This window comes from Marinomonas piezotolerans (genome assembly GCF_003362755.1).
GTDB lineage: Bacteria > Pseudomonadota > Gammaproteobacteria > Pseudomonadales > Marinomonadaceae > Marinomonas > Marinomonas piezotolerans.
This window is the reverse complement of the sequence record NZ_QKRA01000006.1, coordinates 168,908-214,982: the sequence shown is the minus strand read 5'-3', so window position 1 is coordinate 214,982 and position 46,075 is coordinate 168,908. Positions and strand designations below refer to the sequence as shown.

Annotated in this window: 47 protein-coding genes and 1 rRNA gene (1 of these 48 only partly in view); 25 read left to right on the top strand and 23 right to left on the bottom strand. The window is 47.3% G+C overall.

All coding sequences use genetic code 11. From position 1 onward, the window contains the following. Positions 1-40 precede the first annotated feature (40 nt). From rrf to DN730_RS13665, 3 genes are all read left to right on the top strand, one after another. Positions 41-155: ribosomal RNA gene (gene rrf, locus DN730_RS13675) — 5S ribosomal RNA — on the top strand. Positions 156-663: 508 nt separating this feature from the next. Further along, the gene (locus DN730_RS13670; protein ID WP_115468708.1) at positions 664-1,344 is read left to right on the top strand and encodes a YiaD family glycine zipper/OmpA-like lipoprotein; all 681 of its coding nucleotides are present in this window, start codon (positions 664-666) and stop codon (positions 1,342-1,344) included. 106 nt (positions 1,345-1,450) lie between these two features. Beyond that, entirely contained in the window at positions 1,451-2,056 is a 606-nt protein-coding gene (locus DN730_RS13665; RefSeq protein WP_115468707.1) for a UPF0149 family protein, read from the top strand. Positions 2,057-2,132: 76 nt separating this feature from the next. Here the strand turns inward: DN730_RS13665 and DN730_RS13660 are convergent, their stop codons facing one another. The 8 genes from DN730_RS13660 to DN730_RS13625 all read right to left on the bottom strand — a co-directional run bounded on the left by DN730_RS13660 (position 2,133) and on the right by DN730_RS13625 (position 10,212). Next, complete coding sequence (locus DN730_RS13660) at positions 2,133-2,936, bottom strand: HAD-IIB family hydrolase (RefSeq protein ID WP_115468706.1); 804 nt, start codon at positions 2,934-2,936, stop codon at positions 2,133-2,135. Continuing rightward, positions 2,926-3,702, bottom strand: coding sequence for a DeoR/GlpR family DNA-binding transcription regulator (locus DN730_RS13655; protein ID WP_115468705.1), 777 nt, complete (start codon positions 3,700-3,702; stop codon positions 2,926-2,928). Before DN730_RS13655 ends, DN730_RS13660 begins: the two co-directional genes overlap by 11 nt. Position 3,703: 1 nt before the next feature. After that, positions 3,704-4,432: a glycerophosphoryl diester phosphodiesterase gene (locus DN730_RS13650; RefSeq protein WP_115468704.1), complete on the bottom strand. Its 729-nt coding sequence runs from the start codon at positions 4,430-4,432 to the stop codon at positions 3,704-3,706. Continuing rightward, positions 4,429-5,505, bottom strand: a complete 1,077-nt coding sequence (locus DN730_RS13645) for a sn-glycerol-3-phosphate import ATP-binding protein UgpC (protein WP_115468703.1) — start codon at positions 5,503-5,505, stop codon at positions 4,429-4,431. The genes DN730_RS13650 and DN730_RS13645 overlap by 4 nt, the downstream gene beginning before the upstream one ends. A 1-nt stretch (position 5,506) precedes the next feature. Further along, complete coding sequence (gene ugpE / locus DN730_RS13640; protein WP_115468702.1) at positions 5,507-6,349, bottom strand: sn-glycerol-3-phosphate ABC transporter permease UgpE; 843 nt, start codon at positions 6,347-6,349, stop codon at positions 5,507-5,509. Then, complete coding sequence (ugpA, locus tag DN730_RS13635; RefSeq protein ID WP_115468701.1) at positions 6,349-7,224, bottom strand: sn-glycerol-3-phosphate ABC transporter permease UgpA; 876 nt, start codon at positions 7,222-7,224, stop codon at positions 6,349-6,351. The genes ugpE and ugpA overlap by 1 nt, the downstream gene beginning before the upstream one ends. Positions 7,225-7,315: 91 nt before the next feature. Then, positions 7,316-8,614: a sn-glycerol-3-phosphate ABC transporter substrate-binding protein UgpB gene (gene ugpB, locus DN730_RS13630; protein WP_115468700.1), complete on the bottom strand. Its 1,299-nt coding sequence runs from the start codon at positions 8,612-8,614 to the stop codon at positions 7,316-7,318. A gap of 401 nt (positions 8,615-9,015) precedes the next feature. Further along, a complete protein-coding gene (locus tag DN730_RS13625) occupies positions 9,016-10,212 on the bottom strand; it encodes an amino acid aminotransferase (RefSeq protein ID WP_115468699.1) in 1,197 nt (398 codons plus the stop codon). Positions 10,213-10,378: 166 nt separating this feature from the next. On the opposite strand from DN730_RS13625, the gene DN730_RS13620 reads away from it, so the two are divergent. The 3 genes from DN730_RS13620 to DN730_RS13610 all read left to right on the top strand — a co-directional run bounded on the left by DN730_RS13620 (position 10,379) and on the right by DN730_RS13610 (position 12,975). Then, positions 10,379-11,554, top strand: coding sequence for a methyltransferase (locus DN730_RS13620; protein WP_115468698.1), 1,176 nt, complete (start codon positions 10,379-10,381; stop codon positions 11,552-11,554). Positions 11,555-11,619: 65 nt separating this feature from the next. Continuing rightward, positions 11,620-12,069, top strand: a complete 450-nt coding sequence (locus DN730_RS13615; protein WP_115468697.1) for a GyrI-like domain-containing protein — start codon at positions 11,620-11,622, stop codon at positions 12,067-12,069. Between the two features lie 21 nt (positions 12,070-12,090). Then, positions 12,091-12,975 (top strand): AraC family transcriptional regulator, encoded by an 885-nt coding sequence (locus DN730_RS13610; protein ID WP_158541220.1) that lies wholly within the window; start codon positions 12,091-12,093, stop codon positions 12,973-12,975. A 61-nt stretch (positions 12,976-13,036) separates the two neighbouring features. Here DN730_RS13610 and DN730_RS13605 read toward each other — a convergent pair whose 3' ends face one another. Both DN730_RS13605 and DN730_RS13600 read right to left on the bottom strand, forming a co-directional pair. Further along, positions 13,037-13,795: an EAL domain-containing protein gene (locus DN730_RS13605; RefSeq protein ID WP_115468695.1), complete on the bottom strand. Its 759-nt coding sequence runs from the start codon at positions 13,793-13,795 to the stop codon at positions 13,037-13,039. A 99-nt stretch (positions 13,796-13,894) separates the two neighbouring features. Next, complete coding sequence (locus DN730_RS13600) at positions 13,895-14,593, bottom strand: pirin family protein (RefSeq protein ID WP_115468694.1); 699 nt, start codon at positions 14,591-14,593, stop codon at positions 13,895-13,897. Between the two features lie 127 nt (positions 14,594-14,720). On the opposite strand from DN730_RS13600, the gene DN730_RS13595 reads away from it, so the two are divergent. Further along, entirely contained in the window at positions 14,721-15,647 is a 927-nt protein-coding gene (locus tag DN730_RS13595; protein ID WP_115468693.1) for an AEC family transporter, read from the top strand. Positions 15,648-15,666: 19 nt separating this feature from the next. Here DN730_RS13595 and DN730_RS13590 read toward each other — a convergent pair whose 3' ends face one another. Genes DN730_RS13590 through DN730_RS13570 form a run of 5 tightly spaced genes read right to left on the bottom strand, consistent with a single transcriptional unit; the run spans position 15,667 to position 19,854 of the window. Beyond that, positions 15,667-16,713, bottom strand: coding sequence for a Gfo/Idh/MocA family protein (locus DN730_RS13590; RefSeq protein ID WP_115468692.1), 1,047 nt, complete (start codon positions 16,711-16,713; stop codon positions 15,667-15,669). 41 nt (positions 16,714-16,754) lie between these two features. Continuing rightward, positions 16,755-17,414: a YceH family protein gene (locus tag DN730_RS13585; RefSeq protein ID WP_115468691.1), complete on the bottom strand. Its 660-nt coding sequence runs from the start codon at positions 17,412-17,414 to the stop codon at positions 16,755-16,757. 9 nt (positions 17,415-17,423) lie between these two features. Next, on the bottom strand, positions 17,424-18,221 hold the full coding sequence (locus DN730_RS13580; RefSeq protein WP_115468690.1) for a sterol desaturase family protein: 798 nt from the start codon (positions 18,219-18,221) through the stop codon (positions 17,424-17,426). A 46-nt stretch (positions 18,222-18,267) separates the two neighbouring features. After that, positions 18,268-18,657, bottom strand: coding sequence for a DUF1801 domain-containing protein (locus tag DN730_RS13575; protein WP_158541219.1), 390 nt, complete (start codon positions 18,655-18,657; stop codon positions 18,268-18,270). Positions 18,658-18,708: 51 nt separating this feature from the next. Beyond that, positions 18,709-19,854, bottom strand: a complete 1,146-nt coding sequence (locus DN730_RS13570; RefSeq protein WP_245957970.1) for a MalY/PatB family protein — start codon at positions 19,852-19,854, stop codon at positions 18,709-18,711. Between the two features lie 309 nt (positions 19,855-20,163). Between DN730_RS13570 and betI the strand changes: the two genes are divergently transcribed. From betI to choV, 4 genes are all read left to right on the top strand, one after another. Further along, entirely contained in the window at positions 20,164-20,775 is a 612-nt protein-coding gene (gene betI / locus DN730_RS13565) for a transcriptional regulator BetI (RefSeq protein WP_115468687.1), read from the top strand. A gap of 70 nt (positions 20,776-20,845) precedes the next feature. Continuing rightward, on the top strand, positions 20,846-21,772 hold the full coding sequence (locus tag DN730_RS13560; protein WP_115468686.1) for a choline ABC transporter substrate-binding protein: 927 nt from the start codon (positions 20,846-20,848) through the stop codon (positions 21,770-21,772). Between the two features lie 76 nt (positions 21,773-21,848). Continuing rightward, a complete protein-coding gene (gene choW / locus DN730_RS13555; RefSeq protein ID WP_115468685.1) occupies positions 21,849-22,694 on the top strand; it encodes a choline ABC transporter permease subunit in 846 nt (281 codons plus the stop codon). 3 nt (positions 22,695-22,697) lie between these two features. Next, a complete protein-coding gene (gene choV, locus DN730_RS13550) occupies positions 22,698-23,879 on the top strand; it encodes a choline ABC transporter ATP-binding protein (protein ID WP_115468684.1) in 1,182 nt (393 codons plus the stop codon). Between the two features lie 328 nt (positions 23,880-24,207). On the opposite strand, the gene DN730_RS13545 is transcribed toward choV, so the two are convergent. From DN730_RS13545 to DN730_RS13520, 6 genes are all read right to left on the bottom strand, one after another. Then, entirely contained in the window at positions 24,208-24,804 is a 597-nt protein-coding gene (locus tag DN730_RS13545; RefSeq protein WP_115468683.1) for a SixA phosphatase family protein, read from the bottom strand. Further along, on the bottom strand, positions 24,797-26,467 hold the full coding sequence (locus tag DN730_RS13540) for a methyltransferase (RefSeq protein ID WP_115468682.1): 1,671 nt from the start codon (positions 26,465-26,467) through the stop codon (positions 24,797-24,799). The genes DN730_RS13545 and DN730_RS13540 overlap by 8 nt, the downstream gene beginning before the upstream one ends. Then, positions 26,464-27,492, bottom strand: a complete 1,029-nt coding sequence (locus DN730_RS13535; protein ID WP_158541218.1) for a radical SAM protein — start codon at positions 27,490-27,492, stop codon at positions 26,464-26,466. Before DN730_RS13535 ends, DN730_RS13540 begins: the two co-directional genes overlap by 4 nt. Next, positions 27,492-28,787 carry a glycosyltransferase gene (locus tag DN730_RS13530; RefSeq protein WP_115468681.1) on the bottom strand — a complete coding sequence of 432 codons (1,296 nt, stop codon included), beginning with the start codon at positions 28,785-28,787 and terminating at the stop codon, positions 27,492-27,494. The genes DN730_RS13535 and DN730_RS13530 overlap by 1 nt, the downstream gene beginning before the upstream one ends. Further along, a complete protein-coding gene (locus DN730_RS13525) occupies positions 28,784-29,686 on the bottom strand; it encodes an NAD-dependent epimerase/dehydratase family protein (protein ID WP_158541217.1) in 903 nt (300 codons plus the stop codon). The genes DN730_RS13530 and DN730_RS13525 overlap by 4 nt, the downstream gene beginning before the upstream one ends. A gap of 389 nt (positions 29,687-30,075) precedes the next feature. Next, complete coding sequence (locus tag DN730_RS13520) at positions 30,076-31,305, bottom strand: LysR family transcriptional regulator (RefSeq protein ID WP_158541216.1); 1,230 nt, start codon at positions 31,303-31,305, stop codon at positions 30,076-30,078. A gap of 155 nt (positions 31,306-31,460) precedes the next feature. Between DN730_RS13520 and ligA the strand changes: the two genes are divergently transcribed. From ligA to argE, 13 genes are all read left to right on the top strand, one after another. Beyond that, positions 31,461-31,853: a protocatechuate 4,5-dioxygenase subunit alpha gene (gene ligA, locus DN730_RS13515; RefSeq protein ID WP_115468678.1), complete on the top strand. Its 393-nt coding sequence runs from the start codon at positions 31,461-31,463 to the stop codon at positions 31,851-31,853. Beyond that, positions 31,853-32,701, top strand: coding sequence for a class III extradiol dioxygenase subunit beta (locus DN730_RS13510; protein ID WP_115468677.1), 849 nt, complete (start codon positions 31,853-31,855; stop codon positions 32,699-32,701). Before ligA ends, DN730_RS13510 begins: the two co-directional genes overlap by 1 nt. Next, entirely contained in the window at positions 32,698-33,411 is a 714-nt protein-coding gene (locus DN730_RS13505) for an alpha/beta fold hydrolase (protein ID WP_115468676.1), read from the top strand. The genes DN730_RS13510 and DN730_RS13505 overlap by 4 nt, the downstream gene beginning before the upstream one ends. Continuing rightward, positions 33,404-33,856, top strand: a complete 453-nt coding sequence (locus DN730_RS13500) for a nuclear transport factor 2 family protein (RefSeq protein WP_115468675.1) — start codon at positions 33,404-33,406, stop codon at positions 33,854-33,856. Before DN730_RS13505 ends, DN730_RS13500 begins: the two co-directional genes overlap by 8 nt. 126 nt (positions 33,857-33,982) lie before the next feature. Further along, entirely contained in the window at positions 33,983-34,963 is a 981-nt protein-coding gene (locus DN730_RS13495; RefSeq protein WP_115468674.1) for a TRAP transporter substrate-binding protein, read from the top strand. A gap of 1 nt (position 34,964) precedes the next feature. After that, positions 34,965-35,471: a TRAP transporter small permease gene (locus tag DN730_RS13490; RefSeq protein ID WP_115468673.1), complete on the top strand. Its 507-nt coding sequence runs from the start codon at positions 34,965-34,967 to the stop codon at positions 35,469-35,471. Further along, entirely contained in the window at positions 35,468-36,772 is a 1,305-nt protein-coding gene (locus tag DN730_RS13485) for a TRAP transporter large permease (protein WP_115468672.1), read from the top strand. The genes DN730_RS13490 and DN730_RS13485 overlap by 4 nt, the downstream gene beginning before the upstream one ends. Positions 36,773-36,961: 189 nt before the next feature. Then, positions 36,962-38,131 carry a hypothetical protein gene (locus DN730_RS13480; protein WP_115468671.1) on the top strand — a complete coding sequence of 390 codons (1,170 nt, stop codon included), beginning with the start codon at positions 36,962-36,964 and terminating at the stop codon, positions 38,129-38,131. 88 nt (positions 38,132-38,219) lie between these two features. Further along, entirely contained in the window at positions 38,220-39,134 is a 915-nt protein-coding gene (locus DN730_RS13475; RefSeq protein WP_115468670.1) for a LysR family transcriptional regulator, read from the top strand. 161 nt (positions 39,135-39,295) lie between these two features. After that, positions 39,296-40,555 (top strand): flavin-containing monooxygenase, encoded by a 1,260-nt coding sequence (locus DN730_RS13470; protein WP_115468669.1) that lies wholly within the window; start codon positions 39,296-39,298, stop codon positions 40,553-40,555. Between the two features lie 9 nt (positions 40,556-40,564). Beyond that, complete coding sequence (locus DN730_RS13465; protein ID WP_115468668.1) at positions 40,565-40,984, top strand: RidA family protein; 420 nt, start codon at positions 40,565-40,567, stop codon at positions 40,982-40,984. An 11-nt stretch (positions 40,985-40,995) separates the two neighbouring features. Continuing rightward, positions 40,996-41,670: a DUF1028 domain-containing protein gene (locus DN730_RS13460; RefSeq protein ID WP_115468667.1), complete on the top strand. Its 675-nt coding sequence runs from the start codon at positions 40,996-40,998 to the stop codon at positions 41,668-41,670. Beyond that, the gene (gene argE / locus DN730_RS13455) at positions 41,670-42,842 is read left to right on the top strand and encodes an acetylornithine deacetylase (RefSeq protein WP_115468666.1); all 1,173 of its coding nucleotides are present in this window, start codon (positions 41,670-41,672) and stop codon (positions 42,840-42,842) included. The genes DN730_RS13460 and argE overlap by 1 nt, the downstream gene beginning before the upstream one ends. Positions 42,843-42,854: 12 nt before the next feature. Here the strand turns inward: argE and DN730_RS13450 are convergent, their stop codons facing one another. Together DN730_RS13450 and DN730_RS13445 are read right to left on the bottom strand one after the other, a co-directional pair. Continuing rightward, the gene (locus DN730_RS13450; RefSeq protein WP_115468665.1) at positions 42,855-43,664 is read right to left on the bottom strand and encodes a pyrroline-5-carboxylate reductase family protein; all 810 of its coding nucleotides are present in this window, start codon (positions 43,662-43,664) and stop codon (positions 42,855-42,857) included. Then, a complete protein-coding gene (locus DN730_RS13445) occupies positions 43,661-44,302 on the bottom strand; it encodes a TetR/AcrR family transcriptional regulator (protein ID WP_115468664.1) in 642 nt (213 codons plus the stop codon). Before DN730_RS13445 ends, DN730_RS13450 begins: the two co-directional genes overlap by 4 nt. A gap of 207 nt (positions 44,303-44,509) precedes the next feature. Here DN730_RS13445 and DN730_RS13440 point away from each other — a divergent pair, with 207 nt between their 5' ends. Further along, positions 44,510-46,075, top strand: the 5' portion of a protein-coding gene (locus DN730_RS13440) for an NADH:flavin oxidoreductase (RefSeq protein WP_115468663.1). It continues 471 nt past the right edge of the window; only the first 1,566 of its 2,037 coding nucleotides appear in the window; the start codon lies at positions 44,510-44,512; its stop codon lies beyond the right edge, outside the window.

Below are 46,075 nucleotides of genomic sequence, written 5' to 3'. Positions count from 1 at the left end.
TCCACATCCGATCACTCATAACGAAACGCACACCGGTTTGCTTGACGATCATAGAGGCGTTGAACCACCTGATCCCATCCCGAACTCAGAAGTGAAAAGCGCCATCGCCGATGGTAGTGTGGGAGATCCCATGTGAGAGTAGGTCGTCGTCAAGCTTCAAATACGAAGCCCTGATCAGCAATGATCAGGGCTTTTTTATGTTTGGTCAAAATAGCACATGAGATCCCTTACCAGACAGAGCTTGGTGTTGCCCCGGGACTTAAATGATGATTTTTCATCGGTGGACGTTTTATCTACTGTAGGCAAATTTTTAACCGAAGTCGAAAATACTTTATCGCCTAAGGCAGGGATACGCACACCGTCTGCGGCCATTTTTTGTCCGCGGCAACGCACCGAAACGTGAGCAAGCAGGCAAAACCTTTTGTGTCGTATCCCAACATCAAGGTCTACCCGAATATCAAGTGGTGCTTTGACGTCCTGACTGAGTCTAGGCCTCTGCGCACATCCTTTGCAAAGTGTTATGTCTTTGCAAAGGATGTGCGACGACACAAAGGATCGTGTAAAGGTTGGTCTCAGCTCTGTTGCTCTTTTCTCAAAAATTTATACTGCCCTAGATTAAGCGTATCTACATACATCATTTCATTCTTTGATCTAGGAAACGTCATGCGAAAACGAAACGGTCTTATGGGGTTAGTCGCCGCGGCAGTATTGCTGTCCGGTTGCGAATCGATGCAACGACAAAATGCTACGACAGGCGAATCGGAAACAAATGACACCACCAAAGGCGCGGTAATCGGCGCGGTATCAGGCATTTTTGTTGGACTGGCCACCGGCGACAGTGCGAAAGAGCGCCGTAATCGTGCATTAGCGGGTGCCGTAGCGGGCGGTGCGGTGGGTGCCGGTGTTGGCAATTATTTTGATCAGCAAGAGCGTGAGCTGCGTGATACGTTGAGAAACTCTGGGGTGCAAGTTCAACGTGTTGGAGAAGATCAGCTTACTCTCGTAATGGAAAATGGAATTGGCTTTTCGACAGACGCATATACCTTGGAAGCGTCTATCTATCAGACACTCAATGGTGTAGCTCGCGTGCTGGTTGAGTACCCGAATACTGTACTTATGATCACAGGCCACACAGATAGCACAGGCAGTGCATCGTATAACCAAACCTTATCTTTAAAGCGTGCCGAGTCCGTTCGTAGTTACCTCGTCGGTCAGAACGTGGCTAGGGATCGTTTGTCTACTATGGGTGTGGGTGAGGAGGAGCCCGCTTGTGATAACTCAACAAGCCAAGGTCGAACTTGTAACCGTCGAGTTGAAATCGATATTTATCCTAAAAGTCAGTAGCAAGCAGCCTCAAGCTCGAGGAGTAAGGGGATTTTTACTTCGTGCCTGCGAAAACGCGAAAAAACGATTACACTTAGTGCATTCGATTATTAAGCAGAGAAGTAGTATGCAAAACGAAGGGCTACCTGTTGAGGCGATGTTCGATCGGCTCGATTACTATCTTGAGAATTACGCCACGGATCGTTCGATCATGTCCGTCTCAGAGCTTGATGGGTTTGTCACGGCTATCGGTTGCAGTAAGGATATTCTCACACCTAGCGATTGGCTGCCAGCCATTTGGGGAGCTGCTGAAGATCAACCTAAGTGGCCTGTCCCTGACGAAGAAGATGAGTTTTATGGCTTAGTCATGTTGTTACATTTAGAGGCCGTCGATGGTCTGATTAATGGCACGATCAGCCCCGTTTACTTAGAACATCAAGATTCTGAAGGTAAAGTGTCCGTTATTGTGGAAGATTGGTGCGCAGGGTTCATGCGAGGTGCTCGCCTGACAGGGCTGGGACAGAGCGGTCCGCGTGAGTTTATTGATGAAGTATTGGCAAGTGTGAGGCTATTCGGCACCCCGATAGGCTGGGAAAAAGTCGATGCCATGAGTGATGGTGAAGTTCAATTTTGGCGTGAAAGCCTGGAGCCGTCGATCATACGCTTGGCGCAGCATAATCACCCAGAGATTCAAGTGACGGATGGCGGAGATGCACCGCCAATATTACATTAACTTATGCCCACCTTATGTCTCAAGCGGACAAAAAAAGGGACGTATTGCGTGTTCTAGCCTGCTTTTTGACGCGTTTTTATATGCGTATAGCAAGTATTTTTGCGGCGAGTTCAGCAAACCCTTCGCCTCCAGATTTATTTGCAATGTAACGCGGTAAGTGATTCAACGCATTTAAGTGAGGGGCAATATTAGCCACTCCTACACTAAGTGGAAACTGTGCAAACATACTTTCATCATTAGGTGCATCTCCCACATACAACACACATTGTTTTGCTTCTTCGATGGAAACACCAAAAAAATCGGTCAACACACGTTCCGTCATGGCATATTTATCCACACCCGTCTGGCAAACATTAATATGAATCGAAGACGCTTTTGCATTTAACCCAAGATTCAGTAAATCGGCTAGTAATGCCTCTTTTTCTTGAACAGCTGGTGGAACAATATCTTGCGCGTAATCAATCGCTACGTCCGTCAGTCGGAAATGCTGATCTTGCGTCAATGATAGAGTAGGGAATTGTTTTAGTCGTGGTTCTATCAACGCCAGCAATTCGGCCTGCTGCGCGCGCATGGACGCTTTATCGTTGAAATAATGGTACTTCACCGAGCGTTGAACGGGCTGTATAAATACCCCACCACCTTCACTGATAACACCTGCGATTGGTAAGACTCGAACCATCATATCTGACCATCCAGCACACCCTCCTGTAACTGGAACGACGCGTATACCAGCGGCTTCAAGATCGTATAGCGCCTGTAACGTCATAGCAGGTAAGCGACCTTGGAGAGTTAATGTGTCATCAAAATCGGTAAAAAGGTATCGCACTTTCTTTAATAAAGAGGCATCCAACTCGTCCAAAGGCTTTGGGCTATCCTGCATCTGTAGACTCCTTTGCTACTATTAATCGGACACCTTGCGCTTCGAGCAGTTGCTGTTGTTGAGCAGAAATGTCATCCGTAAAAAGCATTTCAATGTCTTCAAATCGACCGACCACAGCGCTGGCTTTTCGCCCCCATTTATATTGGTCGGCGACCAACAAAACGTGGCGACTTTGTTTGATCAACGTTCGACTCAGATTGGCTTCGTCAGGGTCAAAGTCGAGCACACCAAAGTGTTCATGCAATCCCCCGCAGCCCAAAATGCCATAATCAAAGACATACTTACGCATGCTTTCTATGGCGTCAGATCCTACCAAGTCGCAATGGCGGTGGCGCATGCGTCCTGCGGTCATACGGACAGACGTTTTCGGTGTCTTAGCAAAGATGGTCGCAACGGTAAGGTTGTTCGTAAATACTTGTAGATCTTGATGTTGCAGTAACGCTTTAGCCACGAACTCTACGGTTGTACCCACGCCTAAGAATACCGACGCACCGTTTGGAATGACTTCGGCAACTTGCGCTGCGATGGACTGCTTCGCGTCGCTGTTCAAAAACTGACGATTAGCAAACGATAAATTCTCTGCGGTGGATACGGGCGCAATACCACCATGTTGGCGCCGCACTAAATGTTTTTCCGCCAATTGATTGATGTCTTTGCGAATCGTCTGCGAGGACACACCAAAACGCTCAACCATTTCTTCCACGGGCAACAAGTCGCATTGTTGAACCCAATTTAAAATATGCTGCTGACGTTCATTTAAGTTCAAACTACGACTCCAAGTGCATGAACTGATTGGGATCGTCGGTGATTACCGTATCCATCCCCCAGCTCCAATGCTGCTCAACAAGATGCGCCTCATTGGCGGTATAGCACAATAATTTATAACCCGCAGATTTCACATCACGAGCCTGCTGTTCGGTAAGATAAGCGTAACAACAATTCAGGCTAAAGGCTTCTATTGCTGCGAGTTTTAGTAACCAGTCACTGGGGACTTCTTCGACTAAATAACCCAGATGCCGCTGTTTATCTTCACGATGACAGATCTGCAAAGCCTCGTAGTTAAAACTTGAAATCATCAATTTGTCGTTATCCAGCCATCGTTCTGACAGCACGGCTAATATGGGGGGAACAACCTGCTCCACATCGGCACCTTCATATTTGATTTCTAGATTCAAACTGAGCCCGAGTGTTTGGATGCAATCAATGGCTTGCTCAAGGGTAGGGACTTTTTCCCCTTCATGCTCAGCCCCAAACCAAGAACCTGCATCCAGTGACAACACGGTTTCTAAGTTCGCTTCCAATGTCTTTCCAAACCCATTTGTACAGCGCTCTAAAGTATGATCGTGAAAGATGATCAAGCCATTTTGGGCAATGGGGTACACATCAATTTCCACCCATTTTACGCCCGTCGCGGCGGCGGCACGGATTGAGGCAAGGGTATTTTCAGGTGCCAATAAAGCCGCACCACGATGCCCCATCACTTTGGTCAACGTCATAGCGCTTCAATCCTCTTCGTTGTTTCTGCATCAAATACGTGCCACGCGTGTTGTGGCACTTTTAAACCAATCAGTTGCCCAATATCTGGTGCGTGATTACCTGACAAACGCACTACAAAGGGGTATTGCTTATCTCTATCGGCTTTTACCGAGCCATGAATCAAAGTCTCTGCCCCAAGCGCTTCAACGGCTTTTACCTGTAAGTTCAAATCGGCGTCCTGCAAGGGGACAATGTCCACATGCTCCGGACGAATGCCCCACATGATTTTATCCGTAGAAAACTGTGGAGAAGCGAGCTGGCAGTCTGCGCCTAACTGCAAAACCCCATCTTCAACAGTACATGGGATAAGGTTCATCGACGGTGAGCCAATGAACTGCGCCACAAATGTCGAGGCGGGGCGATCATAGAGTGCCATAGGCGTCCCCACTTGCTCTGCATGGCCTTTATTGAGTACCACCAATCGATCCGCAAGGGTCATGGCCTCTACTTGATCATGAGTTACGTATAAGGTTGTCGTTCCTAGTTTGCGCTGTAATTCACGAATTTCAACGCGCATTTGCACTCGCAATTTAGCATCTAAGTTAGACAAAGGCTCATCGAACAGAAACACCTTAGGGTCACGTACCATCGCGCGTCCCATGGCCACACGTTGACGCTGCCCACCAGACAGTTGTCGAGGTTTGCGCGTGAGCAGCTCCTCCAACCCCAGCATCTGCGCGACGGCATTCACTTTGGTTTCAATCTCAGATTTTGGTTCACCACGATTCTTTAAGCCATACGCCATGTTGTCGTAGACCGACATGTGTGGATACAAAGCGTAATTTTGGAACACCATTGCGATGTCTCGTTCCGCCGGCTCTTTGTTATTAACCTGAATCCCTTTAATCAGTAAGTCGCCTTGGCTGATGCTTTCAAGTCCTGCAACCATGCGTAATAAGGTTGATTTACCGCAGCCAGAGGGGCCCACTAAGACAATAAATTCCCCTTCTTCGATGGTTAAATCGATGCTTGGGATGGCTTGGTAGCCGTTGGCGTATGTTTTACCGATATTTCTAAGTACTAAATCTGACACTTTATTTCTCCGCGTCTACCAAACCTTTCACAAATAACTTCTGCATACCAATGACCACCAGCACGGGTGGAATCATCGCCAGCAACGTCGACACCATGACTTTATTCCATTCGATATCACCATCTGGCACAGACAACATACGCTTCACGCTCATTACTAAAGTGTAGTAAGCGTCATCCGTGGTCACGATCAGCGGCCACAAATATTGGTTCCAGCCATAGATAAACAGAATCACGAACAGTGCCGCAATATTGGTGCGCGACATTGGTAATAAAATATCGAAGAAGAAACGAATGGGACCTGCGCCATCAATACGCGCGGCTTCGACTAGTTCACCAGGAATACTCATAAAGCACTGACGAAATAGGAAGGTAGCGGTGGCACTGGCAATGAGTGGCAGCGTTAGACCGGTATAGCTATTTAGCAAGTTAAGGTTGGCGATTACTTCATAGGTCGGTACGATGCGTACTTCTACAGGCAACATCAAAGTGAAAAAAATCACCCAAAATGCCAAGCCCCGAAATGGGAATCGGAAGAATACAATCGCGTAGGCAGACAGCAACGAAATCGCAATTTTGCCAAACGTAATGCCAAGCGCCATGATCAATGAGTTCAAAGTCATACGTAGCATGTGCGAAGCCTGACCTTCTTTTCCAATCAGCATCTGATGCCAATTAGCGAATGCTTGATCCCCAAACCACATTGGAATATGACCGACGCCAAATGCATTAGCCGGATGAGTAGAGGCGACAATCGCCACCCAAACAGGCAACGCGACCACTAACACGCCTAAGACCAAAATAAGATGACTGAAACCAGTCAGCCAAGGGCGATTTTCAATCATTAGTACTGCACCTTACGTTCAATATAGCGGAACTGCACCACCGTCATCAGCCCGACAATGACCATTAGCACCACAGATTGTGCCGCAGAGCTGCCCAAATCCAGACCAACGAAGCCATCGTTGAAGACTTTGTACACCATAGTTGTAGTACTTTGCCCCGGTCCCCCTTGTGTGGTGGCATCAATCACACCGAAGGTTTCAAAAAAGGCATACACCAAGTTAACGACCAATAAGAAGAAGGTCGTGGGTGATAACAATGGAAACACAATGTCCCAAAATCGTTTGGTCGGGCCAGCGCCATCGATCGCTGCGGCTTCAATCAAGGATCGAGGAATGGCCTGTAACCCTGCGAGAAAAAATAGGAAGTTGTAGCTGATTTGTTTCCACGTGGCAGAAATTACCACCAATATCATTGCCTGATCGCCGTTAATAAAGTGGTTCCAGTCGATACCGATGGATTCTAATAGTAAGGCCACTGGCCCCATGCTTGGGTCGAATAGAATCCACCACAATACACCGGCCAAAGCGGGAGCCACTGCATAAGGCCAAATTAATAGGGTTTGATATACCATTGCGCCACGAATCACACGATCCGCCATGACCGCCAACCAGAGTGCCACCGCAAGGCCTAAAAAAGCCACCGAAAAGCTGAACACCATGGTGGTTTTGAGGGATGCGAAATACTCTGGGCTAGTAAATAACTCAGTAAAATTATCTAAGCCAACAAAATCACGGCTTAAACCAAAGGCATCTTCTTGGTAAAACGCTTGCTCAACCGCTTGTCCTGCGGGCCATAAGAAGAAGATGGCCGTTACCGCTAACTGCGGCAATAGCAACAGATAGGGCAGAAATTTTTGAGGAAAATACACCGACATAAAAAGACTCAACCAGTCACTAATCAGAAGACACACATTTGAACAGCCTCCCCACTATAGGGGAGGCTTTCTCATAGAGAGGCAGTGATGACTAGTCGTTCGCTTTTTCGAACTTACGTAGCAATGCGTTACCACGTTCAGCGGCGGCATCTAATGCTGCTTGAGCGGTTTTATCGCCTGCCCATACCGCTTCTAGTTCTTCATTGATGATGTCACGGATCTGAACGAAGTTACCCAAACGTAAGCCTTTAGAATTTTCCGTTGGCTCAACAGAAGTCATCTGCTTAATCGCTACGTCTGTACCAGGATTTGCCGCATAGAAGCCTTGTCCTTTGGTCAGCTCATAAGCCGCTTGTGTGATAGGTAGGTAACCTGAGAATTGGTGCCAATCAGCTTGCATATCAGCACGCGATAGGAAATTTAAGAAGGTTGCGACACCTTGGTATTGCTCTTCATTCTTACCTTGTAGTACCCATAACGATGCACCACCGATGATGGTGTTTTGTGGCGTCTCGATTTGATCTGCATCGTAAGGTAGCTGTGCTACACCGAAGTCAAACGTAGCATTACGCTTCATACCAGCGTAGCCCGCTGAAGACCCCATGAACATTGAACATTCTTGGCTATAGAATTTCGGAGCAGAGTCGCTTCGACGACCACCGTAACTGAATATGCCGTTTTGTTGCCATTCACGCATTTTTTCAATGTGTGCGACTTGAGCAGGGCTGTTAAAGACAAACTCTGTGTCCATTCCAGCAAAACCATTGGCTTGTGTTGCAAATGGAATGTTGTGACGTGCGCTGAAGTTCTCTAATTGAATCCATGATTGCCAAGACGTTGTGAAACCACACTCTACACCACTGTCTAACAGTTTTTGCGAAACGGTTTCCATTTCTTGCCACGTTTTCGGTGCGCTCACACCCGCTTTTTCAAATTGCTCTTTGTTGTAGTACAACACTGGCGTCGAGCTGTTAAATGGCATCGATAGCATATTGCCATCTTCGTCCGTGTAATAACCTGTGACAGCACTTAGGTAATCGTCCTGGATAAACGGCTGCCCTGTTTCGCGCATCAGTTTGTATACTGGGTAAATCGCACCTTCTGCCGCCATCATGCTGGCCGTTCCCACTTCAAATACTTGAACCAACGCTGGCTGCTGCTTCGCGCGAAATGCGGCAATCGCAGAAGTCATGGTTTCGGTGTAGTTGCCTTTGTATACCGGCTTCACTTCATAAGCATCTTGTGCCTGATTGAACGCTTCCGCCATCTCGACAACTTTCTCACCATTAGCACCACCCATTGCGTGCCACCATTCAATTTGTGTGGCTGAAAATGCAGACCCAGACACCGCTAAACCAACGGCCGTAGAAACTAACGCTAACTTGTTCATGGTACGTAATCCTCGTATCAAAACTAAAATATGAAAGAATAAAAGCATCAAACGAGGGGTACATTACGATAGATATGTTTCATTTTGATGGCATAAATTATTCAAATGAAACTAAATTAGTATTCAAACGAAGCTAAATTGATATTCAAGTGAAATCGAAATGCATGTCAGACACAGCAATCCGCTGATTTCAGGTTGCTGATGTAGCGCGCATTCGCTGCTGAATGTGGTTGTAGGGTACGAGATACTAAGCGAAAGAGTCTGTGAGTTTGATACAGAGTATCGAATGTAATGTGAAATACGGGGCCGTAAAAATAAACCCCAGCAAGTGCTGGGGTTTTTTGATGTACTGGAACGCATGGAGCGTCCCTTTGCGTTTAGGTTGTTCTTTATCGAAGTAATTATCCCACGACTTTTGCGATGGATTCGCATAAGTAATCGATATTGCTGTCACTGACTCCCGCAATACTCATACGGCCAGTATCTGCAATGTAGATGGCGTACTCGGAACGTAACGTACGTACTTGCTCAAATGTTAGACCCGAGTATGAGAACATACCGCGTTGTTTTTCAATGAAGCTGAAGTCTTTGCTCACGCCTGATGCTGCCAATTTCTGAACCATCTTAGAGCGTAATCCATTGATACGATTGCGCATCTCGGTTACCTCTGATTCCCATAGGCGACGCAACTCAGGGTCATTCATAATAGTGTAGACCACGGTCGCGCCATGAGCTGGTGGCATCGAGTAGTTAGCACGAATCGCTTGGCCAACGATAGAAAAGGCATTGCGCGCTTCCTCAGCAGATTCGGCAATGATACTCAGGCCGCCACAACGGTCGCGGTAGATGCCAAAGTTCTTCGAGAATGAGTTCGCAATCAGCATGTTCGGTACGCGTTCTGCCATATGGCGTAGACCTGCCATATCCGCATCCAGACCGTCACCAAAGCCTTGGTAGGCGGCATCAATCAGCGGCAGAACATTACGTTGATTTACAAAATCAGTCAGCGCGTGCCAGTGCTCAAGCTGTAGATCAACACCTGTTGGGTTATGGCAGCATGCGTGCAGTAATAGCACATCGCCTTCTTTCATCTCAGCGTCCAAAAACGCCATCATCTCATCGAAGCGTACATCATTGGTTGCTGCATCGTAGTATGGGTATTCAACGACCTCGACTCCCGCAGAGCCAAAGATAGAAGTGTGATTCCCCCAAGTGGGATCACTGACAAATAAACGAGCACCTTTAAGATTGGCACTGATAAAGTCCGCTGCCACTTTTAATGCGCCAGTACCGCCAGGTGTTTGCGAAGATTGGATACGACCTTGCTTGACCACATCACTGTCACCTCCCAACAATAGGGTTTGGGTAAGTGGCGCAAAATCTGCCGCACCGTAAACACCTTGATACGCCTTTGTTTCCTCGTTAGTCACCATAATGGCTTCAGCTTTCTTCACTGACGTCAAAATAGGCGTACGACCTTGATCATCTTTGTAGACGCCGACACCTAAATCGACCTTCTTAGGGTTTGGGTCTTGCTGGTGCGCTACGATCAAGGCTAACAACGGGTCGCCAGGAACGGCTTTAAGGTGTTTGAACATAATGGGATATTTCCTTACTTTTTAGGGCAAACTGCAATGCTGCATGATGAAATAAAACGTTCTTATATTCTGCGCTTTTAGCGCTAAAATACAATTCGTAAACGCAGTGATATATGCAAAACTTAAGCAAACTGTCTAAAAAAATGAACACTTCTTCTAGGGGCTTATGTCTTCTTCTTTCAGTACTGATTTTAGCGTTTTAGATGGTTGGCTCGCACAGAACTCGCCACTGTGGAACATACAGTCTTTTCAATCTTTAGACTGGCCGTGGCGTACAAACTACCCTGAACTATGCAACTGGTTAGATGCCATCACACATGTGCCTGATTACCTCGAGGTAGAGCAAGCCTTGCAGGAACACGTGGTGGGATTCACCGCAGTGCCGAAGGTCACTTTTGACGCACCTTTGGAGAAAACACTTCATCCCCCCTTACCGAGCTACGTAAGCCAAGGGATTAAAGGCCGAAAATGGCAGCAGATCCTGGCCTTCAGCGAGTGCACGCAAATCTCCTCACCCGTGATCGAGTGGTGCGCAGGTAAAGGGCATCTGGGTAAGGTGCTAGCTTTGCAACAAAGCGCGCATGTACACAGCTTAGAATGGCAACAAAGTTTGTGTGATTCAGGGGCGGATGAAGCTCACCGATTGGGCATTGCACAGACCTTTACCTGTGCGGACGTCTTGCAGGGTGATGGTAATGAGCCTTTGCTGCACGCTAACAGCGCCGTGGCGCTGCATGCCTGTGGCGATTTGCATCGAGTGCTGATCGAGCAGGGGATTGCCGCAAGGCTTGACCAGATGGCGATCTCACCATGCTGTTATCACCTGACACAAGATCGTCAATATCGGCCGCTCTCCAAACAAGGCCAACAAGCCAACACACAACTGAACCAAGACAACCTTAAATTAGCCGTAAAAGAAGTCGCCACTGCAGGCCAGCGAGAACAGCGTCTTAAAGCATTAGAACTCACCTATCGACTGGGATTTGATGCCTGGCAGCGCCAAGCGCGTGGAGTAGATCAATACCTTAACGTCCCATCGTGCCCTAAACGCCTTTTAAATGAAGGGTTCGCAGGCTTTTGCGATTGGGCAGCTCAGCAAAAAGGGCTTCAAAAACAACTTACCGCATACCCTATTAAAGGCTTTGAGCAGATTGGTGAACAACGCCGACAGCGCGTTGAGATCCTAGAAGCCATCACTCAATACTTCCGCCGCCCGCTAGAATACTGGCTCGTATTAGATCGCGCTTTATGCTTAGAAGAAGCTGGCTACCAAGTCGCCATCGGCGTGTTCTGTGAGCCAGAACTAACGCCTAGAAACCTGATGATTAAGGCAACGAAATAGAAAACAGCAAGTTTTGTTAAAAGCGCTTGAGGTATGCTGACAAAAATACATAAAGGAGCAAGCTAATGACCCCTCAATCTTTTCCCAAAACACCTGTTTATGGCGTATGTGTTCGTACGACAAACCAACAAGAAATGTCGCCAGAGGGTGGGCATATCGCCCGTTTATGGCAGCAGTTTAATCAGGACATCGCTCCTTTATTGAAAGAAGGTAATCAAGTATTTGGGGTTTATTGCCATTTTGAAGGGGATGAAACGGGCGAATTCGATGTAATCGCGGGAACGGACCAAGCGGACTTTGCTGATATCAGCACTATGGCCAAAGTGGTATTGGATGCAGAAAAATACTTAGTGTTTGATGTGGCGGGTGCTTTGCCTATGGGGATAATTGATGCGTGGCAGAAAATATGGCATTACTTTGCCCAGCCAGATTGCCCTTTTCAGCGTGCTTTTGAAACGGACTTCGAGCATTACCTTAGCCAACAAAAAGCACTGATCTATATCTCAGTTCGTTAATGAATGTATAAGGTAAAACCCGTGAGAGAATCCACCGCAGAACATTATCAACGACGCTTTCAACGCCTTGTGGAATACATTTTTCAGAATCTAGATAGCCAATTGGATTTGGAAACATTGTCGCAGGTAGCATGTGTGTCGCCGTATCATTTGCATCGACTGTATCGTTGTATGTTCGGGGAAACGCTCGCCGATACAGTGAAGCGAGTTCGTCTGCATTATGCGGCGCAAGCGCTGCTTGATTCGCAAGGTGACATAGAGAAAATCGGCATCAAGGCTGGTTATAGTTCGGTTCAGGCATTTTCACGAGCGTTTCGTGCGGCTTATGGAATGCCACCCGCTAAGTTTCGTCAGCAAGGCCAGCAAGTATCTTTTAGTCTCCCATCAGTGGCGCGAGATACTCTGGAGCAAACCCTTGCTGCGCCGTATGGCGTAACCATCGAAAATCGTGCGAGTGCTGTTGTTGTAGGGCTTTCCCACCACGGCAATTTTATGGATATTGGTCAAAGTTTTGAGCAGCTTTATGTTCAGCTAATTGGTCAAAACATAGAAACAGAGCAAGCTATGATGTGTGGCTTGTATTTGCATGATCCATTCTCCGTGCCTGAATCGGAATTGCGCTCTATGGCAGGGATTATTCTCTCTCAAGAAGAGCGGGCGGCGCTGACTCAACCTAATAACCTAGCATGTTGGCAACAACCAGCTGGGCAATACGCCGTGTTACGGTTTAAAGGGCCTTATCAGCATCTTCATAAGGCGTATCAGTGGTTGTTTGGTGATTGGTTGCCGCAGTCAGGTTATTTACCAGCCAATACCCCTGTTATGGAAGTGTATCTGAACAATCCTAGGCAAGTGCCCGCCAGTGAGCTGTTAACGGACATCTGTTTGGCCTTGGAAGTACAGTAGGGGGAAGCCGTGTCCTATAGCCCTTTGCTAGTGGCTTAGCTGTTTGTTTAAAGTTTTTCTATTATTCTGGCCAGTGAATGACGGCGAGGGATTCAAAGCTAGGCTTAGCGAAATAGTACCCTTGGTATAGAGTAACGCCGAACTTTCTTAGGGTTTGGTATTCCGCTTGGGTTTCAATGCCTTCTGCGATCACTTTGATGCCTAAATCGTGAAACATGTCCATGTTGTGCTTAACGATGGCTTGGCGAATAGGAGACTGATCAATGTCGCGAATTAACGCCATGTCGAGTTTGGCGATGTCTGTCGGTGTATTGGCGAGTAGGGTTAAGCCATTGTAACCTGAGCCGAAGTCATCGATCGCTGTTTGAAAATTGAGCTTTTGATAATGGCGGATGATGCTGATGAGGTGGTCGTGGTCTTGAATACGCTCATTTTCAGTGAATTCGAAGATGATTTTTTTCGCATCGAATCCATATTTTTCAGCCGCCGCCAGTGTGGTGCGAATACATAGTTCGGGTTTGTAGATCGCGTTGGGTAGGAAGTTGATGCAGAGGTTGGATTCGATCTCCAACTCGGCAGCCAGTTTGATGGCTTTAACACGACAGCTTTGGTCGAAGCGATAACGGTTTTTGCTGTTCACATTTTCAAAAACGTGGCCAGCGCCTTCTCCATTGATGCCACGCACTAACGCTTCATGCGCAAAAACAGTCTGATTCTCTACGTCTACGATTGGCTGGAAGGCCATCGTAAAGTCAAAATCTAGATCGCAGCCTTTGGCGCACTCTTGGCAGCCAAAGTGTTTAAAATCAGGTTGTTCCATTTTTGCTCCCGCTTATATCGTCCTATTTACTACAAGATAGTGAACAGCGTAGCAGATTCAAAGAATTATCACTGTTACGTACTGTGTTTTATTGTTTTGCTAAGGCAAATCGAAAATAAGCGCTTTGACACGAGCGCTGCTGAGTTTGCTAAAGGATAAGTGTGGCGTGTTTTCAATCTTTGCGCCATCACCTGAATCAAGGGTATCGGTATCGTTTAGTAAAAGCTGACCTTCGATTAAGTGAATGTAATAACGGCGCTCTGTAGACACCTCTAAAGTCGCTTCCGTGTCGTGATCCAACACGAGTTGTATCAGCTGCATGTCCTGTTTGATACGTAGGCTATCGTGTTGTCCATCAGGCGTGATGATGGTGGTAAAGCCATCTTGTTCGCCAAATGGTTTTTGTTGGTAGCCCGGTTGGCCGCCTTTTTGGTTAGGTTGAATCCAGATTTGCAGAAATTTTAGAGGCTCGTTATTCGATGCGTTGAATTCACTGTGTACAATGCCCGCACCAGCGGACATAAGCTGATACTCACCAGCGGGCAGTTCACGCGTATTGCCAGCACTGTCTCGGTGGGCGATCGTACCTTGCGTAACGAGGCTAATGATTTCCATATCTTTATGACCGTGCGCTTCAAAGCCCATACTGGGAGTCACGGTATCGTCATTGATGACGCGCAGTGCCGAAAAGCCCATGTGGCTTGGGTCGTAGTAATGCCCAAAGGAAAAAGTGTGGTAGCTGTTTAGCCAGCCAAAATTTGCATGGCCTCGATCTTTTGCTTTGCGTAAGGTGATCATATAAATTCCCCAGAGTTGTCGATATGACAAGACCTCGCCAGTTTATATATCGAAAAAGTAAATTTAAAACGCAATATATTGAGAAAAATTATCAGTTTTACTGATAGACGATTTAAGGAAAGCGCTCATGACCCTGTTTACTGCGATTTTACCGGTCTTTTTGTTACTTATTTTTGGGGCTTTTTTACAGCGCTGGCGCTTTCCATTCGATGGTTTCTGGCAAGGTGTGGATAAGCTGGTGTATTGGTGTTTGTTTCCGGCCCTGCTGTTTTCGAAAACCAGTGTCATTGATTTTTCTAATCCCTTGCTGGGAGAGTATGCGATTACACTGATTGGCGCGATGGGCGTTACCGCGGTGTTTGTTTTTGGCGTGGCGAAGCTGACCGGCACACCGAATCCGACCACCACCTCTATGCTTCAAGCGGGCATCCGTTTTAACAGCTTTATCACATTGGCTCTCGCAGAGCGTTTATATGGTGCTGAAGGGTTAGTCTACGCCGCGCTAGGGGCCGCTGTGCTGATTCCATCGGTCAATGTGTTTTTGGTGGTTTGTTTGGTTCTGATGCACGGCAAGGAAGGTCAGTCGATTCCTAAGTTGGTATCAAAAGAGCTGTTACGAAATCCGTTGATTATGTCGATTGCGCTCGGTATATCGATGAATCTATTGGGACTTACACCCGTGCCTATTTTGTCTGATATGACGCATATGCTGTCACAAGCGACTCTGCCGTTGGTATTGCTTGCGGTGGGGGCGAGTGTACGGCTGACGTCGATTCGCAGTGTGGGTGCAACATTTTGGTGGTCCACATGCGGGCGTTTTGTTGTATTTCCTGCGTTTGTATTGGCGGCTTGCTACACATTAAATATTAGTGGTTTGGCAGCATCGGTTGCCTTGTTGTTTGGTGTTGTGCCGACTGCGACATCTGCCTATGCGTTAGCGAAGCAGCTTGGTGGGGATGCGGATAATATGGCGGTGTTTATTACACTTCAAACAGGTATGTCATTAATAACTGTACCGTTGAGTATCGCCTTAGCCCAATACTGGCTCGGCTAAGGCGATATTATCGTTGTCGTTAATGCTTGTGATGATTGTGTTCGTGGTGGTGACCTTCGATGTCACAGTCGTGGTCGCAGGGCTCGGGCTCACCTGGGTAAAAGACGCCAATATCGCTGCGTATTTCGTCCATGGTTGCCATAAGGCCCAGCGTGTCCGCCCATTGGTGATTCGGGCTCTGTATTAGGCCTTCATCAAGGCACCGATTGACTTCTTCGATTTCAAATTGAAACCCCAAACCTGGGAAATCAAATTCCACTGAACGCTCAGAGCCATCCGTTTTGCACAGGGTGATCTGCTTCGCTTGATGCCAAGATTTCTCTAGCTCGATGTAACCCGAGGTACCAGATAACACAGCACGGTTAGGGTGTGAGGTGATGATGGATGCATCGAGCATGGCGAGCTGACCGGTATCCCAACCAAACAGCATTTGATCAAGAACATCGACGTCCGTATCCCCAACGATGGCTTGGTTTTGAATGAAATCGGGTTTGCCAAAAAATAATTGCGCCAAGAAGATTGGATAAATGCCCACGTCGAGTAACGCGCCACCGCCTAGATTCCGATTGAATAAGCGATGTGCTGGATCTTGCTCTTGGGCAAAACCAAAGCTTGCTTGCAGTGTTTGTAAGGTGCCGATTTCACCTTCCTCAACCCATTCAAGAGCCTGTTCTATGGCTGGATTGAAGCGCGTCCACATGGCCTCCATAACGAATACCTCGCGAGCATGAGCAAGGTCAAACAGCTCTTTCGCTTGAGATTCATTGAGCGTAAAGGGTTTTTCGCACAGCACATGCTTGCCCGCCAAGATGCAGGCTTTGGTCAAGTCATAGTGATGGACATGTGGCACGGCAATATAAATCACATCAACTTCATGGCTATTGATTAGCGAGAAGTAATCCACCATGGATAATTCGATATCAAATTTCTCCGCGAAGGCGTCTGCAGACTCTTTACTACGCGATGCAACGGCTTTTAATTGTCCCGTTTTTGCGTGTTGAAAATCTGCTGCGAATGCGTTTGCTATCGTACCAGTACCTATGATTCCCCAGCGTACTTCGCTCATAAGAGGCTCCTAGTGGATAAATGTGGTGGTCGAGAATGGAATTATAGTTCAGTGTGTGCCTCAAGCGCAGCCAAACGTTCACTGAGAACGACGATACGCTCCTCTAATTCGCTTACTCTTTGCTCTAAGTCCGGTTGCTCTGTGTCGGATTCAGTCACCGAGGAGTGATCCATTGTTTGTTGAGACGCTTCAGAACAAAAGAGCTCGCGATAACGCGATTCTCGCTTACCGGGCTCTCGCGGCAATTGTTCAACGAACGGTCCTCCTGTTTTTGACTGCAGATTTTCGAGCGCCTCGTCAACTTCTTGGACACTACTGAAACCATGTAAACGCCCACTCCGCGAGCGTAACTCCCCAGGAGTTTGTGCGCCGCGTAAAAACAGCATACATAAGATCGCAGTCTCTCCACTGTTGAACTGTAGATCTGAAAATTCGGTGTTGCAAAAACGATGTTGATACTTCGGAACACGACTGCCCGACGCAAACGCTTCGGTCACTAGATTGCGACTGACCAATTGATCGACGGTGTCTTGAACATCAAACTCAGAGTACTGAACAACGGGGTCACGGCTTGATTTTTGATTACAGGCGTTGGTTAACGCATTGATGCTGAGAGGGTAGTGATCAGGCGTTACGATCGACTTTTCGATTAAGCAACCAATGATGCGAAGTTCCATAGTGTTGAGAGAGTAGTACGACATAGTAGTCTCCTAAGACGAACTGTCCTTGCGATGAAAGAGCGATGTAAAAGGCATTTTTAGCAGCTCCAATAAAGTCTTTGGGGCATAGTGTTGAGTATCTGGCATGCCTATATTTAATGCGTTGTCCCCGTGCTCACTGTCAGGTGTGTAGCTTTGGAACAAGCGATCCCAAATGCTCAGGCAAAAGCCGTAGTTGCTGTTTGCTTCCTGAGAGGTTCGGGAGTGATGAATACGGTGCATATCAGGTGTGACCACAAACAACCGTAGAAGTTGGTCGAATTTGTCACGGATATGGACATTGGTGTGGTTAAACATGGCAAAGCCATTTAAGAGCGCATCAAAGAGCAGCACTGCCAACACAGGAATGCCCAACAGCCAAATGGCCAAGGCTTTAATGGCCAGAGACAGCAATATCTCAACTGGGTGGAACCTGACTGCCGACGAAACATCAAGTTCAGGGTCGCTATGATGCACGCGATGTAAGCGCCATAGCCAAGGAACGGTGTGGAATAGGCGATGCTGCCAATAGATCAATGCATCCATTAAAACGAGTGCCACAATGATTGCGATGGGCTCAGGCAGGTTGGGCAATGGGGCATAGATAAAGGCGGGAAGTAGTGCAACGAAAGACAGTATTAAGGGTTGGCAAAGCCGAACAAGTAGCGAGTCGACTACGAGCAAGCTGATGTTATGACGCCAGCGTAAACGCCACTGTTGTAAAGGTTTTCTGGGGGCTCGCCATTGCCATATAAGTAAAGCGCTGACGAGCAATAAAAAGATACCGATGCGTAATGAGTAGTCGATCATGTCCATTCGCTATTGAAAATCGTGTCAACAGTTTACACGAAAAGCGTCAGTGAAGTGCTTGAATGGGCAATAGTTTTCGTTGCATTTCAACCTTTAGCACAGCGAGAAGCTCGACAAGCACATTCAAATTGATGGCATCTAAATCATCGATAATCAGGCAGTGGTCCCCCATGTGTACATGACTTAGGCGATCTGAAAAACGTGCTAAATCAAGGTCACCTGAAAAGTATAAGCACACGTTATTTTGATGCGGTGCCAGAGCGAATAACCAATGAGTGGTTAAATAAAACACACTGACACCGTTTTCAGGAATGACCGTTGCTTCAGGTGTTACCGCAAAAATCAGCTCGGTGAGGGTGTGTAAATCTGCCGTGACGTGATCGTTGGGTGTAACCGTACCTTCGGGGGTAGAGAGAGGGGTGAAAGTCGTCAACATATTTGCCTCCAAAGGGGCGTATTGCATGATGTATGTTGACGACGGACGGGTTTAAGCTTTATCTGCGAGCGATGTCAAAATACGATTCATGGCTTCTTCTAATTGTGATTTGGGACACCCGAAGTTTAGGCGAATAAATCCAGGTGCGCCAAATCCTTCGCCATCAGAAATACCAACACCTGCCTCAACGAAAAAGGCGTGCGGGTCTGTTAGTTTATACTCACTTACATCTAACCATGCTAAATATGTGGCCTCGTGCTCGGCCATTTTAATTTTGGTACCTGATATGCTCGTTTGAATATACTCCAAATTACCGCGCAAATAAGTGAGCAATTCTTGATGCCATGTGCCCCCATCTCGGTAAGCCGCTTCGGCTGCAACCAGACCCAGCAAGTTTGGTGCAGGGATCAATGCCTCACGCGCTTTATTGAAGCGTTGGCGTAATTTGGGGTTTGAAATGATGGCAAAAGCATACGCCAAACCAGCCAAATTAAAGGTTTTGGATGGAGCCATGAGCGTGACCGTACGCTGAGCAGCGTCTTCATTTAAGCTCGCAAACGGGATGTGCGTCGCATTGGTTAAAATTAGATCACAATGGATTTCATCAGAGACCACCAGCAGGTCATATTGTTGTGCGATGGCATGGATGCTTTCTAGCTCCTCACGTTGATATACCGTGGCTCCGGGGTTATGTGGATTGCACAACAGGATCATTTTGGCATCCGCTTTGGCGCAGGATTCACGTAAAGATTCTAGGTCTACCGTCCAACGATTTCCTTTGAGTACAAAGGGAATTTGATCCAATTTTCGCTCAGCCATCATCGGTGCTTTGGTGAGGTGGTAATAAACGGGGCTTGGCACGATGACGCGGTCTTCCTCATTTGTGAGCGCTCGAACGCACAAATGTAGGGCGCAGACTAAACCAGGTAAATGCGCAAAATGTGCCGCATGAGGCGTCCATTGATAATGCGTCGAGCAATGCTCTTGTATCGCTTTGACCAACGTTTTGGGGGGATGTGTATAACCAAAAATGCCTTCCTGAACACGCTCTTGAAGCGCCTGTTTGACGCATTCTGGCGCATCGAAATCCATGTCGGCTACCCACATAGGCAGTACATCAGCGGGATATTTACTCCATTTATCACTGTGGCTGTGACGGCGATCTAAAACGATGTCGAAGCGCGTCTCCTGACTCATTGTAAACTCCATTCTCTATTATGTGTTGGTGGCTTATCTGGATACTGCCATAGCTAATATTGTGAGCAAAATGAAAAGTGATGTGAGGGCGCTTTAAGTGAAATTTTGGCTAAAAAAGGTTTTTGACGACGCAAACGACCACATTTTTTACAAAATTTAAAATTTTTTTTTGACCCTCTAGCCCTTCTGCCGCAATGTTTAGACGTTTTTTGTAAACGAATGTTTAGAGTTATTAAGGGTTGACCATTTGCGGGTCTTCTGTCTACTATAGTTTTTATTAAATGCTTGTTTAATTAAAAAGGACAAACAATGCCAAAGGTTGGAATGCCAGAGATAAGAAAACCCCAGCTTATTCAAGCAACCATTTCTGCGATTGATGAGTTTGGGTTTCCTGGTGCAACGGTAAGTGTGATCGGTAAAAAAGCAGGCGTTTCGCCTGCAATTATCAATCATTATTTTGGTGGGAAAGACGGCTTGCTCGAAGAAACAATGCGCAGTCTGATTAAAGAGTTCTTTGAAGTCCTACACGCTGAGCTCGATAAAGTTCGTGCAGGTAGCACTCTTGATCGAGCGATGGCGATTGTTGGAGCGAGTATTAGCCAATCTCAAACGCGTCCTCAAGTAGTGAAGGCTTGGATGGGATTTTGGGCATCTGCGATGCATAAGCCTGTGCTGTATCGCTTGCAGAATGTTTATGCTCGCCGTCTTCATAGCGCACTTGTCGCAGTGTTTCGAGAGCAACTGGAGATTCAGGATGCTCGAGAACAAGCCTCGACCGTGGCCGCATTGATCGACGGTATGTGGCTACGAGGCTCTCTTGCCGGAGGCATTAACAGTAACAGTGCTGCAAATATGATTCACAACTATATTTGTTTAGTACTGCAAGCCAAGACTCATGCTAATGAGGCCTTGGATAAGTAAAACGCTGAAGTAAAAGATAGGCCGCGGGTGTGAGCTCGTGGCGCAATACAATCCATAGGAGAAGATCAATATGAAATTCAAACGCGCTACACTTGCACTATGCCTAGCTGGTGCTTCGACAATTGCTGCTGCAGAGTGTTCAACGGTTCGTTTCTCTGACGTCGGTTGGACAGACATCACGGCCACGACTGCGGTGACATCTAAAGTGTTGGAAGGCTTAGGCTACGACACAAAAACTCAATTATTGTCTGTCCCTGTGACGTACACATCATTGGCGAACAACGACATTGATATTTTCCTAGGGAACTGGATGCCGACGATGGAAGCGGATATCGCACCGTATCTGAAAGCGGGCACCGTGGAAGACCTAGGTCCAAACCTAACAGGTGCTAAATACACCTTGGCAGTGAGCCAAGATGCATTTGACGGCGGTGTTAAGACATTTGACGATATTGCGAAATACGCACGTGAATTCAATGGCCGTATTTACGGTATCGAACCAGGTAACGATGGTAACCGTCTGATCCAAGATATGATCGACCAAAATGCATTTGGTTTAGGTGACTTCCAGCTTGTTGAATCCAGCGAAGCGGGCATGTTGTCTCAAGTGAGCCGTAATGAGCGTCGTGGCAAGTGGATTGTATTCCTAGGTTGGGCACCACACCCAATGAATGCGAACTTTGATATGGCGTATCTTGATGGTGGTGATGACTTCTTCGGCCCGAATTATGGCGGTGCGAACGTGCACACCAACGTCCGTAAAGGCTACCTGCAAGAATGTCCAAACGTAGGCAAAATGCTGACTAACCTAACGTTCTCTCTGAAAATGGAAAACGAAGTCATGGGTTCTATCTTAGATGATGGCAACAAACCTGAAGTGGCTGCTGAAAAATGGTTGAAAGCGAATCCTGAAGTACTGGATAAGTGGTTAGACGGCGTGACAACAATGTCTGGCGGCAACGGTGTTGCTGCGGTTAAGTCTTCACTGGGTCTGTAAGTCAATATTCATACAAATATAAGCTGGGGTGCCCTGTGCCCCCAGCACTTCAATAAAAACCGGGAGAACTGTCTATATGAATTGGCTTACGGAGCATAAACTTCCACTCGGCGATACCATGGAAACCTTTGTTAATTGGTTAATCGATGTCGCTTCATTCTTTTTCGATTTTATCTCACTGACGTTGGAGACTCTGATCTTTGGAATGGTAGATGCCATCGAGTGGATGAATCCGTTTGTCGTAGTGGCGTTAATTGTCGCATTTATCTGGTGGCTTCATCGTAGTGTGGGCCTAATGATTTTTGTTGCGGCGTCTTTTTTCTTGATTATGAACTTAGGCTATTGGCAGGAAACGATCCAGACGTTAGTGCTGGTCATTACTGCAACAGCGATTAGTGTGTTGGTGGGCGTGCCAGTGGGTATTGCCGCAGCGCACAGACCTTGGATGTATACCTTTTTGCGTCCAATACTGGATCTTATGCAAACGATTCCGACCTTCGTTTACTTGATCCCAACACTGATTCTATTTGGTCTTGGTTATGTGCCAGGGCTTATCTCGACGATTATCTTCGCCATCGCTGCGCCGATCCGTCTTACCTATCTTGGTATCAGCAAAGTCCCTAACGAGCTGCGCGAAGCTGGGTTGGCGTTTGGTTGTACGAAATCGAAGTTGCTGTACAAAGTCGAACTACCTGCCGCGATGCCAAGCATCATGGCTGGCGTAACACAATGTATCATGCTCTCTCTTTCGATGGTGGTGGTCGCCGCTTTGGTTGGCGCAGATGGCCTAGGTAAACCAGTTATTCGTGCATTGAACACGGTCAACATTTCTCAAGGGTTTGAAGCAGGTGTCGCGATTGTATTAGTGGCAATCATGCTGGATCGAATTTGTAAAACCCCATCAATGAAATCGGAGGGCTAAGCGATGCCAATGGTTCAAATCGAAAATCTCGACATCGTTTTTGGTAATCAAAAGCTTGAGTCACTACGATTGCTTGATAAAGGTCTGAGTCGACCTGAGATCCTTGCGGAAACAGGCGATGTGGTCGGCGTACAGGACGCGACCATTTCGGTCGAAGAAGGCGAAATATGTGTCTTAATGGGCCTTTCTGGGTCAGGTAAGTCAACCCTTCTACGCGCCATCAATGGCTTGAACAAAGTGGCTCGTGGCCGCTGCCTCGTTCGCGATGGTGAGCGCATGGTGGACATGGCCAAATGCGACGAAGCAACCTTGCGTCATATGCGTACTAATCGCGTATCGATGGTATTCCAGAGCTTCGCCCTAATGCCTTGGCTGACGGTACTAGAAAACGTCGCGTTCGGCCTAGAAATGCAAGGCATGGGTAAGAAAGAGCGGGAAGAGCGTGCTAATCAGCAATTAAAAATGGTTGGATTATATGACTGGCGTAACAAAAAACCAGACGAACTGTCTGGTGGTATGCGTCAGCGTGTAGGACTTGCTAGAGCGTTTGTGATGGATGCAGACATCCTATTGATGGATGAGCCGTTTTCAGCGTTGGATCCCTTGATCCGTTCACAGCTTCAAGACGAGCTGATTGAGCTGCAAAAGCGCTTGAAGAAAACGATTATCTTTGTGAGCCATGACCTGGACGAAGCCCTGAAAATTGGCTCGAAAATCGCGATCATGGAATCCGCTCGCATCATCCAAGAAGACTCACCAGAGCAAATCGTGCTTAACCCTGCAACGGAATACGTTGAGAAGTTCGTTGCGCACACTAACCCGCTTAACGTGCTACGTGGCAACGCGTTGATGACGCCCATTGCCCAGCTAGGCCAAATGGACGATATGCTGAAATTGACCGACCACCTTTGGGTGTCGATCGAAGATGGCAAACTGATCAAAGCACAACTGCATGGCGAGCCTGTGACCATTGCTCGCTGGGATCATGGGATGGACATCGAAGACCTTCCTGAGAACTCCGTGGTCGTCGCTCCGATCGATATCTCCATGCGTGATGCGGTCGAGATCCGCTACCAAAGCAAACTGGCGATTTTGCTAGAAGAGAATGGTAAATGTGCCGGTACTTTGGCCGACCATGACTTCTACCATGCTTTATTAGGTAAGCACTTCAGTCGAGCGTCTTAGGCGATGATTTGGTGAAATTAAAACGGAGACAATTAAAATTGCACCGGAGACAAACAAGTTTTAGCTTCTCTATCTAGCTGAAACTTAAAGAGAATTTCTGTCTCTGAGAATTGGTTGCCTGTCTTTGAAATTAGCCTTTTACTTTTTGGCAAAAATACAAAGCCCTCACAGTTGCGTACTGTGAGGGCTTTTTGATAAGTGCATGCTTATTGGTGTCGGCAAGTTCTCAGAAGTGCGTTAGTATCCGTTATATACTATTGCTAATAGACGTTAAGTTCATTGTACTTGGGCAGGTGGCAGCGAGCCAAAAAACTCAAAGCAGATGACATTATTCAGTAGTTCCCATATTGAAGTAATCGTATACGACGTTACCACCTATCAACTCGACAGAAATATAACTTAGGTACTGCGGCCATTGGCTGATCACCAGTCTGTTGGGCAAAATACGAGAAGCATAGGTAGCCAGAATAGTGTCATGAGTTATCCAAATATGTACTCCTTCGCCTAGCGACGAAAGTTGCTGACGAATACTTCCATCAAAGATGCTCACAGCGTGATCCAAATCTTCAAATCCTGTCCATTGCTCAGAACCGGATAGCAGATATTCGTTCACTTTTTGATGGCCTTTCTTTTGCCAATGAATCCATGCTTCAGTGCCGTCTTTTATCATGAAACCGGGATCACCTAAGTCTCGATTGGCAAGGATAGCGTGATGATTAAAACCCAATACGTCAGCAATGATCTCTGCCGTTTGCCTACATCGTTTAATAGGACTGGATTGAATCGAAATGACTTGTTCAGAAAGACGTTGGGCAAAACGCCGCGTATCAGCTTTGCCTTTTTCGGTGAGAAGAACTTCATTGCCAACTGTATTTTCGGGTATTTCCGGGCGCTCAGCATGGCGAATCAAAAGTAATTTAGGCATGGTTCTCAATCCCTTTCAATATAACCAGAGAAACCAGAGATGGTAGTTCAATGACCTGTTTGATTTGAAGCTCTGCTTGACAGGCCAAAACACCCAATTCCGATAACGTTCTCTCTTGTCCGCCAGTCACTGACAATAGGTGCAGATCGCATAAAGCGCCAGAGCTTTCGTTTTCGCTTAATAGCATTTCCAAAAGGTAAATTTCACCATTAGGGGATAGTGCCTGTTTAGAGTTGTGAAGAATGCTTATTGCGTCTGTGTCGGCCCAATCATGCAGAACCCGAGCCAGTACGATGACGTCATAGACACCAGGCCATTCACTGAAAAGGTCCATCACAAATTTGGCGGGGAACGACGATTGCGCGATGACTGGCGCGAGATCCCCTAAAAAAATCCGCGTATCAGGAAAGTGATCCTGCAATAACGTGGCTAGCGTTCCGGTTCCGCCTGCCGCATCAAGAACGCGTTGCCCCGGTTCTATAGGCAATAACGGTAAAGCCGCTGAATAATCATGCAAAGCATAGCTGGCTAGCATCCGATGGTGAGATCTAACCCGCTCCGGATTAGTCGCCACGACAGAGAAAATATCTGATTCCTGCCGTTTACCTTGGATGAGCTCCGGTAAAGACTTCCACCGTTGCAAAAGATCTTCACCATATTCAATCGAGGCATCAACCAGCGTTTTTTCGTGGCTCAAGCAAAGATAACTCCCCTTATTTGAAACGACGTAACGATTACCCTTTAGATAGACCAAGCCAAGCTCGGTCAACCCTCTCATTAATCGCTTAAGCCTTTGAGATTTACACTGGCAAGATAGCGATAATTGCTCTATCGAGGCTGGAAGTCGCTCAAAAACTCCCAATTTTACACTGGTATAAATCGTGTAGGTCTTCCAGTATCCCACCATCTCAGCGGATAACTCAGAAAACGTGTCAGACGTTGGCTCTCTCAACTGACGAGCAACATGCCCTGATTCGTCAATGATTAGCAATGCTCCATCATCGGTTTCACAACGTGCAAAGCCGTTATAGAAAGGTTCAACCGATGCATAACGTTCGGAGTAGATTGCATTCCCCTGTTTATCTACGTGGCACCAGCCCTGGAGAGTCTTGGCTCTTGCATAGCCCTTGTGAAACACATCCAGATCAGAAAACCAGATATCATGAAGCAAAGAGCCGTCTGGGAGAATATGAGTGCTCAAACCGTTGCCAGCCTGTACAACAGCAACCCCATCACGAAAATCGCCACAGTATCGCCATCTGCTGTCGTAGACCGGTTCGCCTATAACATTCAAATGGAAATACAACCCATCAGAATCCATTACAACGCAAACCTTTTCCTGATAGTTACCGGAAAATTCATAGCGCTGTGAATACAGTGCGCTCCCGCTTTCATCGATGTGATACCAACCATCTTCACCAACAACAGCTGCCAGATCATTATAAAAACCAAAACAACGATAAAATCGTTGACCGTAAATCGGAAGACCATCCGTATCGATATGAAATGCTTCAGCACCTAGTTTGACGGGTGCTATCCAACGTTTTCCAACCTTGTGAAAAGCGAGAACCTCATCGAATCGAGGAGTGTATAAAGGACTACCATCAGCCTCAATATGAAAGCGGCCACAATCGGATATTATTGGTTTCTCAAGAATGCTCATGCTGGCCGCCTCATATTGCACGACTTACAGAGATCATGGGACTGGTAAGTTGACATTAAATTCTGATAGGAAGAGCTGGCAATCAACTCCGATAGTTTGGCTGTATTTAGATTGCCAAAGTCGCCCAATGATTTACGCTGCTGATCGGGAGCACAACAAACATTGAGCCTTCCTGTTGGATCTACCCATAACTCTTTGCCAAGAAACGGACATTCGCCTCCAGGTGAAATATCATCGAGTTTTGCCAAATCCAGTTCAAAGACATTATCCAAACGGAATGGACGCTCAGATGTTTGGTTATGGACTGCGACCCGCTCATGACAATGACGAACAATCTGATTCCATCGGCTAGCATAGAAAAGGTCATTACGTAGGCTTTCATGCTTAATCTGGTCAAAATGCGTCCACAGCTGATGGCCTTTTAATCGGTCAAAGCCAAGATTAAGTGCCAACTCCAGCATTTCTGGAATTTCTTCCAGATTGCTGCGCATGAAGGTTAGTTGCATGGTCATTGAGCAATAATGTTTGGATGCCCATTTTTCCCTTATTGCAATAAAACGTTTGGCATTTTCAATGTGTTTTTCAAGGGTTGTCCCGACCATGATATCTGACTGGGTCTTTTCACTTACGCCATTCCATGAGATTTTCACATCACTGGTAATCGGCACAATACGCTCGGCCCAATACTCAACATTTTGATGATCTTTAGGGGCTGGAAATGTGCCGTTGGTTGTCAGGTTGAGGGTTAAACCTAATTCCGCACACAAATCGAGAAAGGTATCAAAGTGCGGATAAAGTAAGGGCTCTCCCATGGTTGAAGGAATAATCTCTCTGATGCCCATCGCGGCCGCTTCACGAACAATCCGTTGTAGCAGGTCTGCATCCATTAGGGGCCTGAGTGAGCCAGAGCTCTTTCTCTTAGCGCGGCTATCCGCATAAGGAGAATGGTCTTCACACATCACACAATTGAGATTGCAAAAATCTGGATTGGTATCCAATGTGATACGCCAAAAGTCATGTGCCATTAGCCTATAACCCTCGCGTAGCATGCTTCCAAGTCGAGTATGTGCTGATCAATATCTGGAATCTGACCATCGTCACTAAAAGGATAACCACGCAGCCCCAGTTGGCTGGCTAATGCTGGGTCATCCAGTAAACGCTGCATTTGCTTTGCAAGATCTGCGGTGTTGCGGTGTTGGTAGGTTAAGCCGTTCACCTCATGGTGAACATATTCCCCCATTCCACCGACATCAGCAGTAATAACAGGCACTTTAGCTTGCTGAGCCTCATGAATAACCAAAGGCGAGTTTTCGACCCAGACTGATGGCACCACTATCGCATCAGTATTGCTGAACACATCCACTGCAATTGATTGATTCTTGTATTCAGGCATCCACTCGATCGCATTGGCTTTATTACCAGGCAAAGATGACGCAATCGCTCTTAGCGCTCTGGAATCCTGGCCCCGATCTCGCCCCCAAATTCTCAGCTTTGCTTCGCCCTTGAGCATGCCAAAACCTTCGATTAACTGATGAATCCCCTTAGCCGGAATATGAGTACCAATATACCCAAACGTAAACGGTTCATCGCTTCTGCGAACACGTCCTATCATCCTTGTACGGTCGAAGCCGTAATCAAGATAAATACTTTTCTCTTTTGGCAGACCAAAGTCTTGTTCATAACGTTGCTTCAGATAATTGGCCGGTGAAATAAACAAATCAACCTGCTCAACGACATCGCGCACATGCGCCATTCTACGCTTAACCCAGTTTTCCCAGTAAGCTAAATCCTCTGCTTTTTCCTGTTCACTGCCTGAGAAATAGCGAGCGTAACACTGCGTTGCGCACTTCTTGTCTTCTTGGCCATCACAGGCAGCCCAGAGATTGTCATCCGCAGAGTGCATCTGCATAAACTGCCCGCGCGGACACATCAACCAATAATCGTGAAGCGTATAAACAATCGGAATATGGCGTTTTTTAGCCTCAAATACCAAAGAGGTAGATAAGTGGTTCAGGTGTCCTATATGCACTAAATCTGGCTGCAATTGGTCGAGCAACTCAGCAAAACGCTGGTCAACGATATCCAAACGATAGCGATCTCGCATCCGTGAGTTATTCACCAGATGTAGAGTAATGTCTGGTACGTCGGCGTCATGACTAATCCGCATCGCACCATCGGGCTGAAAGGAGTCTTCCTCTCTGGTAAATACGTGCACCTCATGGCCGCGTTTAGCTAAGCCATGGCAGATGGTTTGTGAATACACTTCTGATCCGGCGTTGTATAACATCGGATAACCATGAATGACTTTTACAATTTTCATGCAGGAACTTCCTGTAACTGTTTTTGGAACGCTTTGACCAAAAGCTGAATGCCCTGTTCGGGGGATATATTAGCTTGCCAGCCCAACAGTTCTTTGGCCTGAGTCGGATCTCCAATAAATCGACTTACATCATAATTTCGAGATGGGGCTTCAATAATTCGAGAATGACTCCCAGCGAACTTGATGGCCATTTCAGCAGCTTCACCAAGTGTCGTACCAATGCCAGGAAGAAGGTGAGTAGGGGGCAATTTCCTCTCGTTATTCTCGAGTTGTTCAACGACTAAGGACAGGCCTTTTACGGTATCGGATACATGAGTGAAATCAAACAAATGGTTCCGGCCATCTACGCGCAGATTTGCGTTTTTGACAGCGTTACAACAGAACGCGGGCAATACTCTGTCCTTATGGTCTTTTGTACAGCCATACACATTAGCGAGCCTTATCACAGCGGTATTAAGCCCGTACTCTCTAAATTCTAAGGCTATTTTTTCCATATACATTTTTGCCCGACCATAGACATTGACCGGATTAGTCGGTGTTGTATCGAGAACCGGAAGAAACTCAGCTTCTCCATAAACCTCACGACTGCTGGTAACCAATACCCAAGGCTTTACATCAACTTGTTTGCAAGCAATCTTCAACAATTGTTCGCTCGCAAGAGCATTTGTTTTCCAACATAACTCTGGATTCTGCTCGCCCCATATCACCCTAGAAACTGCGGCAAGATGAATCACTCCGTTAACTCCAGTTAGAGCCTTCTTGAGCTGATCAGGTTGGCATATATCACCGCTGCCATCGGCAATATCAAAGCCTTTAACCCGATATCCTTGGCGCTCTAATAACGGCTGTAAATGCCGCCCAACTAGGCCGAGATGGCCTGTTATTAAGATTGTACTCATATAAAGGCTACGTTCCCCTGTCATACCTATCCAATTTAACCGCCACGGGCGGCTAACGTGTACTCAGGAGAGAGAAACTGCCGCCGGAGAACAGTTGGTAGTGCCGGAGGCGGAAACTTGATGCTTTATTCTTCCTGAAAATTTTGCGTATATTGTATCAATCGTTATCTCTATTCAATCCCTGATACTCGATGCGTAGGCAAAGCCATCTTGTAATGGAAAAACTGAACTTCGGGTCTTTATATAGTGTCACGACAGGTTTTTGCTTCCAGTTATGTCTCCGAATTGTTTAATTAAATCATCTAGAAAAAGTGCTTCGAGACGTTGCTGTTGAAGCGGTAAGGGCTCTTTTGATTGGTGGTTGATAGCGGAATTCAGCGGTTAGCGAGTTACTCAGCTGGAATAGAATCGGTTATTTTTGCCTCGATAACCGTTTCAAGCTCTTCAATAAAGGTTTTAATAATAGGAGATTGGTGGTCTCGATGTAGGGTGATGCCAATCATGCAGTCTGGTTTGGGTAAGGTGATTGGTATCTGTTGAAGGCGTGGGTTGAGTTGCTGAATATTCCAATCATCGTAGAACAAGAGGGCGATGGCATCGCTATGAATCACCAGATCTTCTGATGAGGCAAACGTCAGCATTTCTAATGCTTGGATCGGTGGCTTGTTATCGATGCTTCGGAACAGTGTTTCAAAGTACTCGCGAATCGGTGTGCCGTGGCGCGCGACGATCCAGCGTTCATCGGTTAAATCCTTAAGACTGCTTGCCTCTTTGTGTATTGGGTGGTCGTTGCGAGCAATCAACGCATATTGTGCGTGCAGCAGAGGGATTTCGATTAAATCTGGATGAATCGGTCCCGTTCTTAATAACCCTAGAAAGCAATCAATCTCTCCTTGTATCAAGGCGTTTGCCAGCATGTGGTAAGGCCCCTGCATGGCTTGCAGCCGGACGCGTGGGTGCTGTTTGAAAATGGAAGCAAAGGCGATGGGTACGATGTCTTGGCAAGAAAACGATAGCATGCCGACAGAGAGTCGACCGTTTAACTCGTTAGGTCGTGATTGCAGTGCTTGGCTCAGTGATTGAGCAATCGGCAGTATTCTTAAATACAACGCAGCTAATGACTTGGCCGCTGGCAAGGGGGTTAAGCCGTGACGCAGTCGAGAAAATAATGGCTGTCGTACCATATTTTCCAATTCCTTTAGCGTTTTACTGACGGCGGGCTGTGTTATCCCAAGTACTTCGGCGGCAATAGAAGCGCTGCCTAATCGGCTGACGGCTTCGACGACCGCTACATGGCGCCATTCTAGGTGATTCTTTAGTGTCAAAGCGGTGTCGGCGGTTTGTTGTAGGTGTTGTTCCACTCTGGCTATGGCGTTGAGCAGGTTATCACAGGTTGCCATAACGATTTCCCCATCGGCCGTTAGCTCCGCGCCGCTCCAACCGCGTGTAAAAATACTGACGCCAAGTGCGTGCTCAGCTTGCGCTAACGCCCGTGACACACTGGATTGACTAAGATTCAGGGCAGCACTGGCGCTTTGTTCAGAACCTTTTCTCATAATCCCTTGAATGACTCGACATTGCTTTAATGTTAGGGGAGTTCCGCTGGTAATGTGATGCATGGTTGTTGCCCTCATTGCCTACCTAGCCGCCGATTGATTTTAAGATATAACTAAATTTTAAAGGATGTTTATAAAAGCGCATAGGACAGATTGAAATCGGCTGTGTAGTTTTAATGGAAATCACTGATACATCTTTTGGCTGAAGCAGGAAGAGTATGAACTCGAATAATAACAACTACAGCGATATTCCAGGCACCACGGTGTTTGATGGCAACATGGCTCGCAAAGGGTTTCATTTGAATCAGTTTTGCATGTCGTTAATGAACGCCGCCAACCGAGAATCGTTTAAACAGAACGAAAGTGCTTACCTAGACCGCTACCCACTGACGGACGCTCAGAAACAAGCCGTATTGGCTCGGGACTTTACCCAGCTTATTGCCCTTGGCGGCAACATCTATTACCTCGTTAAGATCAGCTCGTGCGATGGTTTAAGTGTCGCCGCTGCGGTGTCTACCATGACGGATCTCAGCACTGAAGAGTACCTCGATATGATGCGTAACGGCGGTCGCTCACCGGAAGGGAATCGCTACCTTAAGGAGCAGCAGTAATGGCAAAGATTCAAGCAGGGCTTGGCACCTCTCATATCCCATTATTGGGGCGCATTATGGATATCGGTGACAGTGATAAAGCCGAATGGGCGCCAGTTTTCTCGGGGTTCGATTTCACAAGACAATGGATCAAAGAGCAAAAACCCGATGTGGTCATTTTGGTGTACAACGATCACGCCACGACCTTTGATATGAAGTTTATCCCGACGTTTGCGATAGGCTGTGCTGAAGCGTTTCAGCCTGCTGATGAAGGTTATGGCGCGCGTCCTGTCCCCACCGTAAAAGGTGCCCCAGAACTGGCATGGCATCTAACAGAATCGCTTATCTTGCAAGGCTTTGATATGACCATCGTGAATGAAATGGATGTGGATCATGGCCTGACCGTACCGCTGTCCATGGTATTCGGCGAGGTCGAAGAGTGGCCTTGTCGAGTCATTCCTTTGGCGGTGAATACGGTGGTCTATCCAGCGCCCACGGGTGAGCGTTGTTTGGCATTAGGCAAAGCGCTTCGAGAAGCTGTGGAGCAATTCCCCGAAGATTTGAACGTCCAAGTGTGGGGCACTGGGGGGATGAGTCATCAGCTACTTGGAGAGCGAGCAGGCTTGATTAATCAGCCTTGGGACACCGAATTCATGGACAGTTTAGCAGACGACTACCAGCGTTTAGCGGGGATTTCACAAGTGGAGTACATCCGTGAGTCAGGTACCGAAGGCTGCGAAATGGTGATGTGGTTGATCATGCGTGGCGCACTCAAAGCCAAAGTCAAAGAGGTGCATCGTCACTATCACGTGCCCGTCTCGAATACGGCTCTGGGGCATATTATTTTTGAAGAAGAGGTGTCGCAATGAAGGCTAAGCTAGTCTGCCTAACGGGCCTGCTTTGCGACGAATTGGTGTGGCAAGGTGTGGCTGAACGACTGGAAACGATTGCGGACGTGAACATTATTAGCTTTGCCGGGTTCGATGACTTAACACTCATGGCGCAGCATGTATTAGAAAAGGTTCAGGGTGATTTCGCCTTGGCGGGTCATTCCATGGGGGCTCGCGTGGCGTTAGAAGTGTACCGCTTAGCACCCGAGCGTGTGACCCATTTAGCGTTACTGAATACCGGAGTGCATCCTAAGTCCGAGAAAGAAGTACCAGGGCGAATACGCTTACTGGAGCTTGCGAAAGAGCAGGGCACTGAGGCGCTCGCCGTGGATTGGTTAAGACCGATGATGTCCCCCAAGGGGCTGAAGAATAGTGCTTTAATGGCTGACCTTGAAAGGATGGTAAGTGCTTACTCCGTAGATCAGTTTGTTGGGCAAATAAACGCCCTTATGAATCGCCCTAATGCGCAGGCCATCTTAACTACGATTACGGTGCCGACATTACTGCTATCTGGCACAGAGGACAGTTGGAGCCCAGCGGCGCAGCATCAAACCATGCAAGAGGCCATTATGGGTAGCGAGCTGGTAGTGGTCGAAGGTGCGGGTCATATGGCCCCGGTCGAAGACCCCGACAACGTCGCCGCGGCGATGCAAGCTTGGCTAGAGAAAGGAAGTAAGTCTTATGAATAGCGTAGATTTAGACACCATGTTGATCGAGTGGCAATGTCAGAAATTAGTGACGCGTTCTATTAATTTGCTGGACCAAAGCCGTTGGCAAGAGTTGTCTGAGTGCTACAGCGAAGATGCAGTATTGCACCGTCCGAGTGCCCCATTAGACAAAATTGAAGGACGGGCGGCGATTCTGAAATCGTTTACAGAGCGCCCAAGTAAAGAGACCTGTCACGCGTTGAGCAATATCGAAGTGACCGTACATGATGCCCAATCCGCAACGGTGGCATCCCGCGTGGTGCTGTTTTCTGGTGAACAAAAAGCCCCCGATATTGAAACCATCATTGCCGCCAAAGCCAGTGTGTTCATTGGACGTTTCGTTGATGACCTGAAGAAAGTAGACGATACCTGGTTGATAGCGAAAAGGCAGGGTTCGATTGAACTGAAATTCAACGGAAGCGAATGAAATAAGCTCTTTAGAGCCATAACAAGAAGACTATTACGAACGGGGCAGTGCGCGTTATGGCATGTCCTCAGATCCAAAATAAGAAACGCCTAATTTAGGCACTAAGATCAATAAGGGAGTCATCATATGAACGTTAGTAAACTGCTTGTTGCCGCATCGACGGCGATTGTATTGACCAGCCAAGTTGTTGCCGAAGAATTGAAGTTCGCCAACTTCACACCACCATTTCACACAATCAACGCGTCTGTCATTGAGAAATTAAATAATGACTTGTCTGCCGCGACAAATGGAGAGCTGACCGTGCGTGGCTATCATGGTGGTGAATTGGGGTCGGGTCCCGCAGAGCAATACATTCGTGTTTTGCAAGGTGCTACGGATATGGCTTGGGGATTACCAGGCTATACCTCATCACAGTTTGGTAAAACCATGATTGCTGAATTACCTGGTGCGATTCCCGAAGACATGCCTGGTTATCAAGCGTTGTGGCGCGCCTTTGACGACAACCTTAGCCAAGAATTCCCAGGCACTAAACCGCTTGCTCTTTGGACGTCTGAACCCAACATTTTTATTATGCGCAATAAAGTGATCCGTACGCCGCAAGATTTAAACGGTCTGAAAGTGCGTGTTGCTGGATCGACCGCGGCGGAAGTGGCGAAAGCCTTGGGCGCTACCCCAGTGCAAATGCCAATTAGCCAAGTGTACAACGCGATGCAGACTGGACTCATCGACGGGGTAATCACTGGGGCCTCAACTCTGAAAGACTTTAAACTGGATGAGGTGGCTGACGCGCTGACATTAGGGGCGCCTCTAGGTCGTTTGACGTTCTTTACCGTCCTGAATGCCCAAGTCTATGGTGATCTCAGTGCTGAGCAGCGCGCTGCGGTCGATGCAGCAAGTGGTATGGAACTCTCTAAAAGTGCTGAAGATGCTTGGTTAGTCACTGCCAATGCTGCGTTAGCGGCTGCCCAAAAAGATAGTTCGAATGCCATTGTTGAGTTGACCGATGCGGAGAAAGAAGCCTTCACTAAAGCGGTTTCAGGCGTTGTGAACAGCTATGTGAACAGTGTGGATGGTGACGATGCGTTAGCCGCAATGCAAGGCAACTAATATGTTTGCCGCCATTAGAAAGCTGGCAGACGGGTTGATTAACCTGTCTGCTGCCATCGGATCATTGGGGCTGATCTTCATCATGTTGGTGATTCTTGTTGATGTCATTGGGCGTGCCTTTGGCTCGCCCATGTATGGCTCACAGGATGTCATTACCATGTCGATGACCGTGGTTGTGTTTGGCGCGATGGCCATCTGTGATCGTACAGGCGGTCATATTTCCGTGGACCTATTTGAACGAGCTTACCCAGAGCTTCTCAATCTTGCGATTGATATTTCAGCCGCTTTATTAGGGGCTGTGATTTTTGTCGCGATTGCTTACGCGGTCAACGAAAGCGCCAAGCTCTCGGCCATGTTGAACCTCTCTACGAACTTGTTGCGTTGGCCAAAAGCGTGGTTTCAAAACGGCTTGTCCGTATTCGCCTTGTTAACAGCGGCGGGGATGGTATTGCGCGCGCTGGAGCTAACGTTCTCGGGACGAGATGTCCGTAAAGGAGACGCCGTATGAGCGCTTCAATGATAGGCATGATCGGTATTCTGATCATGTTTGTATTGCTGTTACTTCGTGTGCCCGTGGCGTTTACCATGTTTGCAGTAGGGTTTGCGGGTATCACCATTTTAGACAGCAGTCGTTCGGCGTTTAGTTTGCTTGCGTCGGAGAGTTTTACCTTGGCGTCTTCGCCTGAATTAGTGGTCATTCCTTTATTCATTTTAATGGGAAATGTCGCGTCTTTAACCGGTATGAGTCAGCGACTTTATGATGCCGCTTACGCCATCATTGGTCAGTTTCGGGGTGGATTAGCGTCCGCGACGGTCATCGGGTGTGGTGGTTTTGCCGCGTTATCCGGCTCCTCAGTGGCATCAGCCTTGACCATGGGGAAAGTAGCATTAGGGCAGATGGATCGATTTAACTACAACACTCGTTTATCGACTGGTGTGGTGGCCGCAGGGGGGACCTTAGGTATCTTGATTCCACCGTCTACAGGCTTTGTGATCTACGCCATCTTAACCGAGCAAAGTATTGGTCGCTTGTTCCTAGCGGGTGTGCTGCCTGGGATCATGTTGTTGTTGCTGTTTATTGTCATGATTATGGTGATTTGCTACTTCAAACCTGACTTTGGCCCTGCAGGGCCTAAAACGAATCTCAAAGAGAAAAGTAGAGCTATCTTGGGCGCGGGTCCAATAGTCGGTGTGATATTGCTGACGATTGGGGGTATTTACGGAGGCTTGTTTTCGCCCGTGGAAGCCGCCGCCGTTGGCGCAGGAAGTGTGATCCTGGTGGGGCTTGTCACTCGGACTTTGACGATCAAATTACTGTGGAGCGCGGCGCGTGATGCCGTTGTGACGACGGCTACGGTAATGCTGATCTTGATTGCAGCGCATTTGATCAATCCTTTTATGGCGCTGAGTCATATTCCAACTGCCGTGGGTGAGTTTTTGGCTGCACTGAATCTTGGCGTAACCGGTACCTTGATTTTGATCTTGATGATTTATTTGGTGCTAGGCTGCTTCCTGGAAGGTTTCGCTATGCTAGTGCTGACGCTACCGATTTTCTTCCCGATCATATTGCAACTGGGGATCGATCCGATTTGGTTTGGTGTGTTAACCGTTTTGACCCTTGAAATGGGGCTAATTTCCCCTCCGGTGGGCATCAACGTGTTTATTGTGAAATCTGTCGCGCCGAATGTTGCGTTGGGGGATATTTTTCGTGGCGTACTACCGTTTTGGTTAATGATGATTTTAGCGGTGGCCTTGCTCATGGCATTTCCACAGATTGTATTGCTGCTACCGAATACTATGTTTGGTTAGCCTGAAGCGACGCAAATTGAATACAAAGAAACGGTTCCAATACTGATACTAGAGTTTTTGAGTTTTGTTAAGGCGTTTTAAAGCCCCTACTGCGAATGTACTGGGGGCTTTTTGATTTAGGGTTCGCGTTCTACACAAGCTTTGCTAGATTGGAGGTTGTCGTAGAGCTTAATGTAGGAGCGGATGCAAATGCTAGACGCCTTAAAAAGAAATAAGGATGTGCTGATTGTTCTAGCGCTGGTGGTGTTTGCTTGGGTCGGTGTGGTGGATCAGTATGCCGAGCAATATATTAATGCGTCTTTAGTATCCGCGGGGGCGTCGTTTGGTATTGCTCGTCTTTTCAACGCGACGATTTCGGTGTTGTCGACGATTACCCTAAATGTCGCGATTGTTGGGTCGGTTCAAATTGGTGAGTTATTAGATCCATTAAACGATCTAGTGGAAGACTTCTCTTCCGTGATGAAGTACGCCATCTCTTCTTTACTGATTCAGAAGCTGCTCGTTGAGATTCTTCAAACGCTTCACTTTAAGGTGTTTTTATCGATATCTGGTGTGGCATTTCTGGGCACTCGGTTCGTGTTCTCTCGTTATCGAGCGCTCGCATACAAAGTTTTCTTGTTCGCGGTTATCTGCAAGTTTTCTATTGCTATGGTGGCGGTGGCCAGTAGTTGGGTTGATGAAGCTTTCATTGATGATGCGGTGCAGCAAGAGTACGCTGCCTTGGAAGCCTTCCCCGCGTCTCCAGATCGACTCGATGAAGCGCTGGATTTGTCTAAGGAAATCAAAGTTCAGGTCGCGAGGGAGCTGGAGTCAGAGCAAGCGAAGCGGCAAACTTTATTGCTTCAGAGTCAGCGCTTAACGCAGGACGAAACCGACCAACTGGCTCAGATTGATCGAGTGGAAGAAGCGTTGGCCGTTGCGTCAGAAGGTCGTTCGGGCTTTAGCGTGCTATTTGATAAAACAGCAGAGGAGCGTGCATTGGAGCGCGAGAGAAATCAATTGTTAACGCAGCTGCGTCGTATTCAACGGAATTTGAATGATGTCGAAGATGATTTGGATAATGTAGATGATGATATTGCCGAGTTGCAGGATCGTCTAAAGGGTGAGGTGAGTACCTTTGCGAGTATTCGTAATGGCTTCAGCCGCATAACCGTGGCCGCCAAAGACAAGGTGACGGGGTACGTTGCCACATTGAACCAGTCTATTGATCATTTCTTAAATATGATGGCGTTATTTGTCTTGAAAACCATGATTATCCCGCTGCTGTTTTTGGTCATCATGTATAAGGCGTGTGTTCGCCTTTGGGGGATCACTCCCGCGTCGGCAGTCACAAAGGCTCGCGAAGCCGTTGAGGGTTGATTTTTTGATCGAAGGGCCAGCGTTGCTTAATAAAAAACTATAGAAGTTATAAACTAAACAATATTTTTGAAATGTTGTGAGGGAAGTTATGCGATATTTTACGTTGAAGCAATTGCATTATTTTACCACGGTGGTCGAAACGGAAAGCATTGCGGAAGCGTCGCGTAGGCTTCACATCGCTCAACCTTCTATTTCGATTGCAGTCAAAAATCTTGAAGATTCGTTTGGGCAACAATTACTGATTCGTCATCATGCACAGGGCATATCACTGACTCCAAGTGGGCGACGCTTCTACGACAAAGCAAGGGAGTTGCTGCGCTTTTCTCATGAGTTTGAGCAAAATACCTTAGCAGACAGTGAAACAACCAGCGGTAAGATTTCCATTGGTTGCTTTGAATCGGTCGCGCCTCTATATATCCCCAGACTGATTGCTGGGTTTAAAGCGCAATATCCTGATATTGAGATTCAACTGCATGATGGCGAGCAGCACGAAATCATGGTGGGGTTGCATCGAGGAAAGTTTGATATGGCGTTCTTATATGACTTGGAGTTGGATAACTCTATTTTAAGAGAACCTCTTAATGCGCCACATAAACCTTATGCGCTTTTACCTGCCGATCATCCGCTTGCCGCTCAACCTTCGGTGACCTTGGCGGAATTAAGTCGTGAGCCGATGGTACTGCTAGACGTCATCCCAAGCCGCAATTATTTTTTGAGTATTTTCAATGAGAAAGGACTACACCCAAATGTTGCTTATACCTCACCTTCTATAGAAATGGTGCGCTGTATGGTTGGACAAAAGCAGGGCTTTTCTGTGTTGGTGACGCGTCCACACAGTAAAATGACGTATGATGGTAAAGAGCTTGCCTACATTGATATAGAAGACGACATGGAAAGTTCAGCGTTAATTATGGCGCACCTCAAAACGAACGAGCCCACGAAACCGGCGCAGTTATTCATGGATTATTGCCGCACAGTTAACTTTGATCCTGCTGATTTATAAGATTAGGGACGTCGCCTTACACTATTTATTTGTTAAAGCGAGGTTGATTAATATTTTTTCTATTCAGATCGTATATTTATAATAATTTACGGATGTTAGACGCTGCCCTAAGCTGATTTGTATTGGAAACTTACTAAATCTGCTTAATAAGGCGCGTATCCATGAAAAATAACATTCAAGAGATCGATACACTCATCGTTGGGGCGGGTCAGGCTGGGATTGCCATGAGTGAACATCTTACTCGTCAACAAGTCCCTCACCTTGTACTCGAAAAAAATCGTGTTGCTGAAGCATGGCGTACTCGTCGCTGGGATTCATTGGTTGCTAATGGCCCAGCATGGCATGATCGCTTTCCGGGTATGGAGTTTCCCAACGCTCATCCAGATAGCTTTGTTAAAAAAGAAAGTGTCGCAGACTACTTTGAAGCTTACGTTGAAAAGTTCGAAGTGCCAGTGCGCACAGGTGTAGAAGTCTACAATGTGACGCAAACGAAAGGGGTCAGCGGATTTAATGTTGAGACCTCCGCTGGTACATTCCATGCGCAACGAGTGGTGTCGGCCACTGGCGCCTTTCAAACACCTATTATTCCTGCTATCGCTCCCAACGACGACACGCTTCATCAGATTCACTCTGCATCTTACCGCAACCCTGATCAGTTACCTGATGGCGCCATTATGGTGGTTGGGGCGGGCTCGTCTGGAGTGCAAATTGCCGAAGAATTATTGCAGTCTGGACGTGAGGTTTATTTGTCGGTAGGTCCTCATGATCGACCACCACGAAGCTACCGTGGTCGTGATTTTGTTTGGTGGTTGGGAGTATTGGGTCTTTGGGACATCGCTGCGAACGAACCAGGTAAAGAGCATGTCACCATCGCCGTCAGTGGCGCACAAGGGGGCAAGACAATTGATTTTAGACAATTGTCTAAAGCTGGGATGAATTTGGTCGGTCGAACGGAGTCGTTTGAGAATGGCCGAGCGTACTTTGCAAATGACTTAGGCACCAATATTCGTGGCGGAGATGCGAATTATCTCTCTTTGTTAGACCGCGCTGACGAATACATTGCTAAAAATGGCTTAGACCTTCCTGAAGAGCCGGAAGCCCGTTCGCTGCTAGATGATCCAGCTTGTATGACGAACCCAACGTTAGAGTTGGATCTGGAAGAAGCGGGTATCAACACCATTATTTGGGCAACGGGCTACTCGAATGATTATGAATGGCTGCAAGTGGATGCGTTTGATGAAAAGGGTAAACCACAACATCATCGTGGAGTCTCTAAAGCACCAGGTATCTATTTCTTAGGGCTGCCTTGGTTATCTCGACGTGGTTCGACGTTCATTTGGGGTGTATGGCACGACGCGAAATACATCGCCGATCAGATCGTTATTCAACGTCAGTACCAATTTTATCCTGAGCACCCATAGGAGTTTTAGATGCCTACTCACACCCGAATTAGAATGTTTAATACCAAAGAAACGTACCCTAACCAGTCCTTAGACAATGATTTATGCCAGGCTGTTGTTGCGGGCAATACGGTCTATGTACGAGGTCAAGTTGGAACCGACTTTGATGGCAACTTGGTCGGTCTTGGAGATCCACAAGCCCAAGCAGAGCAGGCGATGAAAAACGTTAAACAGCTGTTAGAAGAAGCTGGTAGCGATTTGACTCACATTGTTAAAACCACCACCTACATTACCGACCCTCGTTTTCGAGAGCCCGTCTATCAAGAAGTCGGTAAATGGTTAAAAGGCGTGTATCCCATTTCCACTGGTTTGGTGGTAGCAGGCCTAGCACAACCGCAATGGCTGATGGAAATCGATGTGATTGCCGTCATTCCAGATGAAGACAAGTAAGGGAGCGAATTATGACGATTTCTATCACAGCGCTATGTCCTGATACGGGACAATTTGGAATCGCAATCAGTTCATCGAGTATTGCGGTCGGGGCTCGGTGTCCTTGGTTGCAAGCGGGTGTCGGAGCCGTTTCCAGTCAAAATATAACCTTGCCTGCTTTAGGACAGAAAACCTTAGACCAATTACAGGCAGGACTCACGGCTGATAAAGCATTAAAAGCGGCGCTTGCCGAAGACAAATTCAGCGCCTATCGCCAAGTGACGGCGATCGATGCACACGGAAATGTTGCGTGCTTTAGCGGCTCCGAAACCTTGGGAATTCATCATATGGTGAAGGGCTTTAATTGCGTTGCTGCGGGTAACATGTTGTCTGATAAAACCGTGATTGACGCTATGGTCAGTGCATTTGAAGAATCCACTGGAGAGTTAAGCAGTCGTTTGCTAATCGCTTTGAATGCGGGCGTTGAAGCCGGTGGGGAAGCAGGACCTGAGCATTCTGCAGCGCTAAAAGTGGTCGATGATTATACGTGGCCACTTGTCGATTTGCGGGTAGATTGGGCAGACCAAGATCCAGTCGGTGAGCTTGCTAAACTTTGGCAAGAATATGAGCCTCAGATGTTAGCTTACGTAACCCGTGCCCTCGATCCGCGCCAAGCCCCCAGTTATGGTGTACCGGGAGACGAGTGATGACGTTGCACTCTAATGATGATCAGGCTGAGGTGCGTGCGCTGCTCAGTCAGCTACTTAGTTTCGATACGACAAGTCGTGAGTCAAACCTTGAGTTGATTCATTTCATAAAGACTTATCTTGAAGAGCTAGGTGTATCAAGCACTCTGATTTTTAATGAAGAGCGCACCAAGGCAAACCTTTTGGCTCGTTTTGGGCCACAAGGTGACGGTGGTGTGATGTTGTCTGGCCACACTGATGTCGTACCAGTGGATGGTCAGAATTGGACGTTTCCAGCGTTTGAGCTAACCGAGCACGAGCAGAAATATTACGGCCGTGGTAGTGCAGACATGAAGGGCTTTATCGCGTGTGTGTTAGCGGCCGTGCCAAGGTTTGCCAAGCAGCGTTTAAAGATGCCTGTTTACCTCGCGTTTTCCTACGATGAGGAGGTGGGATGCTTGGGCGTTCGTAGCTTAATTGAGCACTTGAAATCGTCTCCCGAACGGCCAGCGTTATGCATCATTGGTGAGCCTACGTCTATGAAGCCCGTATACGGACATAAAGGCAAAGTGGCGATGCGCTGCAACGTTCGTGGTCATGCATGCCACTCGGCGTATGCGCCTGAAGGCGTGAACGCAATTGAGTATGCTGCGCAAATAATTGGCGAACTTTCACAGGTCAGCGAAGCGTTAGCTAAGCATACGGACGATCAGTTTGATCCACCCTATAGTACGATTCAGACGGGGGTAATCAAAGGTGGTGCGGCGTTGAATATCGTGCCAGAGTCGTGCCAATTTGATATGGAAATGCGCTATCTGCCTGGCGTGGATGCTAACGCTACCTTTGATAAATTAGAGCAGTTTGCAAAGGGCACACTAGAGCCCAAAATGAAGGCGATTTCTAGTGAATCAAATATCCAATTTGAAAAGCTCTCGGCGTATCCACCGCTACTCACGGATAAGCAGTCTGATCTGGCGAAATGGGTTGGACAGTGGGCCGATAATGCTTCTTATGAAACGGTGGCGTTTGGTACAGAAGGGGGGTTATTTGATGAGGCAGGTGTGGCGACTATGATCTGTGGGCCGGGGTCGATGGATCAAGGGCATAAACCTAATGAGTTCATTGAAATCGATCAGTTAAACCGTTGTTCCAGCATGCTACATAATCTCTGTTCGTGGCTGTCTGAAGCTTAATTAAGTTATTCTTTACTCTTTAGTAGGCGAGTCGAAGTGGATGGCTTTATCGTAAGCCGCTTCGACGCCTGACTCCACCGCCTCGAAAAAACCGCATTGTTTCATTTTGGCCAAGCCTGCTGCGGTGGTGCCTTGATATTCCTCAAATACAAAGACCGTATTGGCTGGAGGGTTCGAGAGGTCTTTGAATGCTGCTCCGCTGCCCAATAAGGTCGCATTAACCGCTCTTTGTGCTTTATCTTGCGGGATCCCGAGTTTGATGGCGCTCTGTTGTAACGCTTGTGCTAAGAGAGCGGGATAAGCTGGCCCTGCCCCTGAAATCGCCGTTAACACCTCGATATGGTCTTCGAGATCGTATTGGTCTTGGTGGCCTATGCAGTGAAGAAGTTTTGCAATGAAGTCGAGTAATGTTGGGTTATCTTGTGATGTACAGTACCAAGGGGTATAAGATTGCTGATTTGAGCACGCACCATTAGGGAGAGCGCGTATGACGTACTTTGTACGGTGTTTTTTGCTGAGTGCGTGGCTTGAAATCCCTGCCATAAATGACATCAAAGGTTTGTCGCGAAGGTTTAAAGTGATCGATGCCCAATCCTGTGGCCTGACCGACATAATGATTAGGTCTGATGCATCGACCAATGCTTGATTGTCCTGTGTGAAGGTCACGCGCGGATGCTTCTCTGTCGCGGTTGCACGTCGTGAGGAGACGATAAACTTAACCTCTGCTAGCTCTTCAGAGAGCAGTGCGCTATTTGTTAATGCTGACCCAAGCCAACCTAAGCCACCGATTATTCCTACGGTATGATAGTTTGATGCTGTCATTTGGACGATTGCTCCGGATGGTAACCGTGTCGGTGATAGAAGCGGTTGATTTCATTCTCAGAAGGCCACTCTCCTGTGAAGGCTTTAGTAAAACTGGGCACGCGTTGCATTCTTGTCTCGATTGATTCTTTCACTTGCATCGTAATGTAGCCAATTTGAACAAGGTACAAGGTTCGCGCGTTGACATCCGCTTCGACTTTCGCTTTTCCAAATTTCGTATACATGGCGATGAGAGCATTCAATCGCTCATCATCTGCTTGTTGAACGGCATCACGTATCTCGCTTGATTGCAACGACCAGCTACGCACAGCAAATTCAAGCTTTGAATCAAAAAGCGTTTGGTCATACCAACAATCGAAGACATTGAGGGTTGCCTCACAAATGGATTCGGCATACGCATCCACTTGAGCAACAAAATTGCCGGTATTCTTCCTTTTCCAAAAGGCGACTAGCTCATTAAGTAGCGCTTCTCTATCAGAGAAGAACCAGTAGAAACTGGTACGAGAGATATTCAGTCGTTTGGCCAGCGTTGAGATTTTGACCGCCTCAATGCCGGACTCTAGCAAAATCTCTATGGCCGCCTCGAACCAAACTTCAGGTGACCCGCGCCAACCTGAATCCGTATTCTTTTGTTTCATTGTTAAAGTTTCCATAAGTGATTTTTATTGAAAATGTACAACATCGTCAAGTATAAAATGTACAAAGGTGAATATTTTCAAAAATACATTAATAGTAAATTGACACACCTGTACATTTATAACTAGGATCTAGATAAAGGTTATTTGTTGATCAAAATACGGACAAAGAAACCAGCCCAATATCATAACGTAATAAGGAGTGTGGCCATGTCGAATGATCCTCTGTTGCAGCCCTATCAGCTTAAACATTTAACGCTTAAAAATCGCATTGTTATGACGTCCCATGAGCCTGCATATCCAGAAGACGGGATGCCAAAGGGGCGTTATCTCGCCTATCACGCCGAGCGAGCTAAAGGTGGTGTCGCAATGACGATGACGGCAGGATCCGCAGCGGTGTCAAAAGACAGCCCTCCAGTATTCAACAATCTGTTGGTTTATAAAGATGAGGTTGTGCCATACCTTAAAAATCTCACAGATGCCGTCCACGAACACGATACCGCTATCATGATCCAGTTGACCCACCTTGGTCGTCGTACGCGATGGGATAAAGGTCATTGGTTGCCTGTTGTGTCTGCGTCACATGAACGCGAAGCGGCGCACCGAGCATTCCCTAAGAAAGCAGAAGACTGGGATATCGAGCGCATTATAAAGGATTACGCGGATGCTGCCGAGCGGATGAAGGCCGGCGGTATGGATGGCATTGAACTCCAGGCTTATGGCCACTTGTTAGATCAGTTCTGGTCGCCGTTGACCAATTCGCTCGAAAGCCCATACGGGGGATCATTGAGCAATCGTATGCAGTTTACGTTTGACGTGTTGTCTGCCATACGTGAACGAGTCGGCCCAGATTTCATTGTGGGTATGCGTTATACCGGTGATGAAATGCTTGAAAATGGTATTAGCCCAGAAGAAGGGTTTGAAATATCACATCGTTTGAAAGCATCCGGAATGGTGGATTTTTTAAATGTGATTCGAGGACATATTGATACTGACGCTGCGTTAACGGATGTGATTCCAATTCAAGGTATGGCCAATAATCCGCACTTGGATTTCGCAGGTGAGATGAAAGCGGCAACAGGTATGCCTGTTATTCATGCGTCTAAAATCCCTGATGTTGCAACGGCACGTTACGCTGTTGCCTCGGGCAAAGTTGATTTAGTCGGCATGACCCGCGCGCACATCACTGACCCGCATATTGTTCGCAAGATAATCGAGAAGCGCGAAGAGCAAATCCGACCCTGTGTGGGGGCTAATTACTGCCTAGATCGCATCTATCAGGGGGGCGAAGCGTTATGTATTCATAATGCGGCCACAGGGCGTGAGCAAACTATGCCTCACACGATCGCTAAAGCGGATGTGTCTAAAAAAGTGGTCATCGTTGGCGCAGGGCCGGCGGGTTTAGAAGCGGCGCGTGTTGCAGGAGAGCGTGGTCATCACGTGGTCGTACTGGAAGCCGCTAACGTTCCCGGTGGGCAAGTGTTGCTTACATCGCAAAGTGAACGGCGCAAAGAGATGATGTCGATCATCGATTGGCGCATGGCCGAATGTGAGCGCTTAGGTGTGACGTTTAAGTTTAATACTTGGGCGGAAGCCGATGAAGTAAATGCGGAAAAACCAGATGTTGTCATTATAGCGACAGGCGGGCTGCCAGACACTGATGTTTTAGCAAAAGGTAATGAGCATGTTGTGTCTACGTGGGACATTATTTCCGGTGATGTAAAACCAGGGAAAAACGTCTTAGTGTATGACGATGCAGGGGATCACGCTGGCTTG

What these genes read in the sequence shown, in the direction of transcription:
- DN730_RS13670 (WP_115468708.1), top strand. Translation starts at nt 664, where the DNA reads ATGCGAAAACGAAACGGTCTTATGGGGTTAGTCGCCGCGGCAGTATTG.
- DN730_RS13665 (WP_115468707.1), top strand. Translation starts at nt 1,451, where the DNA reads ATGCAAAACGAAGGGCTACCTGTTGAGGCGATGTTCGATCGGCTCGAT.
- DN730_RS13660 (WP_115468706.1), bottom strand. Translation starts at nt 2,936, where the DNA reads ATGCAGGATAGCCCAAAGCCTTTGGACGAGTTGGATGCCTCTTTATTA.
- DN730_RS13650 (WP_115468704.1), bottom strand. Translation starts at nt 4,432, where the DNA reads ATGACGTTGACCAAAGTGATGGGGCATCGTGGTGCGGCTTTATTGGCA.
- ugpE (WP_115468702.1), bottom strand. Translation starts at nt 6,349, where the DNA reads ATGATTGAAAATCGCCCTTGGCTGACTGGTTTCAGTCATCTTATTTTG.
- ugpA (WP_115468701.1), bottom strand. Translation starts at nt 7,224, where the DNA reads ATGTCGGTGTATTTTCCTCAAAAATTTCTGCCCTATCTGTTGCTATTG.
- ugpB (WP_115468700.1), bottom strand. Translation starts at nt 8,614, where the DNA reads ATGAACAAGTTAGCGTTAGTTTCTACGGCCGTTGGTTTAGCGGTGTCT.
- DN730_RS13625 (WP_115468699.1), bottom strand. Translation starts at nt 10,212, where the DNA reads ATGTTCAAACACCTTAAAGCCGTTCCTGGCGACCCGTTGTTAGCCTTG.
- DN730_RS13620 (WP_115468698.1), top strand. Translation starts at nt 10,379, where the DNA reads ATGTCTTCTTCTTTCAGTACTGATTTTAGCGTTTTAGATGGTTGGCTC.
- DN730_RS13615 (WP_115468697.1), top strand. Translation starts at nt 11,620, where the DNA reads ATGACCCCTCAATCTTTTCCCAAAACACCTGTTTATGGCGTATGTGTT.
- DN730_RS13605 (WP_115468695.1), bottom strand. Translation starts at nt 13,795, where the DNA reads ATGGAACAACCTGATTTTAAACACTTTGGCTGCCAAGAGTGCGCCAAA.
- DN730_RS13600 (WP_115468694.1), bottom strand. Translation starts at nt 14,593, where the DNA reads ATGATCACCTTACGCAAAGCAAAAGATCGAGGCCATGCAAATTTTGGC.
- DN730_RS13595 (WP_115468693.1), top strand. Translation starts at nt 14,721, where the DNA reads ATGACCCTGTTTACTGCGATTTTACCGGTCTTTTTGTTACTTATTTTT.
- DN730_RS13590 (WP_115468692.1), bottom strand. Translation starts at nt 16,713, where the DNA reads ATGAGCGAAGTACGCTGGGGAATCATAGGTACTGGTACGATAGCAAAC.
- DN730_RS13585 (WP_115468691.1), bottom strand. Translation starts at nt 17,414, where the DNA reads ATGTCGTACTACTCTCTCAACACTATGGAACTTCGCATCATTGGTTGC.
- DN730_RS13580 (WP_115468690.1), bottom strand. Translation starts at nt 18,221, where the DNA reads ATGATCGACTACTCATTACGCATCGGTATCTTTTTATTGCTCGTCAGC.
- DN730_RS13575 (WP_158541219.1), bottom strand. Translation starts at nt 18,657, where the DNA reads ATGTTGACGACTTTCACCCCTCTCTCTACCCCCGAAGGTACGGTTACA.
- DN730_RS13570 (WP_245957970.1), bottom strand. Translation starts at nt 19,854, where the DNA reads ATGAGTCAGGAGACGCGCTTCGACATCGTTTTAGATCGCCGTCACAGC.
- betI (WP_115468687.1), top strand. Translation starts at nt 20,164, where the DNA reads ATGCCAAAGGTTGGAATGCCAGAGATAAGAAAACCCCAGCTTATTCAA.
- DN730_RS13560 (WP_115468686.1), top strand. Translation starts at nt 20,846, where the DNA reads ATGAAATTCAAACGCGCTACACTTGCACTATGCCTAGCTGGTGCTTCG.
- choW (WP_115468685.1), top strand. Translation starts at nt 21,849, where the DNA reads ATGAATTGGCTTACGGAGCATAAACTTCCACTCGGCGATACCATGGAA.
- choV (WP_115468684.1), top strand. Translation starts at nt 22,698, where the DNA reads ATGCCAATGGTTCAAATCGAAAATCTCGACATCGTTTTTGGTAATCAA.
- DN730_RS13545 (WP_115468683.1), bottom strand. Translation starts at nt 24,804, where the DNA reads ATGCCTAAATTACTTTTGATTCGCCATGCTGAGCGCCCGGAAATACCC.
- DN730_RS13540 (WP_115468682.1), bottom strand. Translation starts at nt 26,467, where the DNA reads ATGAGCATTCTTGAGAAACCAATAATATCCGATTGTGGCCGCTTTCAT.
- DN730_RS13535 (WP_158541218.1), bottom strand. Translation starts at nt 27,492, where the DNA reads ATGGCACATGACTTTTGGCGTATCACATTGGATACCAATCCAGATTTT.
- DN730_RS13530 (WP_115468681.1), bottom strand. Translation starts at nt 28,787, where the DNA reads ATGAAAATTGTAAAAGTCATTCATGGTTATCCGATGTTATACAACGCC.
- DN730_RS13525 (WP_158541217.1), bottom strand. Translation starts at nt 29,686, where the DNA reads ATGAGTACAATCTTAATAACAGGCCATCTCGGCCTAGTTGGGCGGCAT.
- DN730_RS13520 (WP_158541216.1), bottom strand. Translation starts at nt 31,305, where the DNA reads ATGCATCACATTACCAGCGGAACTCCCCTAACATTAAAGCAATGTCGA.
- ligA (WP_115468678.1), top strand. Translation starts at nt 31,461, where the DNA reads ATGAACTCGAATAATAACAACTACAGCGATATTCCAGGCACCACGGTG.
- DN730_RS13510 (WP_115468677.1), top strand. Translation starts at nt 31,853, where the DNA reads ATGGCAAAGATTCAAGCAGGGCTTGGCACCTCTCATATCCCATTATTG.
- DN730_RS13505 (WP_115468676.1), top strand. Translation starts at nt 32,698, where the DNA reads ATGAAGGCTAAGCTAGTCTGCCTAACGGGCCTGCTTTGCGACGAATTG.
- DN730_RS13500 (WP_115468675.1), top strand. Translation starts at nt 33,404, where the DNA reads ATGAATAGCGTAGATTTAGACACCATGTTGATCGAGTGGCAATGTCAG.
- DN730_RS13495 (WP_115468674.1), top strand. Translation starts at nt 33,983, where the DNA reads ATGAACGTTAGTAAACTGCTTGTTGCCGCATCGACGGCGATTGTATTG.
- DN730_RS13490 (WP_115468673.1), top strand. Translation starts at nt 34,965, where the DNA reads ATGTTTGCCGCCATTAGAAAGCTGGCAGACGGGTTGATTAACCTGTCT.
- DN730_RS13485 (WP_115468672.1), top strand. Translation starts at nt 35,468, where the DNA reads ATGAGCGCTTCAATGATAGGCATGATCGGTATTCTGATCATGTTTGTA.
- DN730_RS13480 (WP_115468671.1), top strand. Translation starts at nt 36,962, where the DNA reads ATGCTAGACGCCTTAAAAAGAAATAAGGATGTGCTGATTGTTCTAGCG.
- DN730_RS13475 (WP_115468670.1), top strand. Translation starts at nt 38,220, where the DNA reads ATGCGATATTTTACGTTGAAGCAATTGCATTATTTTACCACGGTGGTC.
- DN730_RS13470 (WP_115468669.1), top strand. Translation starts at nt 39,296, where the DNA reads ATGAAAAATAACATTCAAGAGATCGATACACTCATCGTTGGGGCGGGT.
- DN730_RS13465 (WP_115468668.1), top strand. Translation starts at nt 40,565, where the DNA reads ATGCCTACTCACACCCGAATTAGAATGTTTAATACCAAAGAAACGTAC.
- DN730_RS13460 (WP_115468667.1), top strand. Translation starts at nt 40,996, where the DNA reads ATGACGATTTCTATCACAGCGCTATGTCCTGATACGGGACAATTTGGA.
- argE (WP_115468666.1), top strand. Translation starts at nt 41,670, where the DNA reads ATGACGTTGCACTCTAATGATGATCAGGCTGAGGTGCGTGCGCTGCTC.
- DN730_RS13450 (WP_115468665.1), bottom strand. Translation starts at nt 43,664, where the DNA reads ATGACAGCATCAAACTATCATACCGTAGGAATAATCGGTGGCTTAGGT.
- DN730_RS13445 (WP_115468664.1), bottom strand. Translation starts at nt 44,302, where the DNA reads ATGAAACAAAAGAATACGGATTCAGGTTGGCGCGGGTCACCTGAAGTT.